Here is a 57,671-nt window from a genome sequence, read left to right on the forward strand (position 1 = left end):
TTCTGCCGGGCAGGCGAGGTCGTGCGAGGGGCGTTGTCCGGTGGTCAGGAACGTCGTCACCGCGTTGGTCGCGCACGTGTTCCGGCTGAACGGGTAGACACCGTGGCCGCCCTGGTCGGCTGTCACCATCCTGGCCCGGTCACCGAATGCCTGCCGCAGCTTCCGGGCGCCGGCCAGCGGCGTCCCCGGGTCACGGAGGTTCTGCACCATGAGGACGTCAGAGGGGCCCTGGTCCCCGATGGACACCTGCGGCTCGATCGGGTCGGGCCAGTACGCGCACGGCCCGATGTTGACCGTTGACGCACCCAGCATCGGGTACCGGACCCGGTCGACCGCGATGTCACGCTGGTACTGCTGGATCGACGTCGGCCAGCGCGAGTCACCGCAGATCACGTGGAAGCGGCTGGACATGGAGTTGTCCAGGTCCGGCACGGGAGGGCCGGGGGGCAGGGGCTGGTTCGTGTCGAGCGCCTGCCAGATCTCGGCCAGATCCTTCATGCCGAAGTCGGTGTAGAGGGAGCCGAACGTGACCCCGCGGAAAAACGTGCCGTCGATTTCCTGGACCGGAGCCTTGTCCAGCCGCGCGGCGAGGTCGAAGTACTTCGCGGTCACCTGCTCCGGCGTGGTGCCCAGGCCGTACTCGGGGTGGGCGGCGGCGAAGGTCGCGAAGTCCGGGAACCGGTCCTGGAGGCCGCGTCCGAACAACCGCATGCCCATGACGTCGTAGCCGCCAGGGGCCATGTTGCTGTCGAGTACGATCCGGTCGCCGCGCTCCGGGAACAGCGTCGTGTACACCGCGCCGAGGTAGGTGCCGTAGGAGACGCCGTGGTACGAGAGCTTCGATTCGCCCAGCGCCGCCCGTATCCGGTCCATGTCGCGTGCGGTGTTCGCGGTGGTCGTGTAGGGCAGCATCCGCGCCGTCTTCGACTTGGCGCACTGCCCGGCGATGGTCTTCGCGTCCTCGGCCTGCTTCGCGACGTCGGCCGCGGTGTGCGCGTACAGCGGGAAGTTGCCCCGTGCCTGCTGCTCCGGTGTCAGATCACATGTCACCGGTGTGCTGTGGCCGACGCCGCGCGGGTCGAACCCGATCACGTCATAGGCGTCCAGCACGCTCTGCGGGAGGCCGGCTCCCGCGACAAGGGCCGGGAAGTTGAGCCCTGTCCCGCCCGGCCCGCCCGGGTTGGTGAACAGTACGCCGCGGCGCTGTGCCGGCTTCTTGCTCGCCACGCGGGAGATCGCGATCTCGATCTTCCGCCCGTCCGGGTTCCGGTAGTCCAGAGGGACGTCGAGTGTCGAGCACTCCAGACCGGGCAGGGCGGCATCCGCCGGGCACGGGCCCCATCGCACGGTGCTCGGCGTCGCGGCTGCCGACACCCCTGGAATGGCGACCGCCGCCACCGCGGCGACAGCGAGGGCGAGGGACAAGGTTCTGCGCATCTGACTTCCTCCTGGACGGCGCACAGGGGCGCCGGAACTGACGGAACGAGTGGGTAAAGGAACGCGATGGCCCGAATGTCGTTCTGGGGCGTGGACGGGGACCCGACGGCCCTCGACGGCCTGAGAGGCCCTAGCGGTTCATACGGACCAGGACGTCGATCTGGGCGGGGTTGTAGAGGTCGAGGGCGGCCTCGGCGAGCGTGCGCCGGGCGAAGTCCTCTCCGCGTGGTGCGTCGGCGCTGAGGTCCTGGAAGCTCGGGAAGTCCGTGAGCATCTTCCGGACGGCGGGTGCCAGGCGCATGCGCTCGGCCAGGTCCTGCCGGGTCTGCTCGTCGGCGTCGGCGGGTAGGTGGTCGAACTCGGTGAGGGCGGGGTCCGGCTCATACGTCCGCAGGGTGTCCGCGTAGGTGTCGAGCGCTGACCGGCCGAGCACCTGGGCCAGTACGACGGCCAGCGAACGCTCGGTCGCCGAGACGTCCGCGTCGGCGACGGCTCTGCCCAGTCGGGGCGGGAGGTCGGTCGGCGCGGCCTGGCGCAGGAGCTGGGCCAGCTCGACGCGCATCCGTCTCAGCCGTTCGATGGTCGCGTCCAGCTCGGCGTCCAGTACGCGCAGCGCGTCCTCGGGGTGTTCGTCGGCATCGCCCAGCTCGGCGATCTGCTTCAGTGAGAGCCCGAGCTCGGTCAGGCGCTTGATCCGGGACACGCGGACGAGGTGGGCCACGCCGTAGTTCTTGTAGCCGTTGGCGCGGCGCTCGGGCTCGGCGAGCAGGCCGACCTCGTGGTAGTGCCGGATCGCGCGCAACGTCGTGCCGGCGAGCTCGGCGAGCTGACGGGTACTCCATCCCACGACGTCCCCCCGGACCCAGGTTTCGCACGACGCGGACGCGCCGACGGACCCATTGGAAACTATGCCGTTACGGCCGGGTCAAGAAGATCGAGTCTCTTCGACGGAAGGGCGGAGCTGGACCGCGTGTCTCTGGACCGGGTGTCCGATGTCCCCGGCGGGGGCGCGTTTCGCGTCCCCACCGGGGCAGCCGTTCGGACGGGGGCAGGCGACTCCGGGGCCGACGGCCCTGGGTCAGGCGTAGAAGTTGCGCTGCCAGCGGTGCTTGGCGAGCAGGGTGAGCTGGTCGTCGGTGAGCAGGCGTCCGTCGCTCACGGCGGTGTTGCGCTCAACGTTCCGTACGGTGCGCATGCCGGGGATGACGGTGGAGACGGCCGGTGCGCTGAGGACGTACCGCAGTGCGGTTTCCGCGATCTCGTCGGGGGCGATGCCCAGCTCGGTGGTGATCGCGTTGACGTGCTGCTCGACCTGGGCGGGACGGTCGTCGCGGAAGTAGCGGCCGCGGAAGTCGCCGTCGAGGAAGGTGGTTCCGGCTGTGATGCGTCCCGTCAGGCCTCCTTCGTCGAGGGCCACCCGGACGATCACGCCGACTCCGTTTTCCTGGCAGGCGGGAAGCAGGGTGTCGGCCGGGGCCTGGTCGAAGATGTTGTAGATGACCTGCACGGTGTCCACCACGCCGCTGCGGACAAGGGCGAGGGCGTTGTCGGGCTGGTGGTCGTTGATGGATACGCCGAACAGGCGGATCTTCCCTTGCTGCTTCAGCTCGGCGATGGTCTCCAGCCAGTCGCCGCGGCCGGCCCATTCGTCGCTCCAGACGTGGAACTGCAGTACGTCGAAGTGGTCCAGGCCGCTGACGCGCAGGCTGGTCTCCAGGCTGTCGCGGATATGCGCGCCGGGGAAGGTCTCCGCGGGGTCCAGCCCGTCGGGGGCCGGCCAGACGCGGTTCTTCGGGGGCACTTTGGTCGCCACGTACACCTGGTCACCGGCCCGCTCGCGGACCACCTGGCCCACGATCCGCTCGCTCTCGCCGTAACCGCGTGCGGTGTCGATGAAGTTCACGCCCTGGTCGATGGCGCGGTGCAGCGCGCGTACGGATTCGTCCTCCGTGGCGCCCACCCAGCCGGACTCGCCGATGCCCCAGGCTCCGTAGCCGATCTCGGACACCGACAGTCCACTGCGTCCCAGCTCGCGATAGCGCACAGTGCTCCTCCACATCATGATTGGTCAGGATGGTGAATCAGGCCGCTCGTTCCGCGGCGCTGCGTTCCACGCAGAATTCGTTGCCCTCCGGGTCCGCGAGGGTGACCCAGCCCGTGCCGTCGGGGCGGCGGTGGTCGTCCACGAGGGTGGCGCCGAGGGCGAGGAGGCGGTCCACCTCTTCGTCGCGGGTGCGGTCCTGGGGCTGGAGATCCAGGTGGACCCTGTTCTTGGCGGACTTGCCCTCGGGTACCTGGATGAACAGCAGCGTGCCGCCCTCTGACACGAGCAGTGCCTCCGAGTCGCCGGGCTGGTCGTCGTCCGCCAGGGAGGCGCCGAGGACCTTGCCCCAGAAGTTGCCCAGGGTGTACGTGTCGCCGCAGTCGATGGTGATGTGGCGTACCAGGGATGTCATGCGGTCACTCTGATTATTCCGGCCGTTTCTGTCCAGGTGATTCCGTGGTGCGAAAAGAGGTCGACCGGGCGGGTTGTCGCCGGTAGATGTGGAGCATGACCTCATCTCCTGAAGAGCTGTTGCCCAGTACACGTCGAGCTCTGTCGCATCGCATCGCCCGAGCTCAGGCCGAGGGCCGCGCTCCGTCACTGGTCGGTGCGGTGGCGCGGGAGGGGCGGATGGTGTGGACGGGGGCCCGTAGTTGCATGGAGGGGCATGCTCCGGACGCGGATACGCAGTACCGGATCGGGTCGATCACCAAGACGTTCACCGCCGTGCTGGTGCTGCGGCTGCGTGATGAGGGGCTGCTTGATCTGAATGACCCGCTGGAGAAGCACCTTCCGGGCACTGGGGTGGGCGAGGTCACGATCGCTCAGCTCCTGGGGCATAGCGCGGGGTTGAGCGCGGAGGCCCCGGCGCCCTGGTGGGAGCGGACACCGGGTTCGCTCCGCCCGGAGCTCGCGGACGTCCTCGGCGAGCGGCCCGTACTGCACCCTGCGGGGCGGCGCCACCACTACTCGAATCCGGGCTTCACGCTGCTCGGTTCACTGGTGGAGGCCGTGCGGGGGATGTCTTGGGAGGAGGCGCTGCGGCGTGAGGTCCTTGAGCCGTTGTCCATGGGCCGTACGTCCGCTCAGCCGGTGGCTCCGCACGCGGGTGGCTGGGCTGTGCATCCCTGGGCCGATGTGATGCTGCCGGAGCCGGTGGAGGACCTGGGGCTGATGGCCCCTGCCGGTCAGCTCTGGTCGACGGCCGCCGATCTCTGTCGCTTCGCGGTCTTCCTTTCGGAGGGGGACGAGAGGGTCCTGAGCGCGGAGTCCGTGCGGGAGCTGCGGACTCCGGCCGTCCCGCCCGCGGCCGGGGAGCGGAACGGCGGCTACGGGCTCGGGACGCAGCTTGTCTGGTGGGAGGACCGGACGCTCGTGGGGCATACGGGTTCGCTGCCCGGCTTTGTCGCCGGCCTGTGGGTCAGCGTGGAGGACGACGAGGCCGCGGTGGTGCTGGCCAATGCCACCTCGGGGCCGTATGCCGGGGCGGTCGCGGCCGATCTCATCGGCATTGTGGCGGACGCGGAGCCCCGCATCCCCGAACCGTGGCGTCCGCTGCCCGAGGCCGATCCGGAGCTGCTGGCTCTCACCGGGCCGTGGTACTGGGGCACGCAGCCCTTCGGGCTGAAGTGGTCCTCGGACCGGGGCCTGGAGCTGAACCCGCTACGGGGCGGCGGACGTGGTTCCCGCTTCGTGGTGCGGCCGGACGGCGACTGGAGAGGGCTCGATGGCTACTACGCGGGGGAGACCCTGCGGGTGGTGCGGCGCCCTGACGGCTCGGTGAGTCATCTCGACCTCGGGTCGTTCGTCTTCACGCGTGAGCCGTACGCGCCGGACGACGCGGTGCCCGGGGGTGTGGACGCGAAGGGCTGGCGCGGCCTCGGGGATCTCGGGGAGTAGGCCGACCATGATGTTTCACGTGAAACCGGGCATGCCGGTCAGTCGGCGGTAGAGCGCGTGCAGGCTCCGAAGCCGCACGCTCGGATCGCGGCTTCGGCTCCGTACGTGGAGGTGGACTACGCGCGGGTGCGGTCTCAGATGCTCATCTTGAAACCGACGTGTGAGGCGGTGAAGCCGAGCCGCTCGTAGAAGCGGTGGGCGTCGGTGCGGCTGGCGTCGGAGGTCAGCTGGACCAGCTGGCAGCCCCGGCGGCGGGATTCGTCGACCGCCCACTCGATGAAGCGGGTGCCGAGTCCGCTGCCGCGCTCGTCGGCGTGGACGCGTACGGCTTCGATGATGGAGCGGGTGGCGCCGCGCCGGGAGAGACCAGGGATGATCGTGAGCTGGAGCGTGCCGATGACCCGGCCGTCGCGTTCTGCCACCACCACGTGCTGGTTCGGGTCGCGGGCGAGTCGTTCGTAGGCCTCGGCGTACGGGGTGAGGTCGTCGAGGGACTCGCGCTGGGCGCCCAGCGGGTCGTCCGCGAGCATCGCCACGATGGCGGGGATGTCGTCGGCGGTGGCGGGCCGTATGTTCAGATCGCTCATGATCCGCAGCGTACGCCTGAGGTCGGCGGCAGGGCCCGGACGGATGCTTGTGGCCGGTCTCGGGGCTTCCGGTGGCCTGCACCGCGGCGCCGTGCGGCTTCCGGGCGGTCCGGCCGGCCGGGCAGGCTCAGCCGGTGGCCATGTTGAGCGGTGCGAACCGCCGGGACCGGTCGCCGGGCAGGTCCCGGCCGCCGTACGTCATGAGTGTGGTGAGGGTGACCGGCTTCAGATCATGGTCCTTGAGCCAGTTCAGGAGTTCCTTGTGGCGCAGGTCGATGACGGTACGTACGGGTCGCTCCGAGCCGTCGGCCAGTGAGGAGATCAGCGCTTTCGCGGTCTCGGTGTCCCGGGCGATCAGTGGGCCGATGACATCGGCGGCCGGTGTGGGCCAGACCGCCGCGTAGCCGATGAGGGTGGAGCCTTCTTCCGCGACTCTGAGCCGGTCGGCGAAGGCGGGGAGCCGCGCGATGAGGTGGGTGCGGTCTGCTCCGAAGACTTCGGTGTCCAGGCGTACGAGGGCCGGCAGGTCACCGGCGGCCGCGGGGCGGGTGGCGACCCGTGGTGGGTGTTCCGGTGACCGGAGGTGTCCGAGGAGCGTCTCGACCTCGCCGATGTCGGTGAACCCGAGCTTTTCGTAGAGCGGGCGTCCGAGCGGAGTGGCGTAGAGCGTGAGCGGGGTGTCCCCGGCCTCGTGCAGTGCGTGGTTCATGAGCCGCCGCCCGAGCCCTTGGCGGGCGTGCCGTCCGGCGACGAGCATCATGCCGATGGCCGCGAGTTCCGGACGGTCCGTGGGGCCGTACGAGGTGACGACGCAGACGGCGGCCAGTCCGTCGCCTGTCGGGTCGTCGATGCCGTATGCGGTGCTCGCCGCGAGCAGCAGGCCCCATTTGTGCTCCTCGCGTGCCCAGTCGCGGTCCTCGGCGAGGTCTGCGCAGGACTGGAGGTCGCTCATGGTCAGGCGGCGGATCGGCTGTGCGGAGAGCGGTGTCGGCATAAGGATCAGGCTGTCGGAGCCGATGATCGTTCGTCCACCGCTTTACGAGAAGTGATCCGACGGGCTGGAGCCATGCGCTGCAGACGCCTTCCGCGCCGTGTGAGTCCCCAGGGCTTGAGGACGGAGATCGCTGTCATGAAGAGATAGGCGCAGCTCGCCACGGTGGGTGCGGCGACGAGGCTGCTGTCGGGGAGTCCTGCGGCCGCGGCGTCGGTGATGCCCGGCCGCAGGGCGAAGACGGTTGCCGCGAGGGTGATCAGGGTGAGCCAGAACTTGGTCCACACCCAGCGGTGTCGGGCCAGACCCCAGGGGGTTCCGAGTGAGAGCAGGACTCCGCTGAGGAGGGCGAGCAGGGCGATGGGGATGATCAGCCAGTCGGCGAAGATCTTCATGGCGCGATAGGCGGCCTGTGTGGTGGCCGCGTCGTCGGTGAAGAAGGCGGTGATGCCGAGGGTGAGGAGGCCGAGGGTGAGTCCCAGCCAGCTCACGGATGTGGCGACATGCGTGACGAGAAGGGTCCGGCGCGCGGGCCGCTTGAGTTGTTTCACGTGAAACACGGTGCCTGGCGGCGGGGGTGTGGGGCGTCTGCCCGCGGGAGTAACCCGGCGTACTAACCTCGGCGTACATGGCGAGCGAACGCAGACTTCATCTCTTCGACCTCGATGGAACGCTGATCCGTGGTTCGGCGGCGGCCGTGGAGATTTCGCGGCAGCTGGGACTGGGGGACGAAATCGCTGAGCTGGAGCGTGAGTTCCTGTCGCTCGGGCTGGCGCCGGACGAGTTCGCGGTGCGGGCCCGGGAGCTGTGGGCGGAACTCACTACGGTGCAGGTGGCGGCGGCTTTCGAGGGTGCGCCTTGGCTGCTGGGTATCCGCGAGGTCTGGGCGGATATCCGGAAGCGGGGGGATTACTGCGCTGTTATCTCCTTGTCGCCCGACTTCTTTGTCGCGCGGCTGCTGGAGTGGGGTGCGCATGCCGCGCATGGTTCCCGCTGGCCGGTGCTGCCTTTCACCGAGCCGGTCGACCGGGCGGGCATTTTGAACCCCGCCGCCAAGGTGAAGATCGCGAACCGGCTCTGTGCAGAGTTCGGGGTGAGCCTGGACGACTGTGTCGCCTACGGTGATTCGATGTCGGACGCGGAGATCTTCGCCGCGGTGCCCCGGGCGGTGGCGGTGAATGCGGATCACCATCTGTCGGGGCTTGCCACACACACGTACACGGGGGGTGATCTGCGTGAGGTCTATGAACTGGTCCGCCTCCAGTGAACCGGTACGGCGGCGGCAGTAATACTCTGACCCGGAGGTGCCGCGGGAAACGCGGCCGGAATCCGGCGAATGAGCACAGGAGCGATGCAGCCTAACGGTAAATCCGGTGTGGATGCCCGGACTTCGCGCTCTTTGTCCCCTGTGGCGAGTTCGCCTGTCATGCTGCGTGTGCAGGCGTTGCGGACAATGTCGCACTCCTTCACCTTGTGCCCGAATTGGGGCTTCGGCGGAGGCTAACGTGAGGTGTCAACAGTCCTAGTCAGAGCGGGGAATTGCTAGCGTATTCCGGGCCAGCGGAAGTGCGCAGACCGACCGAAAGATGTTCGAGGCGAGGCACACCATGGACGCTCCGACCACCACGTCGGCCGACAACGGCACTTCTGGAGACGGCGGAGGAGGCGGTTGGTTCGCGCCCCGTCGGGCCCCGAAGAGCGAGGGCCGGCCGGACTCCGGGACCACGGGCGGCGCGGAGGAGGCAGCGGGCCGGGAGCGAATACCCGTCCCGAGTCGCTCACTTGCCTCCATACGCCCAGTGGGCTCCGGGGCGGCTCGTTCCGCTCCGCCTTCGCGCGAGGGCGCCGCGGGACATGAGGCACGGACGGATACGGCGGCCGGGCGGCAGCCGGGGCCCGTGGATGATGTTCCCGAGGCCTTCCGGCCGCGCGGCAAGGGGGTGCGCGGCGGGGACGGACCGGCTCCTCATCCGCCGGTCCACGAGGATCCTGTCGATCCCGCCACGGTCGCCGCGGACTCCGCCGTAGCCGCCGCTGATCCCGTCGCGGCGGCCGAGAGCGGCGCTGAACCGGCCTCCGCGGCCATGCCAGGAGAAGCGCGGCCAGGAGCGGTGGAGCCGGGTGCACCGGCCTCGCCCGCACCCGTGTCGGCCGCACTGCCTCCCGAGGTTCCGGCGCCGCAACCGTCCACCGCGGCCCCGGCCGCGCCCTCCGCTCCCGCGGACGACCCGAACGCTTCTCCGGACGCGGTCCTGGTCCGTCGTACGCTGGCCGAGATCGCTCCGGTCGCCGACCAGGTCACCTCGTACTTCTATTCGCTGCTCTTCGTCCGTCACCCGGATCTGCGCGCGCTGTTTCCCGTCGCCATGGACGCCCAGCGCGACCGGCTCCTCAAGGCGCTGCTGACCGCCGCCGAGCACATGGACTCCCCGGACGTGCTGACGGGCTATCTCCGGCAGCTGGGCCGGGGACACCGCAAGTACGGCACGCAGGCCGCGCACTATCCCGCCGTCGGCGAGGCGCTTCTGGGCGCGCTGTCCCGTTATGCCTCGGCCAGTTGGGACGACGAGACCGAGGGCGCCTGGGTCAGGACGTACACCACGATCTCGCAGATCATGATCGACGCGGCGGCGGAGAACGAGCGGCACGCGCCGGCGTGGTGGCAGGCCGAGGTGGTCTCGCACGATCTGCGCACGTCCGACATCGCTGTCGTCACGGTCCGCCCCGACCAGCCGTATCCGTTTGTGGCGGGGCAGTACACCAGCCTGGAGACGCCGTGGTGGCCGCGGGTCTGGCGGCACTACTCGTTCGCTTCCGCGCCCCGCCCGGACGGTCTGCTGTCCTTCCACGTGAAGGCGGTTCCGGCGGGCTGGGTCTCCAACGCGCTGGTCCATCACGCCCGTCCCGGGGACGTTCTGCGTCTCGGCCCGCCGGCCGGTTCGATGACGGTCGACCACAGCACGGACAACGGTCTGCTCTGCCTGGGCGGCGGTACGGGCATAGCGCCGATCAAGGCACTCGTCGAGGATGTCGCCGAGCACGGGCACCGGCGCCCGGTCGAGGTCTTCTACGGTGCGCGCCATGACGAGGATCTGTACGACATCGAGACGATGCTGCGGCTCCAGAGCGTGCATCCGTGGCTGGCGGTGCGTCCGGTGGTCGCCGAGGGGCCCAGCCAGGGGCTTACGGGGCGGCTTCCGGAGGCGGTGCGCGACTACGGTCCCTGGCACGAGTACGACGCGTATCTGTCGGGGCCGCCCGGGATGATCCGCAGCAGCCTCGACGCGCTCAAGGGATCCGGGATCCCGCTGGAGCGTATCCGTCACGACTCCCTCGAAGAGCTGGTGGCGGCGATCGGCTAGGCCCTGTCCCGCCGGACAGGGCCTGGGGCTCAGAACCCGGCGCCGCCGGGACCGGCCGGTGGTCTCAGCCCAGGTCGGGGGCGTGCATCGCGCGTACGCCCTCGATATTGCCGTCCAGGTAGTGCCGCAGTGACAGCGGTACGAGGTGGACGGCGGCGATCCCGACGCGGCTGAAGGGCACCCGGACGATCTCGTACTCGCCGTGGGGCTCCTCGATCTCGGGGCCGTGCCGCTGCGAGGGGTCCATCGACGCGAGGCGGCAGACGAAGAAGTGCTGCACTTTGACGCCGGTCACGCCGCCATCGGCGATGTGTTCCACGGTGTCGACGAAGCAGGGCACCACATCCATGACCTTGGCGCCGAGCTCTTCGTGGACTTCGCGGTGGAGTGCGTCGACGACGGTGGCGTCCGTCGGCTCCACTCCGCCGCCGGGGGTGAGCCAGTAGGGATCGACTCCCGGCTTGGTGCGTTTGATCAGGATCAGGTCGTCGCCGTCGAGCAGGACGGCGCGTGCGGTGCGCTTGACCACGGGCCTTTCGGTCATGGGAAGAGGTTCGCCCGGGATTCCCCTTCTGAAACTCCCGCCGGTTCTTCCCTTACCACTCCTCCGCTGCACGCAGCAGCCACTCGTGCGCCCGTGCGACGGGGGGCAGGGTGAGGGTGCCGGTGCGTACGACCAGGAAGTAGGTGCGCAGCGGGGGTACGGGCGGATCGAGCAGCGCGACCACCTCTCCGCGCTCCAGCGCTCCTTCGCAGAGGTAGCGGGGCAGTACGGCAAGCCCGGCGCCCGCCGCCGTGCATTCGAGGACGGCCCGCAGGTCGGGGGCGATCACGGTTCCGGCGGCGGCCGGCTGGGACTCGAAGACGCTCGCCCAGTAGCGGGAGACGAGCGGGAGGGACTCGTGCACTTCCACCACGGGCAGCTGTTCCAGCACCACCTGGCCCTCGCGCAGCACGTCGTGGCCCAGCCTGGCGGCCCAGCGGGGTGCGGCGATCAGTACGTGCTCCTCGTCGCAGAGCGGGGTCGAGGTGAGCAGTCCGCCGCGCGGCCGGGTGGTGGTGATGGCCAGATCGTGGTGTCCGGCGGCCAGCCCTTCCAGGGCCTCTTCGGGGTTGCCGAAGAACGAGGTGCGCAGGGCGAGGCCCTGGGTGGTGAGCGGGGTGAGCGCGGGCAGGGCGCGCAGGGAGGTGAACTCCGGTGGTCCGGCCAGGTGGAGTGTCCGTACGCCGGATTCCTCGTCTAGTCCCGTCTCGGCGATCTCGACGAGCGCGTCGAGATGGGGCGCGGCGCGCTGGGCGAGTTCGTCGCCGATGGTGGTGGGGGTGACGCCGCGCGCCTGGCGCAGGAAGAGCGGCCGGCCGAGCTGTCGTTCCAGGGTTCTGATCTGGCCGGTCACCGCAGGCTGGGAGAGGCCGAGCAGGGCTGCGGCGCGGGTGAAGGAGCCTGCGCGGTGCACGGTGACGAAGGTGCGCAGCAGGGCCAGGTCCATGTTCCCGCTCTCCCGTCTCGAGCCTCGGCCCCCGCGGCAACTCAGGACAGTCAACTATAAATAAGTCGATAGGTCGCTGTCGCTACTGTGATTGGACACTGACGCAGAGTCAACTAGCCTTGGGCAAATGGTTCTCCGCGCGTGGAACCTGGGACGGTCCGAGCCATGAGGGGGGAGGCTCGGACCGTCTGCCCGGAAGACCCGGAAGACCCGGTAGACCCGGAGAGCGCGCGCGGGGCGGAGCGGGGTCATGTCACAGAGACCTGTGCTCAGGGAGCCGCCTCGTCCAGGGCCCGCAGTACATCCGCGACCAGGTCTTCGGGATCCTCGGCCCCGACGGAGAAGCGGATGAAGCCTTCCGGTACGGCGTCGCCGCCCCATCGTCCGCGCCGTTCCGCCGTGGACCGTACGCCGCCGAAGCTCGTCGCGTCGTCGACCAGCCGCAGTCCGTCCAGGAAGCGTTCGGCCCACTCCCGGTCGGGGAGTACGAACGACACCACGGAGCCGAAGCGCCGCATCTGCTGGGAGGCGACGCGGTACGAGGGGTCGTCGGGCAGGCCGGGGTAGCGCAGCCCGTCGACGTCGGCGCGTGTCTCCAGCGCTCGCGCCAGCACCAGCGCGCCGGCGCACTGCCGGTCGACGCGCAGCTGGAGCGTGGCCAGTGAGCGGTGCGCGAGCCAGGCCTCCATCGGCCCGGGGATCGCCCCGACGACCTTGCGCCAGCGCCGTACGCCCGCCGCCAGTTCCGGATTCCCGCTGGTGACATGGCCGAGCAGGATGTCGCCGTGGCCGGTCATGCCCTTGGTGTCGCTGGCCACCGAGAAGTCCGCGCCCAGTTCCAGCGGTCGCTGGCCGAGCGGGGTGGCGAGGGTGTTGTCGACGGCGACCAGCGCGCCCGCGGCGTGCGCTTCCTTCACCATCCGCCGGATGTCGCAGACGTCCAGGCCGGGGTTGGACGGTGTCTCGATCCAGAGCAGCCGCGCCCCCTCCAGGACGCGCAGCTGGGCGTCCGCGCCGGTCGGCGCGGTCCGTACCGTCACGCCGTACGCCTCCAGGCGCTCCCGCAGCAGCGGCAGGGCCTGGTAGCCGTCGTCCGGCAGGACGATCACGTCACCGGCCCGCAGCTGGGAGAAGGCCACCGCCGAGATCGCGGCCATGCCGGAGGCGAAGACGACGGTCTCGGCCGGCTCCCCCGGTGCCTCCAGCTCGCTGATGGCGCGTTCGAGATGGGTCCAGGTCGGGTTCTCGTCCCGGCCGTAGGTGTACGGGCCCGTCGGCTCGCCCGGCAGGTGGTAGTGGGCGGCGAAGACCGGTCCTGGCAGGGTCGGTTCGTACTTCACGGGGTCGGGCAGCCCGGCCCGTACCGCTCGGGTGCCGTCCCCGATGCTCATGCCGTCTCCTCGCTCGCTCATGCCGCCTTCTCGATCGTGTTCCGTACGGTGACGAGCAGTCCTTCGCTCGCCGCCTCCACCGTCTCCAGGCACTCCTCGAACCCGGCGCTCCCGCCGTAGTACGGGTCGGGTACGCCGAAGCCGCCGGACGGTTCGCCCGAGAGCCCGAGGGAGGGATCCGGCGAGGGACCGAGGGACAGGTCGTAGGAGCGCAGCAGGCGCACCTTCGCCGCGTCCTCCGGCGTCGGCGCGAGCCGCCGCAGCTCACGCAGATGCCCTTCGTCCAGTGCGATCACCAGGTCGAGCCGCGGGAACCACGAGGCGTGGAACTGCCGTGCGGTGTGGTCGCTGCCGTAGCCGTGCGCGTCGAGGACGGCTACGGCGCGCGGGTCCGCGCTGTCGCCTTCGTGCCAGCCGTCGGTGCCCGCGCTGTCCACTTCGACCAGGCCGTCGAGGCCGGCTTCCGTCAGCCGTGCGCGGAAGACGGACTCGGCGATGGGCGAGCGGCAGATATTGCCCGTGCAGACGAAGCAGACGCGATAGGGAGAGGTCATGGGGCCGCTCAGTCCTTGCCGTCGGGGAGCACGACGTTCAGTGCCCACGACACGATCGAGATGATCAGGCCGCCGAGTACGGCTGTCCAGAAGCCGTCGACATGGAAGCCCAGGTCGAGTGTGTCCGCGAGCCACGAGGTCAGCAGCAGCATCAGGGCGTTGATCACCAGCGTGATCAGCCCGAGTGTGAGGATGAACAGCGGCAGTGTCAGCAACTGCACCACCGGCTTGACTATGAAGTTGATCAGACCGAAGAGCAGGGCGACGAGCACCAGCGTCAGGGCCTTCTTGCCGGTGCTGTCGCCGGTCAGGGTGATGCTCTGGATCAGCCAGATCGCGACTGCCAGGGCGCCCGCGTTGGCGATCGTCTTGACGAGGAAATTCTTCATGTGTCTGATCGTGGCATGAAGGCATTCCGACTGGATGAGCTGGAGGCGGAACGTGCCGCCAACGACGGGGCGTATCTGCAGTTTGTGCGGGAACGCAACATGTCTGTGGGGCTGTACGCGCTGGACGCCGGCGCGAGCGACCCGCAGCAGCCGCACCGGCAGGACGAGGTGTACTTCGTCGTGAGCGGCCGTGCCTCGCTCACCGTCGGGATGGAGACCACACAGGTCAGCCGGGGAAGTGTGGTGTACGTCCCGGCCGGAACCGCGCACAAGTTCCATCACATCAGCGAGGACCTGCGAGTGATGGTCGTGTTCTCCCCGCCCGAGGGCTGACCGCCGCCCGCGAGCTCTTCCGCCCTTTCTGTCCCCCCCTTCCATCCGCCCACCGCTTCCCCACCGTCCGTCCCGCTGCCTCGCCGTCCCCGTCCGTCCGCCTTCCGACCCTCAGGTCCGCCTCAGGGTCGGATCAGGGGAGATCGGGGGCCGCGGGGCCGCCACGCACGCCCCCTCGCCTCTAGCATCGAGGGAGCAAGACGGATACTCGGGCTTTTCGGCGAAGCGAGGTAAGGACGATGGCGGTTCGGGGCGTACTCTCAGGGCTTCCCTGGTGGGTGAAGTGGATCGCGGTTCCCGTGATCGTCCTCGTCGTGTTCGGCGGACTGATCACGACGGTCATCTCGATCGTGGTCGGCCTGCTCTTCAAGGTGCTGATCCTGGTGGCTCTGGTCGGCGGACTGGTCTATGTCGTACGGAAGTTCATGTCTTCCTCTTCCTCCTCGTCGCGCGGTGACTGGTAGAACTCGCCGCTCGAACGGCCGTTAGCCCGCGCGAGGGAAAGGTGAAGGGGAAAACATCCCTCGCCCCGGCCTGCCCTTAGAGTGGCAAACCACTGTCGCGCCCTGGGAAAACACCATCGAAGATCGCCCTGACCATTGGTTTGTGCGATTTTTCTGGGCGGGGCCTCAAGGTTCCTCGGATCCGTCTCGAGGTGCCTTCGGTCCTTCGGTTCCCTCAGGAGTGCGGCGGGCGCGCGGGGGCGGCCCCCGCGGGCGGGCTGTCGCCCGTCAGCACGCCTGGGGGTGACCTTTGGCCACAGCTACACGTACCGCAGCCCCAACTCTGATCGGTTCGGTACAGCGAGCGCTGCGACTGCTGGAGTCGGCGGCCTCCCATCCGGACGGGGCCCCCGCGAAGCAGCTCGCACGCGAGGCCGGTCTCCCGCTCCCCACCGCCTACCACCTGCTGCGCACGCTCACGCACGAGGGCTATCTCCGACGGGAGAGGGGCGTCTTCGTACTCGGCGACGCCGTACAGCGGCTGGCGCACGGCGACGGCCCGCAGAATCGTCGCAGCAAGATCACCGAATCGCTCGGCCGATGGCACGACGCGACCGGGGCCCCGGTGTACTTCGCGGTCTACGACAACGGTGAGATCGATCTCGTCTCCGTGGCGGACAGCCCCGCGGCCCCGGCGGTCGCCGACGGGGCGGATATCCGCGAGAGCGGCCACGCGCATGCGCTCGGGCAGTGTCTGCTCAGCCGGCTCGACGAGGAATCCCGCCGCGATCATCTGGACCGCTACCCCGTCCGCCCGCTCACGCCCTATTCCGTGCCCGACCGCGGGACGCTGCTGGAGCGCCTCGGGTCGCTGGGGCCCGCGGAGCCGGTGGTGGAGCGGCAGGAATACCGGCTCGGCACCGTCTACGCGGCCGTACCGATCGAGGCCGGAGCCGCTGCGGGCGCCGTGGCCATTTCCATACCACTCCATCAGCAGGAACAGCTGCTTCCGGCGGTCGAGCGGTTACGCAGAGAGATCGAATCGCTGGCGAACTCTCTCGCCGTCTCTATCAGTATCTGAAAAATTACTCCTTGTGATCTGCTAGCGCTTACAGCACGATTGCGTCAAGAGGGTCCATGGGATCATTCCCAGCCACTGCTTCATCTACTCCGGAGTACACGATGCGCGAGTCGGTCCAGGCCGAGGTCCTGATGAGCTTCCTCGTCTCCGAGGAGCTCTCGTTCCGAATCCCGGTGGAACTCCACTACGAGATGCGGGATCCCTACGCCGTGCGGATGACCTTCCATCTGCCCGGCGATGCCCCCGTGACCTGGACTTTCGGCCGCGAACTGCTGCTCGACGGAATCAACACGCCCAGTGGGGACGGCGATGTGCATATCGCGCCGACCACGCCGGAGGACCTCTCCGACGTCCATATGCGGCTCCAGGTCGGCGACGATCACGCGCTCTTCCGCGTCAGCGCGGCGCCGCTGGTGGCCTTCCTCGACCGTACGGACCGGTTGGTCCCGCTCGGTCAGGAGCGCACGCTCAGTGACTTCGAGGGCAATCTGGAGGAGGCGCTCGGACGCATCCTCGCCGAGGAGAACGCCGGCTGACCGCCCGTCCGGCCTCGCGCCATCACGGTCACTTCTTGCGCCGGCGTCCCCTGCCACCGAGCTTGCGGGTCAGCGCGTTCTGCGCCGGCAGCGAGGCGGCCGTCGTAGGACCCTGTTCAGCCGCTGAACCGTGTCCGGGCGCTGAACCCGGGCCGGCCGCTGCACCTGGGCCGGGGCCCGGTCCCGCAGGCGCCGGGTACGGTGCCGCGGCAGGCGCCTCCGGGGCGTGCCGGTCGGCGGAGACCACCAGCGCCGCCAGCGCTGTCGTGACCGGCACGGAGGCGACCAGCCCGATCGAACCCACCAGCGTACGGACGATCTCCTCCGCCACCAGCTCGCTGTTCGCGACCGTTCCCATGCTCGACTGCGCGATCGAGAAGAGCAGCAGCAGCGGCAGCGCCGCGCCCGCGTAGGCGAGGACGAGCGTATTGACCACCGAGGCGATATGGTCCCGGCCGATCCGGATGGCCGCCCGGTAGAGCGCGCGTGGTCCCATCGTCGGATCCGCCTGACGCAGCTCCCAGACCGCCGAGGTCTGGGTCACCGTCACATCGTCGAGCACGCCGAGCGAACCGATGATCACGCCCGCCAGCAGCAGACCGCTCATGTCGATCTCGGGATACAGGCCGTGGATCAGCCCGGTGTTGTCGTCGGTGTTGCCACTCAGGCTCGCCCAGCCGATGAAGACCGACCCCAGCAGCCCGATCAGCAGCAGCGAGATCAATGTGCCCAGGACCGCGACCGAGGTACGCGCCGTCAGCCCGTGGCAGAGATAGAGGGCGATCAGCATGATCGCGCTGGCGCCGATGACCGCCACGATCAGCGGATTCGATCCCTGCAGGATCGCGGGCAGGATGAAGAGCGTCAGAACGGCGAACGAGGCGATGAGCGCGACCAGCGCCATGACGCCGCGCATCCGTCCCACCACGACCACCACGAGCGCGAAGATCCCTGCCAGCAGTGTCAGGGGGAACTTACGGTCCACGTCCGTCACGGAGTACTGGAGATCCCGTGGCGCATCGGGTGCGTATGCCACCACGACGCCCTGTTTCACGTGAAACTGCCGCGGCGCGTCCGGCTGGACGACCTCGACGAAGGTCCGCCCCTTCTCCTTGCCGGTCGTGACCTCGACCGTGGCCTTCTTGCACTCCCCGGTCTCCGCCTGCTGCGCCTCACGCCCCTGGGGCTGCGTGGTGTCGCCGGTCGACGGGAGCTGGGAGGCGTTGACGTCCTTGCAGTCGACCCGTTCGATCCGTACGACCTGGCCCTGCTCCGTCTGCCGGTCGAAGCCCACTCCGGTGCGCTCGTGTGCCGGGGCACCGCCCGGCCAGAGCACGGCGAGTCCGACGGCCACGGCGGCCGCGAACGGAATCAGAACCGCCGCGATGACTTTGCGGAGGTGCTGGGAGACCGGAGCGGCCGGACCGTGGCTGTGCGAGTGGCCGTGCGCTTCGTGAGTCTGCTGGGGAGGGGTCACCGACCGATCATCGCAAGAAGGAAGGGGCCCTCTGTTCAGCACGCCGGATATGACGCTAGCGTGGAGGCAACCTTTGCACACGCGGGAGCTCGGAGCACCGGGCTGAGAGGGCGCTGATTGTGTGCCCGGGGTCACTTCCCCGGACACCTGCGCTGCGCCGACCGCTGAACCTGTTACCGGGTAATGCCGGCGTAGGGAGTAGGTCTCATGACCGTTCAGGCCGCACATCCGTCTGCCTCCGATTCGGGGAAGCCGAGCGAGGCCGGAAAGTCCATCGGCTGGCACAAGGGATATGTCCAGGGTTCGCGCCCGGACCTCCAGGTGCCCGTCCGTCAGGTGCATCTCACCAACGGCAAGGACGTCACGCTGTACGACACGTCGGGTCCGTACACCGATCCCGGTGTCGAAACCGATGTACGCCGCGGTCTCGCGCCGCTGCGCGAGAACTGGATCATCGGGCGCGGCGACACCGAGGAGTACGCGGGCCGGCCGGTCCGTCCCGAGGACGACGGGCTCAAGCACACCTCACCGCGCGGAGGACTGCTCCGGAGCGGATCGACCGATCTGCGCGGTCTCGACGCGGTCTTCCCCGGCCGGCCGCGTCAGCCCAGGCGAAGCCGGGACGGGCAGCCGGTGACCCAGCTCGCGTATGCCCGGCGCGGTGACATCACTCCGGAGATGGAGTACGTCGCGATCCGCGAGAACGTGCCCCCGGAGGTCGTCCGCGAGGAGATCGCCGCCGGGCGGGCCGTACTGCCGGCCAACGTCAATCACCCGGAGATCGAGCCGATGATCATCGGCAAGCGGTTCCTGGTGAAGGTCAACGCCAACATCGGCAACTCCGCCGTCACCTCCTCCATCGAGGAGGAGGTGGAGAAGATGACCTGGGCGACCCACTGGGGCGCGGACACGGTCATGGACCTCTCCACGGGCCGCAATATCCACACCACCCGGGAGTGGGTGCTGCGCAACTCCCCCGTCCCCATCGGCACCGTCCCCCTGTACCAGGCGCTCGAAAAGGTGGACGGCAAGGCCGAGGAGCTGACCTGGGACATCTACAAGGACACGGTCATCGAGCAGGCCGAGCAGGGCGTCGACTACATGACGGTGCACGCCGGAGTGCTGCTGCGGTATGTGCCGCTGACGGCCCGTCGCAAGACGGGCATCGTCTCGCGCGGCGGTTCGATCATGGCTGCCTGGTGTCTCGCGCACCACAAGGAGTCGTTCCTCTACGAGAACTTCGAGGAGCTGTGCGAGATCCTCGCGGCCTACGACGTGACGTACTCCCTGGGTGACGGTCTGCGGCCCGGTTCCATCGCGGACGCCAACGACGAGGCGCAGTTCGCCGAGTTGCGCACGCTGGGCGAGCTGAACTCGACCGCGAAGCGGCTGGGCGTGCAGACGATGATCGAGGGTCCGGGGCATGTCCCGATGCACAAGATCAAGGAGAACATCGACCTCCAGCAGGAGATCTGCGAGGAGGCGCCGTTCTACACGCTCGGCCCGCTGACGACCGATGTGGCCCCGGCGTACGACCACATCACCTCCGGCATCGGCGCGGCGATGATCGCGTGGTGGGGCACGGCGATGCTCTGCTACGTCACCCCCAAGGAGCACCTCGGTCTGCCGGACCGCGACGACGTGAAGACCGGTGTCATCACGTACAAGATCGCGGCCCACGCGGCGGACCTCGCCAAGGGGCATCCGGGGGTGCAGGAGTGGGACGACGCGCTGTCGGACGCCCGGTTCGAGTTCCGGTGGGAGGACCAGTTCAATCTGGCACTCGATCCGGACACGGCACGGGAGTTCCATGACGAGACCCTGCCGGCCGAACCGGCGAAGACCGCGCATTTCTGTTCGATGTGCGGGCCCAAGTTCTGCTCGATGAAGATCTCGCAGGACATCAGGCGCAGGCACGGCGGCGAGATGGAGACGGCCGGTACGGAGTCTGCCGGTACGGAGCCGGGCGGGACGGAAGCTGCCGAGATGGGGGCCGCCGAGATCGAGGCGGGCATGGCGGAGAAGTCCAAGGAGTTCGCCGCGGCAGGCAACCGGGTGTACCTGCCGCTCGTGGACTGAGCGAGCGTCTGGCGCGGGGCCGCAGGGGCGCCCGGGGGTGTCGCGGGGGCGTCTGTCACCGCGGCCCCTCCGTAGTGCTTCCCCGATGGGGCCACGCACCGGCCGGTACGGCCGAGCACCGGCCGGAGAGGCTACTCCGGCCGGTGCTCCGGGCCTCCGAAGTCGGGGCTGGAGAAGTCCGGGCTGCTGAAGGTCGGGCGCCGGCCGGAGGCCGAGCCCTCGTCCGGGCTGGAGAAGTCGGGGCGGCTGTAGCCGATCTTGGGCAGGTGCTTCACCGGCTCTGCCGCGCGCGGTGCGGGCGGTGCGGCCGGGGCGGTGCCCGGGTCTGCCAGCGCGGCTCGCAGGAAGGGCAGGATGCCGCGCTCCAGCAGGGCCTGGCGCCAGGCTTCCCGCGCGTGGGCCACCTCGTCGGGCAACTCGTCGCCCCATCCTTCCTCGGCCGGAAGCTGGGTCGCGGTATTGCGCAGGGCCGTGACGAGCAGACCTGTCGCGGCGACCAGAAGGCCGACGACGGTGACGGCGGCGAAGAACCAGCCGACCGCGACCATGCTGCGGGCGAAGGCGGGCGGCGGGCTGAGCGCTTTGAGGAGATAGCCGACGAGCAGGAAGATCACCGCCGCGGTGCCGCCGAGGACCGGGGCCAGCACGGCGATGACGGCCGCGAGCCCCGCTCCGGCCTCCGGAGTCCCGCTCCCCGACGGGGTCGAGGCGATGTCACGCACCGACGAGGAGGAGGGTGAGGACGAGGACGAGGGTGCCGGTGAGCGGAATTCCTCGCGGATCTTCGCGAAGTGTTCGTACTCGGCGGCGGCGGACGAGGTGATCAGCGCCGTGGCGCTCAGGGCCATCGTGCGCAGTTGCTCGCTGTTGAGCCGCTGTCCGGCCGCGGAGAGTTCCGCGAGTTCCGCGTTGTCGTGCGTCTGGCGCAGTGCCTCGTCGAGGATCCGCTCGAAATCCGCGCGATCCTCGCTCAGCAGGTGTGGAGCGCTGTTCATGTGCATCCCCCGATGCTCCGTAGGGCCGGTTCGCCCGTGTGGGACGGGCAGTTGGCGGAAACGGAGGAGAGCCTGCTACGGATAAGGCGATGGTAGAGCCGTTGTGGCGGGGCGTGACAGGGGGTTTGGGGAAATCACCTGTCACACATTGATTCACTTACCCAGTGGAAGCTGTACGACCAGCAGCTTTCCCGCCATCGTGACGCCACCGTCCATGGCGATGGCAAGTGCATCGGCATATACGTGTGGCCCTTCCACTGCCGGGCCCGTGTCGCCTTCGTCGTCGGAAGCGTCTTCTGTGCCGACTTCGCCGAGCAGATAGGGAATGGGGCTGTGGCCGTGGACGACCCGCTTTCCGCCGTACTGCGAGAGGAGTTCGCGGACCGCCTGCGGCCCGCCGTCGTCACGGAACGCGAAGCGTTTGGTGAGTTTGCGGAACAGGTCCCAGCATTCGTCGGCGTCATTGCGGGTGAGGATCTGATGGACGGTGTCGTTGACGTCCTCGATGGTGGATCCGTAGTCCAGATAGGCCGTCGTGTCGGAGTGCATCAGCAGATGCTCGTCCTCCTCGACGACCGCGTCGAGCCGGGACATCCACTGAAGATGGACGTCCTGGAGGCGCTCCATATCGGTCCGCTGGCCACCGTTGAGCAGCCAGGCGGCCTGGAAAGTGGCAGTGCCCGCGCCTGAGTTGACGGGCGTGTCGCCGAATCGCTTGGCGCCGATGAGCAGCAGTTCGTGATTGCCCATCAGGGCCTTGCAGTAGCCGCCGGCCGCCGCCGCCTCGGCGGAGAGCCGCATGACGAGGTCGATGACCCCGATGCCGTCGGGGCCGCGGTCGGTGAAGTCGCCGAGGAACCAGAGCCGGGCGTTGCCCGCGGCCCAATGGCCGTCGGCGTCGATGAGGTCCTGCGCGCCCAGCGCGGCGAGGAGTTCGTCGAGATAGCCGTGGACGTCGCCGACGACGTAGAGCGGGCCGCGGCCGTCGGGCGCGGGCGGCTCCACGGGGTCGACCCGCACCTGGACGGTGTCCCCCCGGTTGATCACCGGGAGGTCGCGTTCGGTGGGGGTGTAGCCCTCCGGCGGTTCGTGGTCCGGGACCGCGTTGCCGGGATGCCCTGACGGGCCGTCGGCCGGCGGTCCGGACGGACCGGGCTCTCCGGACTGCACGGGAACCTGCGCGTACGGCGGTACGCGGAAGTCGCGCAACGTCGCCGTCCGCACCACGGGTCCCTCGCCGGCCCCCTGTGTCATCGACCCCTCCACCACCGTCGCGCCGCCGTACACCTCTCGGGCCCGCCGGGCTGGATGGGGGTGAGCCCATCGCAGGTAGGACGAGGTCCGTGGTGTCGTGCGCCCATCATAGGAACGCCGCTCCCGCTCTGTGACGCACCAGGGGGGAGAATTCGGCGGGACCTCGGGTTCAGCGGCTGTTTTCGTGCCGATCGCCCGATATGCGAAAAGGTCTGGTCCTTCTTTCGGCCCCTGGGACGGCGAGTCTCCCGTCCTGTCCGGGCGGGTCGGCCGGGGCCGCTCGGCGAGTCGTCGGGACCGTACGGCGGCTTCCCGGCCTGTCCGGCGGGCCCTCTGAACTACCCGACGGTCTGCGGGACTGTCCGACGGGTTCGCGGGGCCGCCCGGCGGGTCTGCGGGAAGCTCCACAGACCCGGGGACCGTATCGTCCGTTGTCCTTCGGCCTTCGGTCAGTCGCCCGCGGGGGACCGGGGCGCGCTGACCGTGGTGCGCGGCGGCCGTCGTTGGGAGGAGGTCCGGATGATCAGTTCGGTCGGTATCACCTGCTCCACCGGCCGGCCGGTGTCGATCCCCTCGATGGCGTCGATGAGGAGCTGGATGACGGCGGTGCCGATACGGCGCGGCTTGAGCGAGAGCGTGGTGATGGGCGGTTCGGTCGCGGCGTACACCGTGGACTCGCTGCAGCAGACCAGCAGCAGATCCTCGGGGACGCGCAGCCCGTAGCGCCGGGCCGCGGCGAGCAGATCGGTGCCGTTGGGGTCGAAGAGCCCGTAGACGGCGTCGGGGCGGTCGGGGCGGGCCAGCAGCCGGTCGGCGGCGACGGCCCCGGCACACGGGTCGTGGGCGGGATAGGACTCGTAGACCGGGTCCTGGCCGACGCGCTCGCACCAGTGCAGATAGGCGGTGGTCGAGAGCCGGGTGTAGGTGTCCGTGGTGGTGCCGGTGAGCAGGCCGATCCGGCGTGCCCCGGCCGCGGCGAGATGGTCGAGCAGTTCGAGGACGGCCGCCTCGTGGTCGTTGTCGACCCAGGCGGTGACGGGGAGGGTGCCCGCGGGCCGGCCGTCGGAGACGACGGGAAGGCCCTGGCGGACGAGTTCGGTGACGACCGGATCGTGGTCGGAGGGGTCGATGACGACGGTGCCGTCGAGGGCGACGTTCGACCAGACGTCATGGCGGGAGGTGGCGGGGAGGATGACGAGGGCGTAGCCGCGTGCGAGCGCGGCGGAGGTCGCGGCCCTGGCCATCTCGGCGAAGTAGGCGAACTCGGTGAAGGTGAAAGGTTCATCCCCGTATGTGGTCACGGTCAGGCCGATGAGTCCTGACTTGCCGGTACGGAGGGTTCGGGCCGCGGCGGAAGGCCGGTAGCCGAGGCGCTCTGCGACTTCTCGGACATGGCGTCTGGTGGCGTCGGGTAAGCGTCCCTTGCCGTTGAGCGCGTCCGAGACAGTCGTGATGGAGACACCGGCTGCGGCGGCTACGTCCCGGATGCCCGCCCGACTTTGCCGGCTTCCCCGGCGGGTTGTGTCCGTCCGGCTCACCTGGTGTTTCCCTGCTGCTGTCATGGCGAGCCGATAGTAGGGCGCTGAGGGGCGGTGGGGCCGGTCGCATATGCACCCGGCAGCAGGCACGTTTCTGCATGATCCACAAACACCAACGAGCTTGGAAGGAAAGGGTGTTGGTGGGTTTCACATTGGTCTGCCATGCAAGGAGCGGCATGGACCTGTCGAAGGGCCCATGTTTCGAAGAGGTCTCAACTCACCTCTACGGGGGATGCGCGCCACGGCGCGGGCCACCGGCGCGCGCCAGGAAGGCGAGCGCGCCCCACCCCTGCGGGCTTTCCTGGTGCCCGCCATTCGCAGGGGCCGCGAATCCTCATAAGGTGAGCAGTATTGAAGAGGCAAGGACCCGTGAACGGCCGAGGAGGACCTGCGGTGAGCGAGACGAGCCCCAAGCTGCGTACCGAGCTGGACGGCATCCCCACGTACAAGCCGGGCAAGCCCGCGGCCTCCGGCGGACCGGTCGCGTACAAGCTGTCCTCCAACGAGAACCCGTATCCGCCGCTGCCCGGGGTCATGGAGCAGGCGATCTCGGCCGCGGGCGTCTTCAACCGCTACCCCGACATGGCGTGCACCGGCCTGATGAACGAGCTGGCCGACCGTTTCGGGGTGCCGGTCTCGCATCTGGCCACCGGCACCGGCTCGGTGGGCGTCGCCCAGCAGCTGCTTCAGGCCACCGCGGGCTCCGGTGACGAGGTCATCTACGCCTGGCGCTCCTTCGAGGCGTACCCGATCATCACGCAGATCTCGGGCGCCACCTCGATAAAGGTGCCGCTGACCGCGGGCGAGGTGCACGATCTGGACGCGATGGCCGGGGCGATCACCGACAGGACCCGGCTGATCTTCGTCTGCAACCCGAACAACCCGACCGGCACGGTGGTGCGCAGGGCCGAGCTGGAACGGTTCCTGGACCGGGTGCCCGGAGACGTGCTGGTGGTGCTCGACGAGGCGTACCGCGAGTTCATCCGGGCCGGCGAGGGCGACGGCGGTGCGATTCCGGACGGGATCGACATCTACCGGGACCGGCCGAACGTGGCCGTGCTGCGGACCTTCTCCAAGGCGTACGGGCTGGCCGGCCTGCGGGTCGGCTTCGCGGTCGCCCATGAGCCGGTCGCGGCCGCGCTGCGGAAGACCGCGGTCCCGTTCGGTGTGAGCCAGATCGCACAGGAGGCGGCGGTCGCCTCGCTGCGTGCCGAGGACGAGCTGCTGGGGCGGGTCGGTTCGCTGGTCGCCGAGCGGGAGCGGGTGTACCGGGGACTGGTCGGGCAGGGCTGGACCGTGCCCGAGACGCAGGCCAATTTCGTGTGGCTGCGGCTGGGCGCGCGCACGCTGGACTTCGCCGCGGCCTGTGAGGCGGCCGGCGTGGTCGTACGGCCGTTCGCGGGCGAGGGTGTACGGGTCACGGTCGGCGAGAACGAGGCCAATGACCTCTTCCTGCAGGCGGCCGAGGCGTTCCGCAAGGAGATGTAGTCCGGCCGGCCGGAGGCGGAGCCGGAGCTGTTGCCGCGGCCGGAGCAGGAGCCGGAAGCAGAGTTCTTGAGCGGAGGGCGGTCTCTTCGAGGCCGCCCTCCGGCGTTCCCGGGGGCCTCTTCGCGGGCGTGCCACGGGTCTCTCCGTGGAGGGGACCCCCCACGCAAAGATCCGGAAGGCTGTGCGACATAATGCTTGTGAATGTGAACGCGTTCACAAGCGTGCCCCGGTTCCTGGTGTTACGTCCAGGGCAAATGGGGCAGGCCGCGGCTGCGACCGCGGCGACGTGATGTAAGGAGAGATGACGTGGACCTCGCTCTGGCGCCGGAGACCCTGGCGCGATGGCAGTTCGGCATCACCACCGTCTACCACTTCCTCTTCGTCCCCCTGACGATCTCGCTCGCCGCGCTCACCGCGGGGCTGGAGACGGCGTGGGTGCGCACGGAAAACCCGAAGTACCTCAAGGCCACGAAGTTCTGGGGCAAGCTCTTTCTGATCAATATCGCGATGGGTGTCGTCACCGGCATCGTGCAGGAGTTCCAGTTCGGGATGAACTGGTCCGACTACTCGCGGTTCGTCGGAGACATCTTCGGAGCCCCGCTCGCCTTCGAGGCGCTGATCGCCTTCTTCTTCGAGTCCACCTTCATCGGGCTGTGGATCTTCGGCTGGGACAAGCTGCCCAAGAAGATCCATCTGGCGTGTATATGGATGGTCTCGATCGGCACGGTCCTCTCCGCGTACTTCATCCTGGCGGCCAATTCCTGGATGCAGCACCCGATCGGCTACCGGATCAACAAGGAAGCCGGCCGGGCTGAGCTCACCGACTTCTGGGCGGTGCTCACCCAGGACACGGCGCTCACGCAGTTCTTCCACACGATCACGGCCGCCTTCCTCGTCGGCGGCGCCTTCATGGTCGGTATCGCGGCCTTCCACCTGGCCCGCAAGCGCCACATCCCGGTGATGCGCACCTCACTGCGCCTCGGTCTGATCACCGTCATGGCGGCCGGACTGCTCACCGCCGTCAGCGGCGACACCCTCGGCAAGGTCATGTTCAAGCAGCAGCCGATGAAGATGGCCGCGGCCGAGGCGCTCTGGGAGGGCGAGGCGCCCGCGCCGTTCTCCGTGTTCGCCTACGGGGACGTCGACAAGGGGCACAACGACGTCGCCATCGAGATCCCCGGGATGCTCTCCTTCCTCGCCAACAACGACTTCAGCTCGTACGTCCCCGGCATCAACGACATCAACAAGGCCGAGCAGGAGAAGTTCGGTCCCGGCGACTACAGGCCCAACATCCCCGTCGCCTACTGGGGATTCCGCTGGATGATCGGCTTCGGCATGGCGTCCCTGGCCATCGGCATGGTCGGGCTGTGGCTGACGCGCAAGAAGTTCCTGCTGCCACCCGCGCTGCGGACCGGCGAGGACGAAGTGCCGAATCTGGTGCTCTTCCGGAAGAAGGCGCTCAGTCCGAAATTCGCCAAGTGGTACTGGATCACCGCGCTCTGGACGCTGCTCTTCCCGCTGATCGCCAATTCCTGGGGCTGGATCTTCACCGAGACGGGACGCCAGCCGTGGGTGGTGTACGGAGTGCTGCGCACCGCCGACGCCGTCTCCCCCGGCGTCTCCCAGGCCGAGGTGCTCACCTCGATGATCGTCTTCACCCTGCTGTACGCGGTCCTCGCGGTCGTCGAGGTCAGGCTGATGGTCAAGTACGTCAAGGCCGGGCCGCCGGAGCTCACGGACGCCGACCTCAACCCGCCCACCAAGATCGGCGGCGACCACACGGACGCCGACCGGCCGATGGCCTTCTCGTACTGAGGAGTTGAGGAGCGATGGAACTCCACGACGTCTGGTTCGTCCTGATCGCCGTCCTCTGGACCGGCTACTTCTTCCTCGAGGGATTCGATTTCGGTATCGGGATCCTGACCAAGCTGCTGGCCCGGAACCGCAAGGAGCGACGGGTCCTCATCAACACCATCGGGCCCGTCTGGGACGGCAACGAGGTGTGGCTGCTGAGCGCCGGAGGGGCCACCTTCGCCGCCTTTCCCGACTGGTACGCCACGCTCTTCTCGGGCTTCTATCTGCCGCTGCTGCTCATCCTGGTCTGTCTGATCGTGCGCGGTGTCGCCTTCGAGTACCGGGCCAAGCGGCCCGAGGAGAACTGGCAGCGCAACTGGGAGAACGCGATCTTCTGGACCTCCCTGATCCCCGCGGTGCTGTGGGGCGTCGCCTTCGGCAACATCGTGCGGGGCGTGAAGATCGACGCGCAGAAGGAGTACGTCGGCACCCTCGGTGATCTGCTCAACCCGTACGCGATCCTCGGCGGGCTGGTGACCCTGGCCCTCTTCACCTTCCACGGCACGGTGTTCGCCGCGCTGAAGACGGTGGGGGACATCCGGTTCAGGGCGCGGAAGCTGGCCCTTCGTCTCGGAGCGGTCACGGCCGTACTGGCGCTCGGCTTTCTGCTCTGGACCCAGGCGGACAACGGGGACGGCAAGAGCCTGGTCGCGATGATCGTCGCCGTGGCGGCGCTGGCCGCCGCCATCGGGGCCATCGCGGCGGGGCGTGAGGGCTGGTCGTTCGCGCTCTCCGGCGTCACGATCGTGGCCGCGGTCGCGATGCTCTTCCTGACGCTCTTCCCGAACGTCATGCCCTCCTCACTGAACGAGGCGTGGAGCCTCACGGTGACGAACGCCTCGTCGACCCCGTACACGCTGAAGATCATGACGTGGTGCGCGGGGATCGCGACTCCGGTCGTGCTGCTCTATCAGGGCTGGACGTACTGGGTGTTCCGTAAGCGGATCGGTACGCAGCACATCGCCGAGTAGCCGCGGCGAAGGCGCCGGACCACGTGGCGCCGGATCACGCGGGCACGGATCACGCGGGCACGGATCATGCGGCGCCGGACCGCGAGCCGCCGGACCATATGGCTCCGGGGCGCAGGCAGGGCAGTAGCGGCAGAGCAGTAGGAGTAGGTGTTTCACGTGAAACCAATCGACCCTCGTCTGCTCCGGTATGCGCGGGCCACCCGCTTCTTCCTGGTGGCGGTGGTGGTCCTCGGAGTGGCCGGCGCGGGGCTGGTCATCGCTCAGGCGATGCTCATCGCCGAGGTGGTGGTCGGGGCGTTCCAGCGTGGGTTCGACGGCGCCGACCTGCGTACCCCTCTCCTGCTGCTGGTGGCGGTCGCCGTCGGGCGGGCTCTGGTCTCCTGGCTGACGGAGCTGGCCGCTCACCGGGCGAGCGCCGCGGTCAAGTCGGAACTGCGCGGACGGCTGCTGGAGCGGGCCGCCGAGCTGGGCCCGGGATGGCTGAGCGGGCAGCGCATCGGTTCGCTGGTCGCGCTCGCCACCCGTGGGGTCGACGCGCTGGACGACTACTTCGCGCGCTATCTGCCACAACTGGGGCTCGCCGTGGTGGTGCCGGTGGCGGTCCTGGCCCGGATCGTCACGGAGGACTGGGTCTCGGCGGCCATCATCGTGGTGACCCTGCCGCTGATTCCGCTGTTCATGGTGCTCATCGGCTGGGCCACCCAGGCCCGGATGGACCGTCAGTGGCGCCTGCTCTCCCGGCTGTCGGGCCACTTCCTGGACGTGGTCGCGGGGCTGCCGACCCTCAAGGTCTTCGGCCGGGCCAAGGCGCAGGCCGAGGCGATCCGCACGATCACCTCGGAGTACCGGCAGGCCACCCTCCGTACGCTGCGGATCGCCTTCCTGTCGTCGTTCGCGCTGGAGCTGCTCGCGACCCTGTCGGTGGCGCTGGTCGCCGTCACCATCGGGATGCGGCTCGTCCACGGCGAACTCGATCTGTACACCGGGCTGGTGGTGCTGGTTCTCGCCCCCGAGGCATATCTGCCGATCCGGCAGGTGGGGGCGCAGTACCACGCGGCGGCCGAAGGGCTTTCGGCGGCCGAGGAGATCTTCAGGGTGCTGGAGACCGAGCCTCCGGCGGGCGGTACGGGGAAGGTGCCGGGCGCGCTGCGGCTGGAGCTGGACGGGGTGACGGTCCGCCATCAGGGTCGTACGGAGCCCTCGTTGGACGCGGCGACGCTGACGGTCGAGCCGGGGGAGACCGTCGCTCTGGTCGGTCCCAGCGGTGTTGGCAAGACCACCCTGCTGCATGTGGTTCTCGGCTTCGCCGTACCCGACGAGGGCCGGGTGCGGGTGGACGGCCGTGATCTGGCCTCCCTCGACCAGAAGCGCTGGCGCGAACGGATCGCGTGGGTGCCGCAGCGGCCGTATCTCTTCGCCGGGACGGTCTCGGAGAACGTACGGCTGGCCCGGCGGGACGCGGACGACGCGGCGGTACGGGACGCGCTGCGGGACGCGGGGGCGTACGACTTCGTGGCGGCCCTCCCGGACGGACCGGACACCGTGCTCGGTGAGGACGGGGCGGGGCTCTCGGCGGGCCAGCGGCAACGGCTCGCGCTGGCCCGCGCCTTCCTCGCGGACCGGCCGCTGCTGCTGCTCGACGAGCCCACGGCGGCGCTCGACGGCGAGACGGAGGAGGGCATCGTCGAGGCGGTACGGCGCCTGGCGGTGGGCCGTACGGTACTGCTGGTCGTCCACCGGCCGGCGCTGCTCGCGGTGGCGGACCGGGTGGTGACCCTCACGGAGCGGGCGGGGCCCCTCGAACGTACGGCGGGATCCGCGGGGCCGGAGCTGTCCGGGCCGCCGGTATCCATGGCGCAGCCCCTGACGCCTCTGACCCCCCTGGCGTCCATGACGTCGGTGGGGTCGGTGGGGTCGGCGATCGAGGAGTCCGGTCCGGGTCTCGGCCTCGGTGACCTTCCCGCGCTGCCCCCGCCCGACGAAGAACGCGCCGTGCCCGCCGCCTTCGGCGCGGTGGACGGCGGAGACGGAGGCCGGGACGGAGGGGACGGTGGGAGCGCCGCGGCACGGGCTCCGCTCGCGCGGATGCGGGCCGCCGTAGGCGCCCTCCGTGGCCGCTTCGTGCTCGCGCTGGTCCTCGGGAGCTGCGCGCTCGGCTCCGCCGTCGGGCTCATGGCCGTGTCGGGCTGGCTCATCTCACGCGCCTCCGAGCAGCCGCCCGTTCTCTATCTGATGGTCGCGGTGACGGCGACCCGCGCCTTCGGCATCGGGCGGGCCGTCTTCCGGTACACCGAGCGGATCGTGTCGCACGACGCGGTGCTCAGGATGCTGGCCGACCTCAGGGTCTCCGTATACCGGCGGCTGGAGCGCATCGCGCCGGCCGGACTGCGCGAGACCAGGCGCGGCGATCTGCTGTCCCGGCTGGTCGCCGATGTGGACGAACTCCAGGACTACTGGCTGCGGTGGCTGCTGCCGGTCGGCTCCGCCCTGCTCGTCGGGGCCGGGGCCGTCGGATTCACCGCGTGGCTGCTGCCCGAGGCGGGCGCCGTACTGGCCGGAGGGCTGCTCGTCGCCGGTGTGGGCGTACCGCTCCTGAGCGCTGCCCGCACCCGCCGGGCCGAGCGGCGACTCGCCCCGGCACGGGGACTGCTCGCCACGCGCGTCGCCGATCTGCTCAGCGGCATCGCCGAGTTGACCGTCGCGGGCGCGCTGACGAGGCGGATGCGCGGGACGCGGGAGGCGGACGGGACGCTGACGGCCATCGCTTCCCGTGGCGCGAGCGCCAACGCGCTCGGCGGCGGGCTCACCGCCCTGGTCTGCGGGCTGACCGTCGCGGCGGCCGCGTACGTGGGGGTCGGGGCCCTGGCGGACGGACGGCTCGCGGGCGTCGAACTGGCCGTGGTCGTCCTGACCCCGCTCGCCGCGTTCGAGGCGGTCACGGGGCTGCCGCTCGCCGTGCAGTACCGGCAGCGCTCCCGGCGCAGCGCGGAGCGGGTGTGCGAGGTGCTGGACGCGCCCGTACCCGTACGGGAGCCCGAGCGGCCGGCCGCACCTCCCGTATCGCCGTTCCCCCTGGAAGTGCGCGGGCTGGCCGCGCGGTACCCGGGGCAGCGGCGGGACGCGCTCAGCGGCTTCGATCTGACGCTGACCGCCGGGAAGCGGGTCGCCGTCGTCGGGCCTTCCGGTTCGGGCAAGACGACGCTGGCTCAGGTACTGCTGCGCTTCCTGGACGCGCGCGAGGGCGACTGCCGGCTCGGCGGTACCGACACGGCCGCACTCGACGGGGACACCGTCCGGCGGTTCGTGGGGCTGTGTGCCCAGGACGCGCATCTCTTCGACAGCTCCGTTCGGGAGAACCTGAGGCTCGCCCGTACGGACGCGACCGAGGACGAACTGCGCGACGCCCTGCGCCGGGCCCGGCTGCTCGACTGGGTCGACACCCTGCCCGCCGGACTCGACACGCTCGTCGGCGAGCACGGCGCACGGATCTCCGGGGGGCAGCGGCAGCGGCTCGCGCTGGCCCGCGCGCTCCTCGCCGACTTCCCGGTGCTGGTGCTCGACGAGCCGGCCGAACATCTGGACCTGGCAACGGCCGACGCACTGACCACCGATCTGCTGGCGGCGACCGAGGGGCGGACAACGCTGCTCATCACCCACCGTTTGCAGGGCCTTGACACCGTTGACGAGGTGATCGTCCTCGACGGCGGTCGCCCCGTACAGCGCGGTTCGTACGCCGAACTGGCCGCCGACGAGGGGCCGCTGCGCCGGATGCTCGCACGCGAGCGAGCCGGAGACCTCCTGGAAGCCGAGAAGTCGACTTTCCCTGTCAAATAGGACTTATTAGGCTCATGGGCATGGACGTGCCCGAACCCAAGGACCCCCTCGAAGCCGCCGCCCGCGCGGCAACCAGCCTTGAGGGCCTGTCCGCCGAGACCGCCGCGCGTGTGCCCCAGCTGCTGGAGGCGATGTGTTCGGCCGGCTCCGGTCTCGGACAGCACTCCACGCTCGACCGGATCTGTGAGACCGCGGCCGAACTCGCCGACGCCCGGTACGCGGCGATCGGTGTGGTCGACGAGGAGGGTGGGGGCCTCTCGGACTTCGTGACCTACGGGGCGAGCGAGGAGGTGGCCCGGCGGATCGGGCACACACCGGACGGACGGAGCGGCCTCCTCGGCGCACTGATCCGGGACCCCGACCCGATCGTGCTCACCGATCTGACGACCGATCCGCGCGCCGTCGGATTCCCGCTGGGCCATCCGCCGATGCGGACCTTCCTCGGCGTCCCTGTCCGCCTGAGGGACCGGACGATCGGCAATTTCTATCTGGCGGAGAAAGCGGACGGGGGCGAGTTCGACGACGGTGATCTGCGCCTGTTGCGGGTGCTCGCCACCGAGGCCGGGGCGGCCATCGGCAACGCCCGGCTGTACGAGGCGGCCCGGCAGCGCGAGCGGTGGATCGACGGCTCGGTCGCGGTCACCACCACTCTCCTCTCCGGTGGTGACGCCGACGACGCGCTCTCCGTCGTCGCGGAGCAGGGTCGCAGACTCTCGGATTCGGCCATGTGCGCGGTGATGCTGCGCGCGCGGAACGGCAGCCTGGAGGTCGTGGCCGTGTCCTCGGAGCATCCGGCGCTGCGCGTGGGCTCCTCCGTCCCGGCCGCGGCCCCCGCCGTCGCGGCTCTGTTGGGCGGCGAATCCGTCTTCATGGACGACGCCGCCGACGATCCGCGGCTGGTGACCGGGCTGGCCTCCGGGTTCGGCCCCCTCATGCTGCTGCCGCTGCGGACCGACGGGCGGGTGCTCGGCGCGCTGATGATGCCGCGCACGCGGGGGGCGCGCCCGTTCAGCCCGCGGGAACGCGCGCTGGCCGCCCAGTTCGCCGCACAGGCGGCGCTGGCCCTGATGATGGCCGAGGCGCAGCGGGACCGGGAACGGCTGGCCGTACTGGAGGACCGCGACCGGATCGCCCGTGACCTCCACGATCTGGTCATCCAGCGGCTGTTCGCCACCGGGATGACGCTGGAGCGGGCCCAGCGCGGAGAGATGGTGGCGCCGGAGGTGCACCACGGGATCGACAGGGCGGTCGCGGAACTGGACGTGACGATCCAGGAGATCCGTACGGCGATCTTCGCGCTCCAGCAGGGACCGGCCGAGGCCCCGCCCGGGATGCGTACCCGGGTGCTGCGGGAGATCAATATGGCGGCCGTGCCCCTGGGCTTCCGGCCCGCCCACCGCTTCGTCGGCCCGGTCGACTCCGTCGGCGAACTCGCCGGGAAGAACCTGATCGCCGCGCTCCGGGAGGCCCTGTCCAATGCCTTCCGGCACGCGCACGCCACCCGGATCGAGGTCGTCGTCGATTCCACCGTCCGGCTTCCCGACGGCAGGCGCGCGGTCCGGCTGTCGGTCGGCGACGACGGGGTGGGAATTCCGGCGGGCGGGCGGCGCAGCGGGCTGCGCAACCTCAGGCGACGGGCGGATTCGCTGGGTGGATCGAGCACGTGCGAGCCGGGACTCGGGGAGCGCGGGCGCGGTACGACGGTGGTGTGGCAGGTCCCGCTGTAGGGAGCGGTGCTTGCCAGGCGGTCTTCCTCGCGGGCCGGGCCCCGGCCGCTCGGTGCTGGTCGCGCGGGGCCCGGTTGATCGGCGTCCGGTTGATTGGCGTCCGGTTGATTGGCGTGCGTCTGCTCAGTGCCGTCCGCTCAGTGTGCGACTGCCTGGCCGGTGACCGATTGCTCAGTGTCCGTCCGTTCAGTGTCCGTCTGCCAAGCGGCGGGCCACGATCTGCTCGATGACGATCGCGACGCCGTCCTCGTTGTTCGTGACCGTACGTCCGGAGGCGGCGGCCAGTACGTCCGGGTGGGCGTTGCCCATCGCGTACGACGTCCCGGCCCAGGTCAGCATCTCCAGATCGTTCGGCATGTCGCCGAAGGCGACGACCTCGTCGGACGAGATGCCGCGCTGGGCGCAGCAGAGCGCGAGCGTGCTGGCCTTGCTGACCCCGGGGCCGCTGACCTCGAGGAGCGCGCTCGGGCTGGAGCGGGTGATGATGGCGCGGTCGCCCACCGCTGTACGGGCCACGGCGAGGAAGCCGTCGGGCGTCAGATCGGGGTGGTGGGCGAGCAGTTTCAGCACGGGGGCGGCGGCCCCGTCCTCCGCTTGCTGTCCCTGGACCTGTTCCGGTACCTGGAGGAGCTTCTCCGCGGTGGCGATGGTCGCGCCCGGATCCTGGTGGAAGGGCGGATACGCCGGCTCGTAATGGATGCCGGTGCTCTGCTCGACGGCGAAGGTCGTGCCGGGCGCGGCGTCGCGCAGCGCCTGGACGACGGCCAGGGCGGTCTCGCGCTCCAGGGGGCGGACCTGCAACAGCTTTCCGCCCGCGTGCAGATCGACGACCGCGGCGCCATTGGCGCAGATCGCCAGCCCGTGGCCGTGTACATGCTCGCTGACGACATCCATCCAGCGGGCCGGGCGGCCGGTGACGAAGAAGACCTCGATACCGGCCTCCTCGGCGGCGGCGAGCGCGGCGATCGTACGTTCCGAGACGTACTTGTCGTCGTGCAGCAGTGTGCCGTCGAGATCGGTGGCGATCAGCCGGGGGCTGGCGGGGAGCGGGGAGTCGTCGGGCGCGGGTCCATGGGGCGAGGTCACGCGTCCATTCTCCCGTACGGATACGCACGAGAGTGCGGAGGGGCGCACATCTGAGTGGGCCTGGCGGGTGTCGGCGGCCCTGATGCCCGGTCGCACGTGGGCTCCGTGCCCGGTCGCGCGTGGGCTCCGTGCCCGGCCGGACGTCCGCTCCGGACGCACCCGTATCGTCAGGGGCATGCGTCTGAGTACCGTGATCCTGCCCGTCCGCCGCTGGCACGACGGAGGCCGTGACGAATGGCTGCGAGCCGAACGGCTCGGTTTCCATACCGCGTACACCTACGACCACCTGTCCTGGCGGACCTTCCGCGACGGGCCCTGGTTCGGGGCGGTGCCGACCCTCACCGCGGCTGCCGCCGTCACCGAGCGGCTGCGGCTGGGCACCCTCGTCACCTCGCCGAACTTCAGACATCCGGTGACGCTCGCCAAGGACCTCATCTCGCTGGACGATGTCTCGGACGGCCGGATCACGCTCGGGATCGGAGCGGGCGGCACCGGCTTCGACGCGACGGTGCTGGGGCAGGAGCCTTGGACGCCGAAGGAGCGGGCCGACCGGTTCGCCGAGTTCGTGCCACTGCTCGACCGGCTGCTGACCGAGGACTCGGTGACGTACGACGGGACGTACTACTCGGCGGTCGAGGCGCGTGACATCCCGGGGTGTGCGCAGCGGCCCCGGCTGCCCTTCGCGGTGGCGGCCACCGGGCCGCGCGGGATGAAGCTCGCCGCCCGGCACGGTCAGGCATGGGTGACGACGGGGGATCCGAAGCTGTTCGAGACGGGTACGCCGGAGCAGTCGCGTGCCGCCATCAGCGGGCAGATCGAACGGCTGGGCAAGGCCTGCGTCGAGATCGGGCGGGAGGCATCGGAGGTGGAGAAGATCCTGCTCACGGGCTTCACCCCGGACCGGAACGGCCCGATGGAGTCGCTCGACGCGTTCGTGGACTTCGCGGGCAGGCACTTCGAGCTGGGTATCACCGAAATCGCGGTGCACGCCCCCGTCCCGGATTCGGAGTTCGCCGCCGACCAGCGGGTCTACGAGCGGATCGCCACCGAGGCTCCGGCCCAGCTCCGGCGGTAGCGCCCGCTCGGGGCCGGTCAACCGTCGGTTGTCGGGGATCAGCGGTCGGTTGCCGGGGTCGGCGGTCAACCGTCGGCGGTCGGCAGTCGTCCGTCGCCCGTCAGCCGGGAAAGCACAGGTACCGCGGCGGTACGGAGTCGGTGAGCCAGACGCCATTGGCGCTCACGTGGAACACCAGCCCGTCGCGGTGCATCGCTCCCGCGTCCACCGGGAGGACGACGGGCCGGCCGCGGCGCGCACCCACCCTCGTCGCGGTCTCGCGGTCCGGTGAGAGATGGACGTGGTGGCGGTCCATGGGGCGCAGCCCCTCGTCCCGGATCGCTTCCAGGTTGCGGGCGACCGTGCCGTGGTAGAGGTACGCGGGCGGTTGCGCCGGGGGCAGCTCCAGATCGACGGTGACGGTGTGGCCCTGGTTGGCGCGGATCCGGTCGCCGTCGATCGTGAAGCGCCGTTTGTCGTTGACGGCGACCACATGGTCGAGTTCGGCGCGGCTCAGCCGGAAGCCGTGCGCGGCGGCGGCGGTCATCAGTTCGTCGATCGGCACCCAGCCGTTCGCGTCGAGGGTGATGCCGATCCGCTCGGGCTGGTGGCGCAGATGTTTGGCGAGGTACTTCGACACCTTCACGATGCGTCGTTCATCGGATACTCCGGTCATCGCAACAGCGTGACCGGTGGTGCTGTTCCGCGCCACTCATTTCAAAATGCTGACGGTCCGTAGGTTTGATCCACAGTCAATTTGGTTTATCCACAGGCTATTTGGCGAATCTGTGGACAACTAGCTTACGTTTTAACCTATTTGATCAATTTGACTGTTTCGTCTGTGGGTTGAGGTGAAGTCGTCCAAGGCCCTTGCCCGCACCTCGCGTTCGGTGGCCGTGGCGACAAAGGCGGCCACCCTCTCCGGCCCAACCAGGTTCTCCACAGCCCGGATCGTCTCGGCGGGCAGCTGTACGGCCCGGGTCCCGGACCGGGCCGCGGGAGGGGCGTCCACCTCCAGATGCCGCTGGAGGTGACGGGTGGCGAACAGCCTCATCGCCCGCGCCAGTTCGGCATCGACCGACTGCCGCGCCAGCGGCCGCATCCGGCGCACCAGCGCGGCGGCCTCGGCCGCGTCAGCGTCCGTCGGCGGCATGTGGCCGAGACAGCGGGCGAAGACATGCTCGGTGGTGAACTCCAGGAAACGGGAGGCGATGTGCTCGACCTGGCCGCGAAGCTCCCGCAGATGACCGGAGATTGCCGGCAGCGGCACCCCTGCCGCGTGCAACTCCACCGCCACGGCCAGCTCCTGAGGGCTGGGGACGAGGAAGGCGTCGTCGCGGCCCGGGATACGTTCCAGCACACCCAGTTCCACGGCCTCCTCGACGGCCGCGTCATCGCGCGTGCCGAACCGTTCGTCCAGCTCCGCCCGCGAGATCCTGGCCGCTTCCTCGTCGGTCCACGGTCCATGTACCTCGGCGACCAGCCCGAGCACCCCGCCCAGTCCGCGCCCGGCGTCCCACGCCTCCAGCAACTCCTTGATGGACGCGAGGGTGTAGCCCCGGTCCAGCAGATCGGCGATCTGCCGCAGCCGGGCGAGATGGGAGCCGTCGTACACATTGGCCCGGCCACGCCGCTCCGGCCTGGGCAGCAGCCCGCGGTCCTGGTAGGCGCGGATCGTACGGACCGTGGCGCCGCTGGCCTGCGCGAGACCCTCGATCCGGTACTCGGTGCCGGGCGCGGACTCCGGAACGGACCCTGGCACGCTCACTCCCTCCGTCCCGGGGTCGCGCCTGCCGCCGTACCCGCCGCCTCGCCCGCCGTACCCGCCGCCTCGCCCGCCGTACCCGCCGCCTCGCCCGCCGTACCCGCCGCCCCGCCTGCCGCCTCTCGCGCCGCCGGCGAGGTCGCGAGATAGTCGGCCGCATTGCGCGACGAGCCTTCCTGGGAGGGATGGTACGAGCGCCGGAAGTAGCGGGGTATCGCGGAGCCGAGCTCCCGCCAGGTGGGCAGCAGACCCTTGCCCACCGCCCTGTTGTGGGCACGCAGCGAGTAGCGCGGCCGACCCGCGAGCTGGGGGTCGTGCCGGATCAGATAGGCGGTGCCCCTGGCCCACAGCCACAGCAGCACGGGCGCGGTGACGCACATCGTCCCGATCCGCCGGGCGTACCGCAACGGATCGGAGCCGCCGCAGTGCTGGTACATGTCGAACGCCACCGCACGGTGCTCGACCTCCTCCGCGCCGTGCCAGCGCAGCAGATCGAGCATGACCGCGTCGGCGCCCGCGCGGTCCAGCCCCTCCGCGCGCAGTACCCAGTCGCCGAGGACCGCCGTGAACTGCTCGATCGCCGCGACGAACGCCAGCCGGTAGAGAAGCCATCTCCTGGCCGGGAGGGGAATCCTCCAGGGCGGCTTCTCGCCGAGCAGCCGCTCGAAGAGGAAGTCCACGTGCCGGGTGTACGCGCCGGTGTCCAGCCGCTGTTCCGCCAGGTGGTTCAGCACATAGGAGTGCTGCACGCTGTGTGTGGCCTCCTGTCCCATGAACCCCTTGACGTCCTTGAGCAGTCGCGCGTCGGTGACCAGCGGAAGGCTTTCCTTGAAGACCTTCACGAACCAGCGCTCCCCCGCGGGCAGCAACAGATGCAGCACATTGAAGACATGGGTGGCGGTGGGCTCGTCCGGTATCCAGTGCAAAGGGGTCCCGCGCCAGTCGAACGAGACCCGGCGCGGCGCGATGGGGTGCCGCTCCTCCAACTCGGCGCTCACAGTGGCGGATCCACCCGAGCGAGGGCACGCAGTGCGCCCGGCGCGATCCGGGACAGCAGCCGCGCACCGCGGGCCTCCGGAGTGACCGGCACCACGGCCTGGTTGCGTACGACGGCGCGCAGTACGGCGTCGGCGACCTTCTCGGGCGGGTAGTCGCGCAGACCGTACAGCCGGGACGACTTCTTCCTGCGCCGTTCCTCCTCCTCGGCGGAGACACCTGTGAAACGCGCGGTGGAGGTGATGTTGGTGTTGACGAAGCCGGGGCAGATGGCGGAGACCCCGATGCCCTGTCCGGCCAGTTCGGCACGGAGACACTCGCTGAGCATCAGCACCGCCGCCTTGGACGTGCTGTACGCGGGCAGCGCCTTCGAGGGCTGATACGCGGCCGCCGAAGCGGTGTTGACGATATGGCCGCCCTGGCCACGCTCGGCCATCTGCTTGCCGAAGAGCCGGCAGCCATGGATGACGCCCCACAGATTGACGTCCAGGACCGTCTTCCAGTCCTCGGCGGTGGTGTCGAGGAACGCTCCCGACAGCCCGATCCCCGCGTTGTTGACCAGCACGTCGACGATGCCGTACTCGGCGGCGACTCTTTCGGCGAGTCCCTCCATCGCCTGCCCGTCGCCGACGTCGGCCGGCTCGGCCCAGGCCTCCGGGGCGCCGATCAGCCGGGCCAGCTCGGCGGTCCTGGCCGCCCCCTCCGCGTCCCGGTCGACCGCGACGACCCGCGCGCCCGCCTCGGCGAACGCGAAGGCCGTGGCCCGGCCGATGCCGCTGGCCGCGCCGGTGACCAGCACCAGCTGTCCGCCGAAGCGCTCGGCGTACGGACCGCGCGGAGCGGTACCGCGGTCCGGGAGCCCGCCGTCCTCGTGGGCCGTGACGAAGTCACCGATCCAGGCGGCCAGTTGGTCGGGGCGGGTGCGGGGCACCCAGTGCTTCGCGGGCAGCGTGCGCCGCACGAGGTGCGGAACCCACTGCTCCAGATCGTCGTAGAGCCGTTCCGACAGGAATGCGTCGCCGGTGGGCGTGATCAGCTGCACCGGGGCGTGCGCGGAGGCGTCGGCGCGCGGCCTGCGCAGCCGGGCGCGGACGTTGTCCCGGTAGAGCCACGCGCCGTGCGCCGCGTCCTGCGGCAGCGAGGACGTCGGGTACGTACCACCGGGGATCTTCTCGACCCGCTGGAGGATTTTCGGCCACCGCCTGCCGAGCGGACCGCGCCAGGCCAGCTCCGGCAGCACGGGTGTGTGCAGCAGATAGACGTACCAGGACTTGGCGCCCTGCCCCAGGAGCTGGCCGGCCCGGCGCGGAGTGGGCCGCGCGGCGCGCTGCTTGATCCAGTGCCCCATATGGTCGAGGGAGGGTCCCGACATCGAAGTGAAGGAGGCGATCCGGCCCTCGGTCCGCGCGACCGTGACGAACTCCCAGGACTGGACGGAACCCCAGTCGTGGCCGACCAGATGGACCGGCCTGTCCGGGCTCACCGCGTCGGCGACCGCCAGGAAGTCGTCCGTCAGCTTCTCCAGCGTGAACCCTCCGCGCAGCGGGACCGGCGCCGTCGACCTGCCGTGGCCCCGTACGTCGTACAGCACCACATGGAAGCGGTCCGCGAGCCGTTCCGCGACCTCCGACCAGACCTCCTTGCTGTCCGGATAGCCATGCACCAGCAGGACGGTCGGCCGCGCCGGATCGCCCAGCTCGGCGACACACAGCTCGATCCCGCCCGTACGCACCCGGCGCACCCGCGCGCCCGCCAGGCCCGTGTCCGTACCACCGCTCCCGCCCGCCCCGTTACTCATACGGCCTCCGCCCAGCGCCGCACATGCGGCAGATCGTCATCCAGCCAGAACGCGCTCTGCTCCGGGTCCCGGGAGTCGGTGACCACCAGGATCTCCTCGAACTTCGCGCCGGTACCCCGGAATCCGAGGTGGGGTTCGACCGCCCACAGCCCCGGCTTCGGCGGGTGATCGGAGAATCTGTACGGGCTCCACAGCGGCGACCAGCCGTCCCGATGGCCGTGCAGGGCGTCGGCCGCCAGCCCCTTGAGCGACTGGGTGCCGAAGCCGAACACATGGGGCGACCAGCGGCGCTCCTTCACCCGGTCGATCTTGTGGGCGATGACCCCGAACGGGTACGCGCGATGCCGGTTGGCGTATCCCTGCCGCACCATCAGCCGGTCCACGTCCTGGTAGATCTCCCGCAGCGGACGCCGCTCGCGCACCTCCCGCAGGATCAGCTCGCGGTGCGCCTCAAGGTCGGCGAGCAGTTTGCCGTGCAGCCGGTTCTGCCCCAGACAGCCCGAGTAGCCGACATCGGCCGTGAAGCCGCGGTGGACCGGCGCCAGATCGAGGATGAAGGGCATGCCCGCTTCCAGCCGCCGGCCGGTGGGAAAGAACTGCAGCGGTATCCGGAAGCCCGCGAACGCCGTACGGTCCCCGAACCACGCGAAGGGCAGATGGAACCAGTCGCGCACACCACGGGCACGGAGCCACTCGCGCTGCATGCGCGCCGCCTCACGCTCGGTCACCCCCGGCCGCAGCCGCGCGGCGACCGCCTCCGCGCACGCGTACGCCAGGCGCTGCACCTCCCTGAACCCCCGCAGTTCCGCGGTCCGTGCGTCCGTCACTGCGTCCCCTCCGGCCACTGCGTCCCCTCCGCCACTCCGTCGCCCCCGTCACCGGGGTCGCCTCCGTTCATCACGTCGTCCCCGTCACCGCGCCGCCTCCCACCGGTCTCCCACCCCGTTCCGTGTGCGGTACGTGTCCGTAACGTGACACTGATGAATGTGACAATGGTTGGCGGCGACGTCAAGGGCCGGGGCGTTCCTGTGGATAACCGGCCGGCGCCAGGTGCCCTTACGGGTTCCGTACGTCTGGAGGCTGACATGGATACAGCCGCCTGGTCTGACGCTCACCGCGAGCCGCGCCACTACCGTCGACCCGTGACTGTGATCGCGCTAGAAAGCCTGAGCAAGCGGTTCCCCCGGGTAACCGCGCTTGACCGGCTCTCCTTGGACATCGGACCGGGTGTGACCGGTCTGGTGGGCGCCAACGGGGCCGGCAAGTCCACCATGATCAAGATCCTGCTGGGTCTGTCCCCCGCCACGGAAGGCCGGGCCACGGTGCTCGGGCTCGATGTCGCCACCAGCGGCGGCGCCATCCGCGAGCGCGTCGGATACATGCCCGAGCACGACTGCCTGCCGCCTGACGTCTCGGCCACCGAGTTCGTCGTCCACATGGCGCGCATGTCCGGACTTCCACCGACCGCGGCCCGCGAGCGGACCGCGGACACGCTGCGCCATGTCGGCCTGTACGAGGAGCGCTACCGTCCCATCGGGGGCTACTCCACGGGCATGAAGCAGCGCGTCAAGCTCGCGCAGGCGCTGGTCCACGACCCTCAGCTGGTCCTCCTCGACGAGCCGACCAACGGTCTCGACCCGGTCGGCCGCGACGAGATGCTCGGCCTCATCCGGCGCGTCTACACCGACTTCGGCATCTCCGTCCTGGTCACCTCGCACCTCCTGGGCGAGCTCGAACGCACCTGTGACCATGTCGTCGTCATCGACGGCGGAACGCTTCTGCGCTCCAGCTCCACCAGCGACTTCACGCAGAGCACCACCACCCTCGCGGTCGAGGTGACCGACACGGACGCGCACCCCGACGGCACGCGGTCCCTGCGTGAGGCCCTCACCGCCGCCGGACTCACCCTCCACGCGGGCATGGAGGAAGGGCTTCCCGGCGCGGGCCACATCCTGCTGATCGAGGCCAAGGGCGAGGAGACGTACGACGTCGTCCGAGACACCGTCGCCGGGCTCGGCCTGGGGCTCGTCCGGATGGAGCAGCGCCGCCACCACATAGCGGAGGTCTTCCGCCCGCAACCGTCCGCCGAAGAGGCCCAGCCGGGCCAGGGCGCGGACGACGCGGAGTACGCACTGCAGAAGGGAGGCGCCCGCGATGAGCACTGAGACCGAGGCCGGTACCGGGGCAGGCGCCGGAGCCACCCGGATCCACAACATCGGGTACCGCAACTACGACGGGCCGCGGCTCGGCCGCGCCTACGCCCGACGCTCCCTCTACTCGCAGTCCCTGCGCGGCGCGTACGGACTCGGCCGGTCGGCCAAGTCCAAGGTCCTGCCGATGATCCTCTTCGCGGTGATGTGCCTGCCCGCGGCGATCGTCGTCGCGGTCGCCATCTCGACCAACCTCAAGACCCTGCCGCTGGACTACACGCGCTACGCGATCGTCACCCAGGCCGTCATCGGCCTCTATCTCGCGGCCCAGGCCCCGCAGTCCGTCTCGCGGGATCTGCGCTTCAAGACCGTGCCGCTGTACTTCTCCCGGCCGATCGAGCGGGTCGACTACGTCGTCGCGAAGTACGCGGCGATGGCCTCCGCGCTCTTCGTACTGACCGCGGCGCCGCTCGTCATCCTCTACGCGGGCTCTCTGCTGGCCAAGATGGACTTCGTCGACCAGACCAAGGGGTTCGGCCAGGGAGTGATCTCGGTCGCGCTGCTCTCGCTCCTCTTCGGCGGGATCGGTCTCGTGATGGCCGCCCTCACACCGCGCCGCGGCTTCGGTGTCGCCGCGGTCATCGCCACCCTGACCATCTCCTACGGCGCGGTCTCCACCATCCAGGCGATCGCCTGGCAGACGGACGCGCTCGGCGCCGTCAAGTGGCTCGGCCTCTTCTCGCCGATCACGCTCATCGACGGCGTACAGACCGCCTTCCTGGGCGCCACCTCCGCCTTCCCGGGCGAGTCGGGGCCCTCGGCCGGCGTGGGCGTGATCTATCTGCTCGTCGTACTCGCGCTCGTCCTCGGCTCGTACGCCGTTCTCATGCGCCGTTACCGGAAGGTCGGGCTGTGACCACCATCAATATCGAGCACACCTCGCGCTGGTTCGGCAATGTGGTGGCCGTCAACGACGTCACGATGGCGATCGGCCCGGGTGTCACCGGCCTGCTCGGCCCCAACGGCGCGGGCAAGTCCACCCTCATCAACATGATGGCCGGCTTCCTCGCCCCCTCCACGGGCACCGTCACCCTCGACGGGAAGCAGATCTGGCGCAACGAGTCCGTCTACCGGCAGATCGGCATCGTGCCGGAGCGGGAGTCGATGTACGACTTCCTCACCGGCCTCGACTTCGTCGTGGCAAACGCCGAACTGCACGGACTGGGCGCGAAAGCGGCCCGCGCGGCGCTCGCCACGGTCGAGATGGAGTACGCGCAGGACCGCAAGATCGCGACGTACAGCAAGGGCATGCGCCAGCGCGTGAAGATGGCGTCCGCGCTGGTGCACGACCCGTCGGTGCTGCTCCTGGACGAGCCGTTCAACGGGATGGACCCGCGTCAGCGGATGCAGCTGATGGATCTGCTGCGGCGTATGGGCGCCACGGGCCGGACAGTCCTGTTCTCCTCCCATATCCTGGAGGAGGTCGAGCAACTCGCCTCGCACATCGAGGTGATCGTGGCCGGCCGCCATGCCGCCTCCGGTGACTTCCGCAAGATCCGCCGCCTCATGACCGACCGGCCGCACCGCTATCTCGTACGGTCCAGCGACGACCGCGCGCTCGCCGCCGCGCTGATCGCCGACCCGTCGACGGCCGGTATCGAGGTCGACGTCGCCGAGGGAGCACTGCGCATCCAGGCGGTCGACTTCGGCCGCTTCACCGAACTGCTGCCGCGGGTCGCCCGCGAGCACTCCATCCGGCTGCTCGCGGTCTCGCCCTCGGACGAGTCCCTCGAATCGGTCTTCTCCTACCTCGTAGCGGCCTGAGCGGCCTGAAAGGAGCTGTGACGTCATGTACAACCCCACAGTCGCCCGGCTCACCTACCGGGCCCTGCTCGGCAGGCGCCGGGCCGCGATCCTCTTCGTACTGCCCGCGCTGCTGATCCTCATCGCGGCGGCCGTCCGCGGCTTCAACGGACTGGACGACCAGGTCGCGTCCGATGTACTGGGCGGCTTCGCCCTGGCCACGATGGTGCCGCTGATCGGTGTGATCGCGGGGACGGGCGCGATCGGGCCCGAGATCGACGACGGCTCGATCGTCTATCTGCTGTCCAAGCCGGTGAAGCGGTCGACGATCATCTTCACCAAACTGATCGTGGCGATAGCCGTGACCATGGCGTTCTCCGCGATCCCCACCTTCATCGCCGGCTACATCCTGAACGGCAACGGCCAGCAGATCGCCATCGCCTATACGGTCGCGGCGCTTGTCGCCTCGATCGCCTACAGCGCGCTGTTCCTGCTGCTCGGCACGGTCAGCAGGCACGCGGTGGTCATCGGACTGGTCTACGCGCTGGTCTGGGAAACCCTCTTCGGCAGCCTGGTACCGGGCGCGCGCACGCTCAGCGTCCAGCAGTGGTCCCTGGCGCTCGCCCAGAAGATCGGCGACGGGACGACGATCACCTCGGACGTCGGACTGCCGCTGGCGGTGGTCCTGTTGGTGGGTGTCTCGGCGGCCGCGACCTGGTACGCGGGACAGAAACTGCGGACGCTGACGCTCGCGGGCGAGGAGTGAGCCGAAGGCTTCCGCCTGCCGCCACGCCCTCCGACGTATGCCGTCGTTACGCCGCAACCCCTGCCCGATAGGTAGGGGTTGCGGCGTAACTGTACGCTTATCGGCTCGTTGTTCGGGGTGCGTGGAGGCAACTGGGATTCGTAGCGTCGAGCCTTTGTGAAACTGGGGATTGCCGGTGCCGGATCGAAAGCCGCACCGGTCATTGAGTGAGTAGCCACCGTGAGCCGACCTCCGCCCCTGAAGCCCGGGGACAGGGCCGACCATCATCGGTTCTACAAAGGGAAGGCATTTCCATGCCACCTGAAGGTGCTCTGCTCGAATCGCGCACGATGCGCGACAGCGTTGTGGGACGGGTCGAGGCGCTCGACAAGGTCAAGGCGCTGCGGCTGCTGCACGACGGCGTACACATCGCGACCGAGGGCGTCGCGCGCTACTTCGAAGTATCCACAGACGTCATCAGGCAGTTGACCGCGAGGCATCGCGCGGAACTGTCAGAGAACGGGATGCATGTGCTGCGGGGCTCTGACCTGCGGGAATATCAGAGTGACAAGATGTCACTCTCATCCGGGGGCGAGGGAAGTTATCCACAGAGGCGTTCCAGTCTCACGCTCTACACCCGCCGCGCCGTCCTCAACATCGCGATGCTTCTTCGCGACAGCGACATCGCGCGATGCGTCCGCACCTATCTTCTCGACGCCGAGCACGATCTGCGGAAGGGGTACGCGGACCTCGACCGGCGGGTCACCGACGTTGAGGCGTGCCTCGGTGGGGTCGGCGTCGCGCTGCGGGAGTTGGGGCCGGTCCTGAACCGGATGTCGTACCGGCTCGACAGCCTGGACCGGCGGCTCGACGCCACCAACCGGGTTGTCGCCGCCATCAGTAACCGGCTGTGCGAGATGTCCGCGGACATCCACCGCGTGGACGCCCGGGTGGACGATGTCGTTCATCAGCTGAGGGATCTGCGGCGCGGGCGTAAGCGCCGCTGATCCTCCTGGGCCGGCCCGCGTCCGTCCGAAGACACCCCATGGGCGGGCGCGTGCCGTGCCGTGCCGTGCCGGGCCGTGCCGTGCCGTGCCGTGCCGTGCCGCGAATATTCGGTGGCGTCGAACCGCCCGGCCGGTCAGAGTAGTTGTGTCATGACACGCACCACAGACCGGGAGCGGAACGCGGCGATGACCGGGAGGCCGAGTCCGTCGAGTTCCCAGCGGGGCAGCAAAGCGTAGGCACCGGAGTACTCAACACCACTCCGCGCAGCCGCCGGCGCTGCCCAGGGGCGGCCGCTTCGAGCGCGCATCCGCGCGGGCCGCCCCTCCCCGGAGGATTGGCCGAGTGGTAAGGCAACGGCTTGCTGAGCCGCAGTCGGGTGTAAGCCCGCGCGCGTTCGATCCGCGCATCCTCCGCCGACGTCCCTGTCCCTGTCGGCGTCCCCGTCCCCGTCCCGCCGACGTCCCGTCCCCGTCCCGCCGAACCGACAGACCCTGGGCGCCGGTCGTCTGGATCAGGTCCGGCTCTGGCTCAGCAGCTTCTCCAGCACCAGCGCGATGCCGTCGTCCTCGTTCGACGCCGTGACCTCGTCCGCCACGGCCTTCAGCTCCTCGTGCGCGTTGGCCATCGCCACGCCGTGCCGCGCCCAGCCGAACATCGGGATGTCGTTCGGCATGTCGCCAAAGGCGATCGTGTCCGCCGCCTTGATGCCCAGCCGGCGCGCCGCCAGCGAGAGTCCGGTGGCCTTGCTCAGGCCCAGTGGCAGGATCTCCACGACACCGGGGCCCGCCATCACCACGTCCACGAGGCTGCCGACGGTCGCCCGCGCGGCCTGGGCCAGCGCGTCGTCGTCCAGCTCCGGATGCTGGATGTACACCTTGTTCAGCGGCGCCGACCACAGCTCCGCCGGATCGTCGACCAGCACTGCCGGAAGCGGGCCTTCCTGCACCCGGTAGCCGGGGCCGACCAGCACATCGCCGTCGAGTCCGTCCCGACTCGCGGCCAGCGCCAGCGGGCCGACCTCTCCCTCGATCTTGGCGAGCGCCAGCCCGGCCAGTTGACGGTCCAGCGTCAACGACGTCAGCAGCTTGTGCTCACCGGCGTGATAGACCTGCGCACCCTGGCCGCACACCGCGAGACCTTCGTATCCGAGGTCGTCCAGTATGTGCCGGGTCCACGGCACGGCACGTCCGGTGACGACGATGTGCGCGGCGCCCGCCGCGGTGACGGCGGCGAGCGCCTCGCGCGTACGCCCGGAGACCGTGCCGTCCTCGCGCAGCAGTGTGCCGTCCAGATCGGTCGCGACCAGGCGGTACGGGAACGACGGAGCCGAAGAGGGCGCGGAGGGCGGCGCGGGCACCGGTGCGGGCGCCGCCGAGGGGTCCGTGCTCACTTGGCGATCGGTTCCAGTACCTCACGGCCGCCCAGATACGGGCGGAGCACCTCGGGCACCCAGACCGAACCGTCCGGCTGCTGGTGGTTCTCCAGAAGCGCCACGATCGTGCGGGGGACGGCGCACAGCGTGCCGTTCAGCGTCGCCAGCGGCTTGACCTGCTTGCCGTCCCGCATCCGGACGGAGAGCCGGCGGGCCTGGAAGCCGTCGCAGTTGGACGCCGAGGTCAGCTCGCGGTACTTGCCCTGGGTCGGGATCCACGCCTCGCAGTCGAACTTGCGCGAGGCCGAGGAACCCAGATCGCCCGTGGCCACATCGATCACCTGGAAGGGCAGCCCGAGGCCGGTCAGCCACTGCTTCTCCCAGTCCAGCAGCCGCTGGTGCTCGGACTGCGCCTCCGCCGGGTCGACGTACGAGAACATCTCGACCTTGTCGAACTGGTGGACCCGGAAGATGCCCCGGGTGTCCTTGCCATAGGTCCCGGCCTCGCGGCGGAAGCACGGCGAGAAGCCCGCGTACCGCAGGGGCAGCTTGTCGGCCTCGATGATCTCGTCCATGTGGTACGCGGCGAGCGGCACCTCTGACGTACCGACCAGGTAGTAGTCGTCCTTCTCCAGGTGGTACACGTTCTCCGCGGCCTGGCCGAGGAAGCCCGTGCCCTCCATGGCGCGCGGGCGGACCAGCGCGGGCGTGAGCATCGGGATGAAGCCGGCCTCGGTGGCCTGCGCGATCGCCGCGTTGACGAGAGCGAGCTCCAGCAGCGCGCCGACCCCCGTCAGGTAGTAGAAGCGCGAGCCGGACACCTTGGCGCCCCGCTCGACGTCGATGGCGCCCAGCGCCTCGCCGAGCTCCAGGTGGTCCTTGGGCTCGAAGCCCTCCGCCGCGAAGTCACGGATCGTGCCGTGCGTCTCCATGACGACGAAGTCCTCCTCGCCGCCCACCGGGACGTCGGGGTGGATGATGTTGCCGATCTGGAGGAGCAGCCGCTTGGCGTCCTCGTCGGCTTCGTGCTGCTCGGCGTCGGCGGCCTTGACTTCCGCCTTCAGCTGCTCCGCCTTCCTCAGAAGCTCCGCCTTCTCCTCCGGGGACGCCTTGGGGATCAGCTTGCCGAGCGACTTCTGCTCGGAGCGCAGCTCATCGAAGCGCAGGCCGGACGACCGGCGCCGCTCATCGGCGGAGAGCAGGGCGTCGACGAGGGCGACGTCCTCTCCACGGGCGCGCTGGGAGGCGCGAACACGGTCGGGGTCCTCACGGAGCAGGCGAAGGTCAATCACCCCACCAGGCTACCGGTGCGCACTGACGCCACCCCACCCGATATCAACAGGCGCGCCCCTTTGTCCTAATTGCCGGAATTGGTAAACCTGTCGGGAAAACCCTCGCCGGTTGCTCGGTGTTCGTCAATAAAGGGGACGCAATTCCCCGGAACGAGGCATTCCGATGTTGGTGCCTTGACTCACTTCCCTTGTGGGGCACGGGACTTGGGTCGTGCGAGGGCGCGCGTTGTCCACAGAAATGCACAGGGCCCCGAAGTTATCCACAGGCTGTGTGGGAGATCTGTGGATCAGTGGAGTGGCCGTCTCAAAAGTCACGGCTGGTCCGGAGGATTTTCTCCCCAAACCCGCTTTGCGCACTCATTCGGGTGGGAATTGCTCGCTCTAACGAGTTGATCACGGGAATTGAGGTGACGCGGGGCTCCTCGGCATCCTGTGGACGGGCGGGGGGCGGCAGGAGCGATTTGTCGACTGTGTGGGCTGGTGTTGTCGACTTGTCCCCAGGGTGAGAGGCGAGCCTGTGGATAACTCTGCGATACATCCACAGGCCCCGCGGCCGGACCACAGGCCCCCACCGGGCCTCCGGGCCTCCGGGCCTCCGGGCCTCCGAGACAGGGCCTCGGCCTCAGGCGCGGCCGTCCTGGCTGCGCGCCAGCCAGTCCGACGCCTCGATGAACGCCGTATCCGAGGTCCCGGGCCGCAACGGCGGCACATCGCTCGCGGACATCCCCGCCCTCGGGTACGAGCCGAGGAACCGCACCTTGGGGCAGATCCGCTTCAGCCCCATCAGCGCCTCGCCCACCCGCCGGTCCGAGATATGGCCCTCGGCGTCGACCGCGAAGCAGTAATTACCGATTCCCGCACCTGTCGGACGTGACTGGATCAGCATCAGGTTGACCCCGCGCACCGCGAACTCCTGGAGCAGTTCGAGCAGCGCGCCCGGGTGGTCGTCGCCCAGCCAGATGACCACCGAGGTCTTGTCCGCACCCGTCGGCGCCGCCGGGCGGGCCGGCCGTCCCACCAGGACGAAGCGCGTCTCCGCGTTCTCCGCGTCATGGATCTCGGTGACCAGGGCCTCGAGGCCGTACGTCGCCGCCGCGAACTCACCGGCGAAGGCCGCGTCGAACCGGCCTTCCTGCACCAGTCGCGCCCCGTCCGCGTTCGACGCGGCCGATTCCCACAGCGCGTCCGGCAGCTGGGTCCGCAGCCAGTTCCTCACCTGCGGCTGGGCGACCGGATGACCGGTCACCGTCTTCACATCCGACAGCTTCGTCCCCGGCCGTACGAGCAGGGCGAAGGTGATCGGCAGCAGCACCTCGCGGTAGATCATCAGCGGCTCGCCGGAAGCGAGCTCGTCGAGGGTCGCGGTGACCCCGCCCTCCACCGAGTTCTCGATCGGAACCAGCGCGGCCGCGGCCTCCCCGTTCCGTACGGCATCGAGGGCCGCCGGTACGGACACCATGGGGACGAGTTCCCGCGTGGCGGATTCCGGGAGTGTACGGAGGGCCGCTTCCGTGAAGGTGCCCTCGGGGCCGAGATACGTGTAGCGCGTGGCCGACATACGGTCACCCTAATGGGCTGACGGCTCTCGTGGGTCCGGCCTGGTAAACCCCGAGGTGGGGGGCGTGCGGGCTCAGGACTCCAGGAGCCGCTGACCCACGTACTCCCCCTCCCGGGCGCCCCCGGGCACCGCGAAGAGACCGCTCGCCTCATGGCGGATGAACGCCGACAGCGCGTCCCCCCGGTCGAGCTTGCGCTGCACCGGTACGAAGCCCTTGAGCGGATCGGCCTGCCAGCAGACGAAGAGCAGCCCCGCGTCCGGTGTCCCGTCCGGCGCGATTCCGTCGTGGAAGGAGAAGGGACGGCGCAGCATCGCGGCCCCGCCGTTGGCCTCCGGCGTCGAGATCCGGGCGTGTGCGTTGCTGGGGATGACGGGCTTGCCGTCCGGTCCCCACCGGTCCAGGTCCGGTTCGGTCGTCTCCGTACCGCCCGTGAGCGGGGCCCCGTCCGACTTGCGCCGGCCGATGACCTGTTCCTGCTTGGCGAGCGAGAGCGCCTCCCAGTCGTCCAGGAGCATGCGGATACGCCGTACGACCGCGTAGGAGCCGCCCGCCATCCAGGACGGGGTGCCGGCCGCCGGGGCCGCCGGGACGAAGATCCGCCGGTCGAAGTCCGGCTCCGACGGCTTGGGATTGCCGGTGCCGTCTATCTGGCCCATCAGATTCCGGCTGGTCATGGGGTGGGGGGTGGCGCCGGGGGAACGGTTGAAGCCGTTCATCTGCCAGCGCACCCGGGCCGCCGCGCCCGCGTCCTTCTGGAGCGCCCGCAGCGCGTGGAAGGCGACGAGCGCGTCGTTGGAGCCGATCTGGATCCAGAGATCGCCGTTGCTGCGTCCGGCGTCGAGATGGTCGGAGGAGAAGGCGGGCAGCGGATCGAGGGCGGCCGGGCGCCGGGCGGCCAGGCCCGTACGGTCGAAGAAGGTGCGGCCGAACCCGAAGGTCACGGTGAGGGAGGAGGGCCCGGCGTCCAGGGCGATACCGGTGTCGTGGCCGCCGTCCGCGCCCGTGGCTCCCGCACCGCCACCCGCGGCCGGTTCGCCGGTCATCAGCGTCCGTGCCGTGTCCGACCAGCGGCGCAGCAGCGCGGCGGCTTCCCGCCGTCCCGCGCCGGGGGCCAGGTCGAAGGCGATCAGATGGCCACGGGCGTGCAGGGGAGTGGTGATGCCGGGCTGGTGCGCGCCGTGGAAGGGGACGGAGTCCGTGCCGACGCTGGTCAGCGCGGTCGCCGGCGTGGGGCGGCTCGCCGCGTACGCGCCGGCTCCGCCGACCGCGCCGAGGGCGAGTCCGGCGGCGCCCGCGGAGCCGAGCAGCCGCCGCCTGGAGACACCGGTGAGCGGGGCGCGCCCGGATCCGCCCTCGGCGGCCCCGTTCTCGGGGGTTCCGTCCTCGGGCTTCTCGCGGAGGGGCCGGGAGCGGCCGCCGTCGCGGCCGTTCCGGTTGTCGTGGTCCTGCCGGGTCGTCTCGCTCACGATGGGTCAGCCGATCTTCACGTTCTTGTCGACGGTCGTCTGGTCGATGTCGGAGGTACGGATGGTCAGCTGGAGCTGCCACTCGCCCGGCATCGGGATCTGCACGGCGTCCGCGCTCCAGTGTCCGGGAGCGAAGTGCTCGGGGACGATCGGCAGCGGACCGATCTTCTGGGCCGTGAGGGTGAAGGCGGCCTTCACCTCGGGCACGTCCAGCGGCTGTCCGTCCGGGCCGTCGACGTAGATGTGCATCGCGTTGGCGCCGGAGCGGCCGGGATCGAGGGTGAGCCGTACGGTGCCCTTGCCGTTCTCGCCGCCGGTGTCGAAGGGCAGCGTGAGGGCGAGGGGGCCCTCGGTCGCGGGCGCGGTGGCGGCCGTGCCACCGGTCGCGCCGGCTTCCTGCTCGGCCGTACGGCCCGGCTCTGTGGAGGTCAGTACGGTCGTGACGGCGAGGAGCACCACGGCGACTCCGGCTTCGGCGAGTACGGACCGGCGCAGTCCGATTCGCCCCGGATCGGAATCACGGATCCGCTTCTGGCGAGCAGTCGCCAGTGCCTCTTTCTGCCGTGCGAGCTGGGTAGCTCTCTCACTGTCACCAACGACGGTCACCGACGCGGTGGTCTCGGTCCCCCCACCGGTCTCCGATCCTGTCGCGGCTTCGGCCTCGGCTTCTGCCCCGACCCTGACCCCGGCCCTGACCCCGGCCCCGGCCTCTGCCCGCTGCTCCAGCCGTCCCGTCCACCTCCGGGAGAACCAGGCGATCCCGACCAGCACAGCGACGAGCCCGACCTTGACCAGAAGGAGTTGCCCATATGACGTGCCCCAGAGCGCCGACCACGATCCGACCTGACGCCACGACTGGTAGAGCCCGGTCGCGGCGAGTACGACGACGCTGACGAAGGCGACGCGCGAGAAGCGCCGCACCGCCGCGTTCTCGAGGGAGGGCGCCCGGTAGAGGGCGACCAGCAGCGCCGTGAGCCCGCCGAGCCAGCTCGCCACCGCCAGCAGATGCAGGACGTCCACCGGCATGGCGAGACCGGTCTGGATCCCGGTCGAGGCGTGCTCGGCGAGCGCCCACGTCCCGGCGATCCCTGCCGCGACGACCGCGCCGCCCACGGTGAGTCCGAAGGTGAGGTCCTTCCTCTCCTTGTTCTCCTCCTCGTCCTGGGGCGTCTCCCGCTTGGCGTACGCGCCGAAGAGGACGGCGACGAACAGGGCGGCGGCGCCGAGCAGCAGCAGCCGGGAGACGAGTGCCGCTCCGGTCTTGGTGGCCAGGACGTCCTGGAGTCCGCCGAGGTCGAAGGCGTCGCCCAGCTCGCCCGAGCCGGTGTACGGGCTGCGCAGGAGGAGCAGGACGAGCGTGGCGGCGGTGAGGGTGAGCCAGCCCTGCACGACGAGCCGTTGCAGGGGACGTACGGACGCGCCGCGCGGCCAGCAGCCGAGGATGAAGGCCGCGCCACCGACGAGGAGGATGAAACCGGCGTACGAGATATAGCGCGCGATGTCGTAGAGGGTGCCGACGAGTCCCCCGCCTGCTTCCTCGCTGGGCACGGCGGCCGTGGTCTTCGAGGGCGCTCCGATGGAGAAGGTGAAGGCGCCGGAGATGGGATGGCTGTCGGCGGAGACCGCCTGCCAGGCGACGGTGTAGGTGCCGTCGGGCAGTCCCGCGTGGAGGTCGACGCCGTAGGCGACGGTGCCGCCGCTGCTCAGATCGCGGATCTTCCCGGTGTCGGCGCGCTTGTTGCCCGGATCGAGCACACGGATCGAGTTGTCGCCCATGGCGATCTGTTCGGAGAAGGTGAGGCTGATGTCCTTGGGAGCGGTGGCGACCACCGCCCCGTCCTCGGGGGTGCTCCCGGTCAGTGCGGCATGCGCCGACGCCGTGCCGGAGAGCACGGTGAAGACGGTGCCGAGAAGCACCGTGGCAACGAGCAGTAGCCGCACCAGGGGTGCGGATCCGAAGCGCGGGGCGGTGGCTGTCATGGCGTGTCAGTCCCTCATCGCTGGGCCGGGTTGTAGTTGATCTCCTTCACGGGAAGCTCGACCTTGATGGGGTCGGCCTTCTCGAAGTGCAGCTCGATGCTGACCTTCTGGCCCTCCTTCGGCTGCCGCGTGAGCCCCATGAACATGATGTGGTTGCCGCCACGCGCGAGGTTCAGTTCGCCGCCGGCCGGGATGTCGAAGAACTTCACCTTCCGCATTTTCTGGTTCTCGGTGCTGTGGATCGTGATGTCGTCGGAGATGTCGCTGGTGACGGAGGTGAGCTTGTCGGCGGCGCCACCGCTGTTGGTGACGACGAGGAAGCCCGCCGCGAGATCGCCGACGGGGCGCGGCATATAGCCCCCGCTGACCTTCAACTGGGGTGTGTTGCCCGAAGGGTTGGCGGAGGAGCCGGACGAAGAGCCGGAAGCGGACGAGGAAGAGGAGGAGGAAGCGGATGACGCCGAGGAGCAGCCCGCCAGCGCCAGCGCGGCGGTCAGGGCGACGGCGAGAGCGGGAAGAGTACGGCGGTTCACGGGTTCTCACCCTTGATGAGCTTCGGCAGGTCCTTGGCGTAGTCGTCCGAGGAGGCGTCCTCGCCGTAGAGGACATATCCGCCGTCGGTCTTCGGTGAGAACGCGATGACCTGTGCGCCGTGCATCGAGACGACGGTGCCGTCCTTCTCCTTCTTGGGCGCGTCGATGCCGATGCCGAGCTGACGCGCGCCCGCCTGGATGGTGGGGAAGTCGCCGGTGAGTCCGACGAAGGACGGATCGCCCGCGCTGGCCAGCCACTTGCCGAGTTCGGCGGAGGTGTCCCGCTCCGGGTCGGTGGTGACGAAGACGACCTGGAGCTTGTCCTGGTCGGCCTTGGGCAGCGATTTACGGGCGATGGCGATGTTGCTGATCGTCGTCGGGCAGACGTCAGGGCAGTTGGTGTAGCCGAAGTAGATGAGCGTCGGCTTGCCCTTGGTCGCCTCACGGAAGTCGTACGACTTGCCCTTGGTGTCCTTCAGGACGAGGTTCGGCTTCTTGAACGGTGTGTCGAGCACCGTCGCGGCTTCGGTCTTCGGCTGGGCGGAGATATCGGCGACGGGCTTCGTGGAGTCGTCGCCGCCACCGCCGCAGGCGGTCAGGGTGAGTGCCAGGGCCGCGACGAGAGCGGCGGCGGAAGCCACCGTCTTCTTACGGGAGGTCACTGTCTTCGTGCGCATGGGGAGATTTCCTGGTCGTGGGGTACGGGCACCGGACACGCGGGCCGGGGTGTTGTCCGGCTCCGCGTGTCCCGGGCGCCTCGGGTGCCTCGGGTATGTGGTGCGCAGCGCCGTGGTGCGCGCTGCCGTGGTGCGTGAGGAGAGGAGGGAGGGAGCGCCTCAGGCCCGTCAGGCCGAACGGCGACGACCGGCCAGCACGGCGAAGGTCACCCCGGCGATGCCGACGAGGATGCCGATGAGGCCGAGGGCACGGGCGGTGGTGTCACTGGTGTCGGCGGAGGCCGTCGCGGCCTTCGCGTCGGCCGCGGCCTTGTCCTTCCCGGCCGAGGCGCCGTGCTCGTCGCCGGTGGCCGCCGTGAGCTTCAGCACGGGCGCGGGGCTGAGGGGCTCCGTCCCGTCCTCCTTGGGCTCCTCGATCCAGCGAACGATTTCCCTGTTGTCGTATGTCTGGATCGCCTTGAACACCAGCTGGTCGGCGTCTTCGGGGAGTTGTCCGACGGAGAGGGGGAACTGCTGGAACTGACCCGGTCCGATCTTGCTGCCGTCCGCGGTCCAGGTGACCTTGGAGACAGCCTCGGTGATGGTGTTGCCGTGCATCTCCAGCGGCTTGGCGAGCTTGGTCCTGGCGACGTCGATCTTCCAGCCCGGTACGGGCTGCGGCAGCACGGACGCCAGCGGGTGGTCGTCCGGGAAGTTCACTTCGACCTTGGTGGTGGAGGCGTCGTCGCGCTCGTTGGGGACCTTGAAGTTGATCGTCGCGTAACCGCCCTTGGCGGCCTCGCCCTGCGGCTGCACGCTGACATGCGCGGAGGCGGGACCGGCCAGCAGCAGAAGGGCGGTCGCGGCGATACCGCCGGCGACGGAGACGCGGGTGACGTTCTTGGCTGAGAACACAGAACACTCCACGGTGCGAGAGAAAGAGAAAGAGGTGATCAGAAGGGGGTGCCGCGGCGGCGGTGCGCGACGGCACAGCGACCTCACCCCGGTCCGTGTCCGAATATCCATCGGCACGCGGAAGCGCGGAGGGTGTCGCGTCAGGCTGCGAGGGCGAATACGGCCGGAGGGCCGCGTCTGATCACCGTGTGCTGGAGAGTTTCCCCGGCCGGTGGGGGCGGAGTGCGGTACGAGCCGTGCGGGGCGCGCGGCCGTGGCGCGGGTACGCCGGGCAGCCCGGCGCGCAGCGCCCGTACGAGGGCGAGAGCCGCGCGCAGGGCGCGCAGCGCCGCACTGTCGGTGACTTCACCGATGCCCTGCGTCGACAGCCGGCTGAGCCGGAGAAGCGCGAGATCCCCGCGGCGCAGCAGCCAGCCCGTCGCGAGAGCGGCGAGCAGATGCCCGAGCACCATGGGCAGAGAGGGCAGCAGCCCCTCACCGGCGGCGGTGGCCGACGCGGCGTTCGAGGCCGCGGGTCCGAAGGCGGATGGCATGTGCTGATGGGTGCCCGTCATCGAACCCACCGGGCGGATACCCGCGTTGGCGACGATCCGCTGTGCGTCGACCACGCTGAGTGAGGCGGGACCCGCTCCACAGGCCAGCTTCGCGGCCATTCTGATCAAAGCGTCGTCCGCGCCGGCCGGCACCTTGAGGTGCTGCTGGCCGAGGCCGAACAGGCTGTGCAGGCCGAGCTGACCAGCCGTCAGAGCGATGACGATCGAGCCCGTCGACCGCGCGCGTCCGGCGAGCGGCGCGGCGATCGCGAACACTCCCAGGAAGCCGAGGAGCAAGGTCCACCAGGGGACCGGCGCGCAGGCGGCCAGCACATGTCCCGTCGCCGACAGCACGACGCAGACCGCGGTGAACACCGCGGCCCTCAGCAGCCGCGGGGCGGCTCCGGCGTACGTGCGGGCGGGTCTGGACATGGCCGGGTCATCATCGCACTGCGGCCCCCGGCGCCGTAGGGCAGGTCCGGAAGGTCACCCTCTGTCCGATCTCTGTCCGATCCTTATCCCGTCTCCGCCCCGTCTTCGGCCTGTCTCCGTCGCGTCCTTGACCCGCTGTGTCCCGTCTCCGCTCCGCCGCCGGGCTCTGTTCCATACACCGAGATGCGCCGCGGACGCGTCCGCCGAATGAGGGTTATCACGTCAACCCCGTGCTTACGACCGGAGGTCCGGGGCAATACGTATCGGTATGTCGAGCCTCGATATGTCGAGCGCCGGTATGTCGAGCCGCAGCCTGGAGGCTGGAGCATGAGCATCTGGTGGTCTCTCCACTTGCGGCGCGAAGCCGCGAGCGTTCCGCTCGCCCGCCGCCTTCTGCTCGGCGCCATGGACACCGTGGGTGTCGACCCGGACATCTCCTTCGACCTGTCGGTCGCGCTCAGTGAAGCCTGTGCGAACGCCGTTGAGCATGGCGGGGGCGAAGGGTCCGGCGAGCCGCCCGGGGGGTACCGGGTGACCGCCTATCTGGACGGGGAGAGATGCCGTATCGAAGTGGCCGACTCGGGCCCCGGCTTTCCCGCCCGGCGGGTGGTGCAGCGTACGGCCCCCGCGCCCGCGCTCACGGCCGAGAACGGCAGGGGGCTGGGGCTGATCGAGCAGCTCGCCGATCATGTGCAGTTCGGGAACCGGCCGGGGCACGGCGCGGTGATCAGCTTCGACAAGATCCTGAAATGGCGCGAGGGCGCCCTGCTCAGA

General features: G+C 69.8%; 51 protein-coding genes, 1 tRNA gene and 1 riboswitch (2 of these 53 cut by a window edge). Of the genes, 21 read left to right on the forward strand and 31 right to left on the reverse strand.

Annotation, left to right across the window (positions count from 1 at the left end; translation table 11 throughout):
- From CU044_RS05525 to CU044_RS05540, 4 genes are all read right to left on the reverse strand, one after another.
- A protein-coding gene (locus CU044_RS05525; protein ID WP_129767309.1) for an alpha/beta hydrolase crosses the window boundary here: on the reverse strand, positions 1-1,437 show its 5' portion. 78 nt of this gene lie to the left of the window's left edge; 1,437 of the gene's 1,515 nt are visible here — the first part of the coding sequence; its start codon is at positions 1,435-1,437; the stop codon falls past the left edge of the window.
- A 130-nt stretch (positions 1,438-1,567) separates the two neighbouring features.
- On the reverse strand, positions 1,568-2,284 hold the full coding sequence (locus tag CU044_RS05530) for a MerR family transcriptional regulator (RefSeq protein ID WP_129767310.1): 717 nt from the start codon (positions 2,282-2,284) through the stop codon (positions 1,568-1,570).
- Between the two features lie 231 nt (positions 2,285-2,515).
- Positions 2,516-3,481 (reverse strand): aldo/keto reductase, encoded by a 966-nt coding sequence (locus CU044_RS05535; protein ID WP_129767311.1) that lies wholly within the window; start codon positions 3,479-3,481, stop codon positions 2,516-2,518.
- 37 nt (positions 3,482-3,518) lie between these two features.
- The gene (locus CU044_RS05540; protein ID WP_129767312.1) at positions 3,519-3,893 is read right to left on the reverse strand and encodes a VOC family protein; all 375 of its coding nucleotides are present in this window, start codon (positions 3,891-3,893) and stop codon (positions 3,519-3,521) included.
- A 95-nt stretch (positions 3,894-3,988) separates the two neighbouring features.
- Between CU044_RS05540 and CU044_RS05545 the strand changes: the two genes are divergently transcribed.
- Entirely contained in the window at positions 3,989-5,380 is a 1,392-nt protein-coding gene (locus CU044_RS05545) for a serine hydrolase domain-containing protein (RefSeq protein WP_129767313.1), read from the forward strand.
- Positions 5,381-5,514: 134 nt separating this feature from the next.
- Here the strand turns inward: CU044_RS05545 and CU044_RS05550 are convergent, their stop codons facing one another.
- The 3 genes from CU044_RS05550 to CU044_RS05560 form a co-directional block, all read right to left on the reverse strand.
- On the reverse strand, positions 5,515-5,967 hold the full coding sequence (locus tag CU044_RS05550) for a GNAT family N-acetyltransferase (protein ID WP_129767314.1): 453 nt from the start codon (positions 5,965-5,967) through the stop codon (positions 5,515-5,517).
- A gap of 127 nt (positions 5,968-6,094) precedes the next feature.
- On the reverse strand, positions 6,095-6,961 hold the full coding sequence (locus CU044_RS05555) for a GNAT family N-acetyltransferase (RefSeq protein WP_129767315.1): 867 nt from the start codon (positions 6,959-6,961) through the stop codon (positions 6,095-6,097).
- 5 nt (positions 6,962-6,966) lie between these two features.
- Entirely contained in the window at positions 6,967-7,509 is a 543-nt protein-coding gene (locus CU044_RS05560) for a DUF2269 domain-containing protein (RefSeq protein ID WP_129767316.1), read from the reverse strand.
- Positions 7,510-7,586: 77 nt separating this feature from the next.
- Between CU044_RS05560 and CU044_RS05565 the strand changes: the two genes are divergently transcribed.
- Both CU044_RS05565 and CU044_RS05570 read left to right on the forward strand, forming a co-directional pair.
- Positions 7,587-8,225 carry an HAD-IB family phosphatase gene (locus CU044_RS05565; RefSeq protein WP_129767317.1) on the forward strand — a complete coding sequence of 213 codons (639 nt, stop codon included), beginning with the start codon at positions 7,587-7,589 and terminating at the stop codon, positions 8,223-8,225.
- A gap of 340 nt (positions 8,226-8,565) precedes the next feature.
- A complete protein-coding gene (locus tag CU044_RS05570; protein WP_129767318.1) occupies positions 8,566-10,320 on the forward strand; it encodes a globin domain-containing protein in 1,755 nt (584 codons plus the stop codon).
- Positions 10,321-10,384: 64 nt separating this feature from the next.
- On the opposite strand, the gene CU044_RS05575 is transcribed toward CU044_RS05570, so the two are convergent.
- The 5 genes from CU044_RS05575 to CU044_RS05595 form a co-directional block, all read right to left on the reverse strand.
- The gene (locus tag CU044_RS05575; RefSeq protein ID WP_129767319.1) at positions 10,385-10,864 is read right to left on the reverse strand and encodes an NUDIX hydrolase; all 480 of its coding nucleotides are present in this window, start codon (positions 10,862-10,864) and stop codon (positions 10,385-10,387) included.
- 52 nt (positions 10,865-10,916) lie between these two features.
- On the reverse strand, positions 10,917-11,810 hold the full coding sequence (locus CU044_RS05580; protein WP_129767320.1) for a LysR family transcriptional regulator: 894 nt from the start codon (positions 11,808-11,810) through the stop codon (positions 10,917-10,919).
- 269 nt (positions 11,811-12,079) lie between these two features.
- Positions 12,080-13,201, reverse strand: coding sequence for a cystathionine gamma-lyase (locus CU044_RS05585; protein ID WP_129767321.1), 1,122 nt, complete (start codon positions 13,199-13,201; stop codon positions 12,080-12,082).
- A gap of 17 nt (positions 13,202-13,218) precedes the next feature.
- Positions 13,219-13,755, reverse strand: coding sequence for a low molecular weight protein-tyrosine-phosphatase (locus CU044_RS05590; protein ID WP_129767322.1), 537 nt, complete (start codon positions 13,753-13,755; stop codon positions 13,219-13,221).
- A gap of 8 nt (positions 13,756-13,763) precedes the next feature.
- Positions 13,764-14,144: a phage holin family protein gene (locus CU044_RS05595; protein ID WP_129767323.1), complete on the reverse strand. Its 381-nt coding sequence runs from the start codon at positions 14,142-14,144 to the stop codon at positions 13,764-13,766.
- A gap of 15 nt (positions 14,145-14,159) precedes the next feature.
- Between CU044_RS05595 and CU044_RS05600 the strand changes: the two genes are divergently transcribed.
- From CU044_RS05600 to CU044_RS05615, 4 genes are all read left to right on the forward strand, one after another.
- Positions 14,160-14,477, forward strand: a complete 318-nt coding sequence (locus tag CU044_RS05600) for a cupin domain-containing protein (protein WP_129767324.1) — start codon at positions 14,160-14,162, stop codon at positions 14,475-14,477.
- 239 nt (positions 14,478-14,716) lie between these two features.
- On the forward strand, positions 14,717-14,941 hold the full coding sequence (locus CU044_RS05605; RefSeq protein WP_129767325.1) for a DUF5326 family protein: 225 nt from the start codon (positions 14,717-14,719) through the stop codon (positions 14,939-14,941).
- A gap of 289 nt (positions 14,942-15,230) precedes the next feature.
- The gene (locus CU044_RS05610) at positions 15,231-16,001 is read left to right on the forward strand and encodes a helix-turn-helix domain-containing protein (protein ID WP_129767326.1); all 771 of its coding nucleotides are present in this window, start codon (positions 15,231-15,233) and stop codon (positions 15,999-16,001) included.
- Between the two features lie 101 nt (positions 16,002-16,102).
- Entirely contained in the window at positions 16,103-16,537 is a 435-nt protein-coding gene (locus tag CU044_RS05615; protein WP_129767327.1) for an SsgA family sporulation/cell division regulator, read from the forward strand.
- A 28-nt stretch (positions 16,538-16,565) separates the two neighbouring features.
- Here CU044_RS05615 and CU044_RS05620 read toward each other — a convergent pair whose 3' ends face one another.
- A complete protein-coding gene (locus tag CU044_RS05620; protein WP_129767328.1) occupies positions 16,566-18,014 on the reverse strand; it encodes a YibE/F family protein in 1,449 nt (482 codons plus the stop codon).
- Between the two features lie 71 nt (positions 18,015-18,085).
- Positions 18,086-18,229, forward strand: a riboswitch (TPP riboswitch).
- Here CU044_RS05620 and thiC point away from each other — a divergent pair.
- Positions 18,222-20,093 carry a phosphomethylpyrimidine synthase ThiC gene (thiC, locus tag CU044_RS05625; RefSeq protein WP_129767329.1) on the forward strand — a complete coding sequence of 624 codons (1,872 nt, stop codon included), beginning with the start codon at positions 18,222-18,224 and terminating at the stop codon, positions 20,091-20,093. It overlaps the preceding riboswitch by 8 nt.
- A gap of 131 nt (positions 20,094-20,224) precedes the next feature.
- Here the strand turns inward: thiC and CU044_RS05630 are convergent, their stop codons facing one another.
- The 3 genes from CU044_RS05630 to CU044_RS05640 all read right to left on the reverse strand — a co-directional run bounded on the left by CU044_RS05630 (position 20,225) and on the right by CU044_RS05640 (position 23,904).
- Positions 20,225-21,094, reverse strand: a complete 870-nt coding sequence (locus CU044_RS05630) for a hypothetical protein (protein WP_193563885.1) — start codon at positions 21,092-21,094, stop codon at positions 20,225-20,227.
- 147 nt (positions 21,095-21,241) lie between these two features.
- On the reverse strand, positions 21,242-22,342 hold the full coding sequence (locus CU044_RS05635; RefSeq protein ID WP_129767331.1) for a metallophosphoesterase: 1,101 nt from the start codon (positions 22,340-22,342) through the stop codon (positions 21,242-21,244).
- A 449-nt stretch (positions 22,343-22,791) separates the two neighbouring features.
- A complete protein-coding gene (locus CU044_RS05640; RefSeq protein WP_030349867.1) occupies positions 22,792-23,904 on the reverse strand; it encodes a LacI family DNA-binding transcriptional regulator in 1,113 nt (370 codons plus the stop codon).
- 369 nt (positions 23,905-24,273) lie between these two features.
- Between CU044_RS05640 and hisC the strand changes: the two genes are divergently transcribed.
- The 5 genes from hisC (at position 24,274) to CU044_RS05665 (ending at position 33,754) form a co-directional block, all read left to right on the forward strand.
- Positions 24,274-25,368: a histidinol-phosphate transaminase gene (gene hisC, locus CU044_RS05645; RefSeq protein ID WP_129767332.1), complete on the forward strand. Its 1,095-nt coding sequence runs from the start codon at positions 24,274-24,276 to the stop codon at positions 25,366-25,368.
- A gap of 306 nt (positions 25,369-25,674) precedes the next feature.
- Positions 25,675-27,183 (forward strand): cytochrome ubiquinol oxidase subunit I, encoded by a 1,509-nt coding sequence (locus CU044_RS05650; protein ID WP_129767333.1) that lies wholly within the window; start codon positions 25,675-25,677, stop codon positions 27,181-27,183.
- Positions 27,184-27,197: 14 nt separating this feature from the next.
- The gene (gene cydB / locus CU044_RS05655) at positions 27,198-28,193 is read left to right on the forward strand and encodes a cytochrome d ubiquinol oxidase subunit II (protein WP_129767334.1); all 996 of its coding nucleotides are present in this window, start codon (positions 27,198-27,200) and stop codon (positions 28,191-28,193) included.
- Positions 28,194-28,349: 156 nt separating this feature from the next.
- On the forward strand, positions 28,350-32,027 hold the full coding sequence (cydD, locus tag CU044_RS05660; protein ID WP_129767335.1) for a thiol reductant ABC exporter subunit CydD: 3,678 nt from the start codon (positions 28,350-28,352) through the stop codon (positions 32,025-32,027).
- 20 nt (positions 32,028-32,047) lie between these two features.
- On the forward strand, positions 32,048-33,754 hold the full coding sequence (locus CU044_RS05665) for a GAF domain-containing protein (RefSeq protein WP_129767336.1): 1,707 nt from the start codon (positions 32,048-32,050) through the stop codon (positions 33,752-33,754).
- A 186-nt stretch (positions 33,755-33,940) separates the two neighbouring features.
- Here the strand turns inward: CU044_RS05665 and CU044_RS05670 are convergent, their stop codons facing one another.
- On the reverse strand, positions 33,941-34,840 hold the full coding sequence (locus CU044_RS05670; protein ID WP_240045368.1) for a Cof-type HAD-IIB family hydrolase: 900 nt from the start codon (positions 34,838-34,840) through the stop codon (positions 33,941-33,943).
- A 175-nt stretch (positions 34,841-35,015) separates the two neighbouring features.
- On the opposite strand from CU044_RS05670, the gene CU044_RS05675 reads away from it, so the two are divergent.
- Positions 35,016-35,915, forward strand: coding sequence for an LLM class flavin-dependent oxidoreductase (locus CU044_RS05675; RefSeq protein ID WP_129767337.1), 900 nt, complete (start codon positions 35,016-35,018; stop codon positions 35,913-35,915).
- A 100-nt stretch (positions 35,916-36,015) separates the two neighbouring features.
- Here CU044_RS05675 and CU044_RS05680 read toward each other — a convergent pair whose 3' ends face one another.
- The 5 genes from CU044_RS05680 to CU044_RS05700 all read right to left on the reverse strand — a co-directional run bounded on the left by CU044_RS05680 (position 36,016) and on the right by CU044_RS05700 (position 41,280).
- Positions 36,016-36,570 (reverse strand): RNA 2'-phosphotransferase, encoded by a 555-nt coding sequence (locus CU044_RS05680; RefSeq protein WP_129767338.1) that lies wholly within the window; start codon positions 36,568-36,570, stop codon positions 36,016-36,018.
- A gap of 132 nt (positions 36,571-36,702) precedes the next feature.
- Positions 36,703-37,656, reverse strand: a complete 954-nt coding sequence (locus CU044_RS05685; RefSeq protein WP_129767339.1) for a MerR family transcriptional regulator — start codon at positions 37,654-37,656, stop codon at positions 36,703-36,705.
- Between the two features lie 2 nt (positions 37,657-37,658).
- Positions 37,659-38,657 (reverse strand): metal-dependent hydrolase, encoded by a 999-nt coding sequence (locus CU044_RS05690; protein WP_193563886.1) that lies wholly within the window; start codon positions 38,655-38,657, stop codon positions 37,659-37,661.
- Positions 38,654-40,453 carry an SDR family oxidoreductase gene (locus CU044_RS05695; protein WP_129767340.1) on the reverse strand — a complete coding sequence of 600 codons (1,800 nt, stop codon included), beginning with the start codon at positions 40,451-40,453 and terminating at the stop codon, positions 38,654-38,656. Before CU044_RS05695 ends, CU044_RS05690 begins: the two co-directional genes overlap by 4 nt.
- Complete coding sequence (locus CU044_RS05700; protein ID WP_129767341.1) at positions 40,450-41,280, reverse strand: M24 family metallopeptidase; 831 nt, start codon at positions 41,278-41,280, stop codon at positions 40,450-40,452. Before CU044_RS05700 ends, CU044_RS05695 begins: the two co-directional genes overlap by 4 nt.
- Before the next feature lie 321 nt (positions 41,281-41,601).
- Here CU044_RS05700 and CU044_RS05705 point away from each other — a divergent pair, with 321 nt between their 5' ends.
- The 6 genes from CU044_RS05705 (at position 41,602) to CU044_RS05730 (ending at position 46,572) form a co-directional block, all read left to right on the forward strand.
- Complete coding sequence (locus CU044_RS05705) at positions 41,602-42,618, forward strand: ABC transporter ATP-binding protein (protein ID WP_129767473.1); 1,017 nt, start codon at positions 41,602-41,604, stop codon at positions 42,616-42,618.
- Complete coding sequence (locus tag CU044_RS05710; RefSeq protein WP_129767342.1) at positions 42,608-43,519, forward strand: ABC transporter permease subunit; 912 nt, start codon at positions 42,608-42,610, stop codon at positions 43,517-43,519. The genes CU044_RS05705 and CU044_RS05710 overlap by 11 nt, the downstream gene beginning before the upstream one ends.
- The gene (locus CU044_RS05715) at positions 43,516-44,427 is read left to right on the forward strand and encodes an ATP-binding cassette domain-containing protein (protein ID WP_129767343.1); all 912 of its coding nucleotides are present in this window, start codon (positions 43,516-43,518) and stop codon (positions 44,425-44,427) included. Before CU044_RS05710 ends, CU044_RS05715 begins: the two co-directional genes overlap by 4 nt.
- Before the next feature lie 25 nt (positions 44,428-44,452).
- Positions 44,453-45,172, forward strand: a complete 720-nt coding sequence (locus tag CU044_RS05720; protein WP_129767344.1) for an ABC transporter permease — start codon at positions 44,453-44,455, stop codon at positions 45,170-45,172.
- Between the two features lie 293 nt (positions 45,173-45,465).
- Positions 45,466-46,158, forward strand: a complete 693-nt coding sequence (locus CU044_RS05725; RefSeq protein WP_129767345.1) for a hypothetical protein — start codon at positions 45,466-45,468, stop codon at positions 46,156-46,158.
- Positions 46,159-46,487: 329 nt separating this feature from the next.
- Positions 46,488-46,572, forward strand: a tRNA-Ser gene (locus CU044_RS05730).
- Positions 46,573-46,670: 98 nt separating this feature from the next.
- Here CU044_RS05730 and CU044_RS05735 read toward each other — a convergent pair.
- The 9 genes from CU044_RS05735 to CU044_RS05775 all read right to left on the reverse strand — a co-directional run bounded on the left by CU044_RS05735 (position 46,671) and on the right by CU044_RS05775 (position 56,897).
- Positions 46,671-47,516, reverse strand: coding sequence for an HAD family hydrolase (locus tag CU044_RS05735; protein ID WP_129767474.1), 846 nt, complete (start codon positions 47,514-47,516; stop codon positions 46,671-46,673).
- Positions 47,517-47,545: 29 nt separating this feature from the next.
- Positions 47,546-48,823 carry a serine--tRNA ligase gene (gene serS, locus CU044_RS05740; RefSeq protein WP_129767346.1) on the reverse strand — a complete coding sequence of 426 codons (1,278 nt, stop codon included), beginning with the start codon at positions 48,821-48,823 and terminating at the stop codon, positions 47,546-47,548.
- Between the two features lie 622 nt (positions 48,824-49,445).
- Entirely contained in the window at positions 49,446-50,381 is a 936-nt protein-coding gene (pheA, locus tag CU044_RS05745) for a prephenate dehydratase (RefSeq protein WP_129767347.1), read from the reverse strand.
- 72 nt (positions 50,382-50,453) lie between these two features.
- On the reverse strand, positions 50,454-51,689 hold the full coding sequence (gene efeB, locus CU044_RS05750; protein WP_240045390.1) for an iron uptake transporter deferrochelatase/peroxidase subunit: 1,236 nt from the start codon (positions 51,687-51,689) through the stop codon (positions 50,454-50,456).
- Between the two features lie 165 nt (positions 51,690-51,854).
- Complete coding sequence (locus tag CU044_RS05755; RefSeq protein WP_129767349.1) at positions 51,855-53,828, reverse strand: copper resistance protein CopC; 1,974 nt, start codon at positions 53,826-53,828, stop codon at positions 51,855-51,857.
- 14 nt (positions 53,829-53,842) lie between these two features.
- Positions 53,843-54,361 carry a copper chaperone PCu(A)C gene (locus tag CU044_RS05760; protein ID WP_129767350.1) on the reverse strand — a complete coding sequence of 173 codons (519 nt, stop codon included), beginning with the start codon at positions 54,359-54,361 and terminating at the stop codon, positions 53,843-53,845.
- Positions 54,358-55,038 carry an SCO family protein gene (locus CU044_RS05765; RefSeq protein ID WP_129767351.1) on the reverse strand — a complete coding sequence of 227 codons (681 nt, stop codon included), beginning with the start codon at positions 55,036-55,038 and terminating at the stop codon, positions 54,358-54,360. Before CU044_RS05765 ends, CU044_RS05760 begins: the two co-directional genes overlap by 4 nt.
- A 168-nt stretch (positions 55,039-55,206) precedes the next feature.
- Positions 55,207-55,932 carry a YcnI family protein gene (locus CU044_RS05770; protein ID WP_240045369.1) on the reverse strand — a complete coding sequence of 242 codons (726 nt, stop codon included), beginning with the start codon at positions 55,930-55,932 and terminating at the stop codon, positions 55,207-55,209.
- Positions 55,933-56,072: 140 nt separating this feature from the next.
- Positions 56,073-56,897, reverse strand: coding sequence for a hypothetical protein (locus tag CU044_RS05775; protein ID WP_129767353.1), 825 nt, complete (start codon positions 56,895-56,897; stop codon positions 56,073-56,075).
- Between the two features lie 327 nt (positions 56,898-57,224).
- On the opposite strand from CU044_RS05775, the gene CU044_RS05780 reads away from it, so the two are divergent.
- Positions 57,225-57,671, forward strand: the 5' portion of a protein-coding gene (locus CU044_RS05780; protein ID WP_129767354.1) for an ATP-binding protein. The gene runs 9 nt beyond the window's last position; only the first 447 of its 456 coding nucleotides appear in the window; its start codon is at positions 57,225-57,227; the stop codon falls past the right edge of the window.

This window comes from Streptomyces sp. L-9-10, assembly GCF_004151105.1.
Classification (GTDB): Bacteria; Actinomycetota; Actinomycetes; order Streptomycetales; family Streptomycetaceae; genus Streptomyces.

Coding starts and splice junctions, on each gene's coding strand:
- CU044_RS05540 (WP_129767312.1), bottom strand. CDS start 3,893: ATGACATCCCTGGTACGCCACATCACCATCGACTGCGGCGACACGTAC.
- CU044_RS05545 (WP_129767313.1), top strand. CDS start 3,989: ATGACCTCATCTCCTGAAGAGCTGTTGCCCAGTACACGTCGAGCTCTG.
- CU044_RS05550 (WP_129767314.1), bottom strand. CDS start 5,967: ATGAGCGATCTGAACATACGGCCCGCCACCGCCGACGACATCCCCGCC.
- CU044_RS05555 (WP_129767315.1), bottom strand. CDS start 6,961: ATGCCGACACCGCTCTCCGCACAGCCGATCCGCCGCCTGACCATGAGC.
- CU044_RS05565 (WP_129767317.1), top strand. CDS start 7,587: ATGGCGAGCGAACGCAGACTTCATCTCTTCGACCTCGATGGAACGCTG.
- CU044_RS05570 (WP_129767318.1), top strand. CDS start 8,566: ATGGACGCTCCGACCACCACGTCGGCCGACAACGGCACTTCTGGAGAC.
- CU044_RS05575 (WP_129767319.1), bottom strand. CDS start 10,864: ATGACCGAAAGGCCCGTGGTCAAGCGCACCGCACGCGCCGTCCTGCTC.
- CU044_RS05580 (WP_129767320.1), bottom strand. CDS start 11,810: ATGGACCTGGCCCTGCTGCGCACCTTCGTCACCGTGCACCGCGCAGGC.
- CU044_RS05585 (WP_129767321.1), bottom strand. CDS start 13,201: ATGAGCATCGGGGACGGCACCCGAGCGGTACGGGCCGGGCTGCCCGAC.
- CU044_RS05590 (WP_129767322.1), bottom strand. CDS start 13,755: ATGACCTCTCCCTATCGCGTCTGCTTCGTCTGCACGGGCAATATCTGC.
- CU044_RS05595 (WP_129767323.1), bottom strand. CDS start 14,144: ATGAAGAATTTCCTCGTCAAGACGATCGCCAACGCGGGCGCCCTGGCA.
- CU044_RS05600 (WP_129767324.1), top strand. CDS start 14,160: ATGAAGGCATTCCGACTGGATGAGCTGGAGGCGGAACGTGCCGCCAAC.
- CU044_RS05605 (WP_129767325.1), top strand. CDS start 14,717: ATGGCGGTTCGGGGCGTACTCTCAGGGCTTCCCTGGTGGGTGAAGTGG.
- CU044_RS05615 (WP_129767327.1), top strand. CDS start 16,103: ATGCGCGAGTCGGTCCAGGCCGAGGTCCTGATGAGCTTCCTCGTCTCC.
- thiC (WP_129767329.1), top strand. CDS start 18,222: ATGACCGTTCAGGCCGCACATCCGTCTGCCTCCGATTCGGGGAAGCCG.
- CU044_RS05630 (WP_193563885.1), bottom strand. CDS start 21,094: ATGCACATGAACAGCGCTCCACACCTGCTGAGCGAGGATCGCGCGGAT.
- CU044_RS05635 (WP_129767331.1), bottom strand. CDS start 22,342: ATGACACAGGGGGCCGGCGAGGGACCCGTGGTGCGGACGGCGACGTTG.
- CU044_RS05640 (WP_030349867.1), bottom strand. CDS start 23,904: ATGACAGCAGCAGGGAAACACCAGGTGAGCCGGACGGACACAACCCGC.
- cydB (WP_129767334.1), top strand. CDS start 27,198: ATGGAACTCCACGACGTCTGGTTCGTCCTGATCGCCGTCCTCTGGACC.
- CU044_RS05665 (WP_129767336.1), top strand. CDS start 32,048: ATGGACGTGCCCGAACCCAAGGACCCCCTCGAAGCCGCCGCCCGCGCG.
- CU044_RS05675 (WP_129767337.1), top strand. CDS start 35,016: ATGCGTCTGAGTACCGTGATCCTGCCCGTCCGCCGCTGGCACGACGGA.
- CU044_RS05680 (WP_129767338.1), bottom strand. CDS start 36,570: ATGACCGGAGTATCCGATGAACGACGCATCGTGAAGGTGTCGAAGTAC.
- CU044_RS05695 (WP_129767340.1), bottom strand. CDS start 40,453: ATGAGTAACGGGGCGGGCGGGAGCGGTGGTACGGACACGGGCCTGGCG.
- CU044_RS05710 (WP_129767342.1), top strand. CDS start 42,608: ATGAGCACTGAGACCGAGGCCGGTACCGGGGCAGGCGCCGGAGCCACC.
- CU044_RS05720 (WP_129767344.1), top strand. CDS start 44,453: ATGTACAACCCCACAGTCGCCCGGCTCACCTACCGGGCCCTGCTCGGC.
- CU044_RS05725 (WP_129767345.1), top strand. CDS start 45,466: ATGCCACCTGAAGGTGCTCTGCTCGAATCGCGCACGATGCGCGACAGC.
- pheA (WP_129767347.1), bottom strand. CDS start 50,381: ATGTCGGCCACGCGCTACACGTATCTCGGCCCCGAGGGCACCTTCACG.
- CU044_RS05755 (WP_129767349.1), bottom strand. CDS start 53,828: ATGACAGCCACCGCCCCGCGCTTCGGATCCGCACCCCTGGTGCGGCTA.
- CU044_RS05765 (WP_129767351.1), bottom strand. CDS start 55,038: ATGCGCACGAAGACAGTGACCTCCCGTAAGAAGACGGTGGCTTCCGCC.
- CU044_RS05775 (WP_129767353.1), bottom strand. CDS start 56,897: ATGTCCAGACCCGCCCGCACGTACGCCGGAGCCGCCCCGCGGCTGCTG.